Here is a 57671-nt window from a genome sequence, read left to right on the forward strand (position 1 = left end):
GTATTCCCACAAACAGCGTTATATCTTAACTCATGTCAAAGCCTACTCACTACTTGCAGTTCACCAAGGTGTTTTAGTGCTAGAGAGATTTCTGGTTGCCTTGCGTTTCAAGAAATTATCAGCTTAAGCAACAATTTGATGAAGAATCATAGTACATCAGAAAAACAGACAATCCATAAACAGTAGGAGATGCAACAACTCCAAGACTGGCTAGAGATGCCGCTCATACTACTGCTTAGCATTGCATGACATGAGATTTTTGCGAATCAAAGGATTTACCAGCGGTTAAGTCCTTTACTTTTAGAGGTTAGGTGCTTTATCTCAAACCGCAATTTCATAAAAACTATATAGTTGGAATTATGAAAACTAAAAATATAATTTTATTGTCGATGCTGGTTTTTGTGCCAATTTCAATTATTGCACAATCACTGCATTTGAATCCTTTAATCATCTTTGTTACTTCTGGTCTAGCAATTATTCCTTTAGCAGCGTTGATAGCTAACTCGACTGAAGAGATTGCAACTGTTATTGGTTCAGCTTTAGGAGGTCTACTCAATGCTACTTTTGGCAATGCTACTGAGATGATTATAGCAATTGTTGCTCTACGGGCTGGTTTAGTTGATGTAGTAAAAGCTAGCTTAACAGGATCAATAATTGCCAATTTGCTCTTAGCATTAGGGCTTGCTATTCTCGTTGGCGGGTTGCGCTTCAATGAACAAAGCTTTCAACCTGGGGTAGCTCGCCTCAATGGTTCTTCTTTAACTTTAGCGGTAATTGTTTTGTTAACACCCGCTGCCATCCAATTTACTTCTAATGGTTTACCGCCCTCCACTTTAAATTATTTTTCCTACGCTGCATCAATATTGTTACTTATTTTCTACTGTCTGATGCTATTATTTTCAATTACAACTCATAAGTCTACATCTTTAGTTGAAGATGTTGATACTGATACTAAAGAATCTAACCTAAAAGAAGTTAATTTAGGGTTACAAATTTCTGTGTTACTAGCTTGCACAGTAGGGCTTGTTTTTGTATCAGATATTCTGGTTGAAAGTTTGGACAAAGCTATTTCTACTCTAGGTTTGACTAGCCTATTTACAGGTGTAATTCTTATTCCTCTTTTTGGCGGCTTTGTAGAATATATAACTTGTATCACGTTCGCCACCAAAAATAAAATGGACTTGGCTGTTGCTGTAGCTATAGGATCTAGTTTACAAATTGCCCTATTTGTAGCTCCAGTTTTAGTTTTAGTTGGTTGGGCATTAGGTCAGCCGATGAATTTAAGCTTTAATCCTTTTGAACTTGTAGCAGTTGCTATGGCTGTGTTGATTACAAACTCGATTAGCAACGATGGTCGTTCCAATTGGTTAGAAGGCGTTTTGTTACTGATCACTTATACTGTTTTAGGAACAGCGTTTTACTTCCATCCATAACTTGAGTTTTGATTAGTTATGAATAATTAATATCTTAGAATTTCAAGAGTGTAGTCAAGTTTTAATTTATACTTAAACCACAGAAGTTTTGACAAGTAATGTAGTAAATATTACTTTTAACAAGAGTAATTAAGTAGTCTTCAAAGATTTTGTGATTAAAAACACATTTTTTTCTAAAAAATAACCATTCAATAATATACCGAATTCTTCTTTCTTAGGGCTGACAAAGGAATACTAAGCTCAAGTTACTGTAAGAAAGCATGGTCATCACTTAATTTATTTAAAAAAAATCAAATGTTTCCAGGCATTCCAAAATTAACTTCCTTGCTGTCTACAAGCAGACAAGCTCGATCAAATAAGAATTTCAAGCATTATGGTATTAGTACCCTAATTGGTTGATCTATGCGATCGCGCCTTGCGCGGCTCCCTTCAGGAGCATCGCGAAACGGGAGAAAAGCGCCATCGCTCAAAAGGCACTCCGTTTTGCGAAATCACAGCATTGTTAGTGATTGCCAATGTCATGTATATGCAGACATTGTGACAAGGGGATCATTTGTGCATCTGCTGTTTAAGAGTTCCCCGTTGTTGTCATCTGTGAGATTCGCGCTGATATTGTTAATTATCCAAATCACAAGACTATACACAAAGTACGCTTTTGTACTCAATCTCGAAGCGTTTGAAAATTTTGGAATGATTTGCAACTGTCATCATAAATGTTAATAATGTCCTATTTATTACCAAGTGAAGTAAGTAAGAATCGAGTGCGCTGAGTTCTAAGCTCATACCACAACAAAGCTCTTTATTTCCAAAGACGTATATCTAGACAATGGAGATTTCTACCTAGTTTCATCTCAGAACATCCTCCTAAAGGTAGACTCAAAATGAATTGTTTGTAGCAAATAATGAGCAGAAGCTGCGCTTCAAAGTTTTTTGTACAACTAAAGTTTTATTCGAGATTTATCTATGTTCGTAGCGCTCTGGCCCGGTAACGTTTATCCCTTAGGAGCAACCTGGGATGGTAAAGGTACAAACTTCGCTTTGTTTTCGGAAAACGCAACAGGTGTCGAGCTTTGTTTATTTGATAAAGAAGATAATGAAACACGCATCCCCCTGACTGAAGTTAGCAACTTTGTTTGGCACGGTTATCTACCAGGAGTAGGACCAGGACAACGGTATGGGTATAGAGTGCATGGTCCTTATTCACCAAGCGAGGGTCATCGCTTCAACCCCAATAAACTGCTGATTGACCCATACACGAAGGCAATTGATGGCGACATTGGCAATGGTCCAGAACTTTTTGGCTACTCTTGGGAATCTCCTGAAGAGGATTTATCTTTCTCAGAGCTAGATAGCGCTCATTTGATGCCAAAGTCTGTTGTGATCGATCAGTCCTTTGATTGGGAGGGTGACGATCTGCTGCGAACCCCTTGGCACGAAACTGTGATTTATGAAACTCACGTTAAGGGCTTTACCAAGCTGCATCCAGATATGCCGGAAGAACTACGCGGTACTTATGCTGGACTTGGGCATCCCGCAGCAATTGAGCATCTCCAAAGGCTTGGGATCACAGCAGTTGAACTTATGCCCGTGCATCACTTTTTGTCGCATCCGGGACATCTTGTTGGCAAGGGGTTAAAGAATTATTGGGGCTATGACTCGGTCAACTATTTTGCTCCCTACTCCGGCTACAGTTCCTCTGGAACAGTGGGAGAGCAGGTTACTGAGTTCAAGGAGATGGTCAAAGCACTGCATCGTGCTGGAATTGAGGTCATTCTGGATGTGGTCTACAACCACACAGGAGAAGGCAATCATTTAGGTCCTACACTCACGCTGCGAGGCATCGATAATGCCATTTACTACCGTCTGGTAGAGAATGACCAGCGTTACTACATGGACTATACAGGTTGCGGTAATTCTTTATATGTACGCCAACCGCAAGTCCTCAAGTTAATCATGGATAGCTTGCGGTATTGGGTGTTGGAGATGCACGTAGACGGCTTCCGCTTCGACTTAGCCTCGGCTTTAGCGCGAGAGCTCTATGAAGTGAATAGTCTGGCAGCTTTCTTTGACATTATTCACCAAGACCCTGTGCTGGCTGGTGTAAAACTGATTGCCGAACCTTGGGATCTGGGAACTGGTGGTTATCAAGTGGGTCAATTCCCAGTTCTGTGGTCTGAGTGGAATGGCAGGTATCGCGATACGGTGCGGGACTTCTGGCGTGGTATTGATGAGAGCTTGGGACAATTTGCTTACTGTTTCACGGGTAGCCCTGACCTGTATGCGTTGAACGGACGGCGACCTAATGCGAGTGTTAACTTCATCACAGCACACGATGGCTTTACCCTGAACGACCTTGTCAGCTACAACGAGAAACACAACGAAGCTAACGGGGAAGACAACCGGGATGGGGAAAGCCACAACCGCTCTTGGAATTGTGGAGCTGAAGGTGAAACGGATGATCCAGAAGTGTTGGAATTGCGGGAACGCCTCCGACGGAACTTCTTAGCAACTTTGATGCTGTCCCAAGGTATCCCGATGATAGTAGGGGGAGATGAAATTGGGCGGACTCAAAAGGGCAACAACAATGCTTATTGTCAAGACAATGAAATCTCCTGGTTCGATTGGGAGTTGCCACAGGGAAACCAGGATCTGGTAAATTTTGCCCGCGAGCTAGTCTACTTCCGAAAACAGCATCCAGTATTTCGGCGGCGCAAGTGGTTTCAAGGTAGACCTATCTACGGAAAGAGTATCAGTGATATCGCTTGGTTTAACCCTGATGGCTCTGAGATGACTCAGGAACAGTGGGACGTTGGTTATGCTAAGTCGGTTGCAGTGTTCTTGGATGGCAACCAACTTCCTAGTGTTGGTCCTAAGGGCGAGCGTATCAGTGATGATAGTTTTCTCCTATTCTTTAACGCTCACTATGACACGATAGAGTTTTCCTTACCAGAGGGAATGCAACATAGAGAATGGGGTGTTGTGATTGACACGAAAGAGCCTCGCTTCGTTACAGAGGAAAGACGTTATACGGGGACTCAAGCAGTGCCAGTTGTAGCTCGCTCAATGGTGGTACTACGTCGGTTTGGATAAACGCAAGAGACTAGGAAAATGAGGAAGCAACAGAACAACTATTATTCGTCGTTTTCCTGATCTCCCTCACTCAAAATTCTTCAATTCAGGACTCAGGACTTCGTATGAGAATTGGCGCTCATTATTTAGGTGACAGTCGTTGTGAATTTAGGGTTTGGGCACCGAATGCAGAAGCAGCTGCGGTAAAAATTGTCTCGCCTCAGGAACGCGTACTCCCTATGCAGCAGCAGGAGGAGGGCTACTGGCAAGTTACCGATGAGGAGATTCAACCAGGAACGCAGTACTTCTACCAATTAAATAAGGGTGAATCCAGACCCGATCCAGCCTCTAATTTCCAGCCTTTGGATGTACATGGTGCTTCACAGGTGATTGATCACAGCTTTACTTGGAATGACAGCAGTTGGTCTGGCATTCCTTTAGAAAGCATGATCATTTATGAATTGCACGTTGGTACCTTCACCCCGGAAGGAACTTTTGAGGCAATTATTTCCCGGCTCAAGGATTTACAAGAGCTAGGGGTGAACGCAATTGAAATCATGCCAGTGGCTCAATTTCCAGGCGATCGCAACTGGGGTTATGATGGCGTTTATCCGTTTGCAGTGCAAAACTCCTATGGTGGTCCGGAAGGGTTGAAGCGTCTGGTTGATGCGTGTCACCAACAGGGAATTGCGGTAATTCTGGATGTGGTTTATAACCACTTTGGTCCAGAAGGCAATTACATGAGCCACTTTGGTCCCTATTTTACGGAGACTTATCGCACTCCTTGGGGCAGTGCCATGAATTTTGATGATGCCCAAAGCGATAATGTGCGGAACTTTTTTATTCAAAATGCTCTGTACTGGCTGCGGGATTATCATATTGATGGGCTACGTCTAGATGCCGTTCACGCAATCTACGATTTAGGCGCTAAACATTTTTTAGAAGAACTGGCAGAAAATGTTGCAGATCTTGGGCAGCAACAGGGGCGAAAACTTTATCTGATTGCAGAAAGTGACTTAAATGATCCCCGAGTGGTTCGTCCTGTAGAGTCAGGCGGATACGGGATTGACGCGCAGTGGAGTGATGACTTCCATCATGCCTTGCACGCGTTGCTCACAGGGGAACAGACAGGGTATTACTCAGATTTTGGCAAGTGCGAACACCTGGCAAAGGCTTACCAGGACACGTTTGTGTATGACTGGAAGTATTCACCGCATCGCCAACGCTTTCACGGGAACTCAGCAGGCGATCGCCCTTTCAATCAGTTTGTCATCTGCATCCAGAATCATGACCAAGTCGGTAATAGAATGCTGGGTGAGCGGTTATCCCACCTCGTATCCTTTGAAGCCCAGAAACTAGCCGCTGGTGCTCTGTTACTCTCTCCATACATTCCTCTTTTATTTATGGGTGAAGAGTATGGGGAAGACGCACCTTTTATCTACTTTGTTAGTCACTCTGATCCCGATTTAATTAGAGCAGTTAGGCAAGGGCGGAAACAAGAATTTGCTGCATTTCATGCTCAAGGAGAACCGCCCGATCCCGAATCTACTGAAACCTTTCTCAAGAGCAAGTTGAATTGGGAAAAACGCAAAGAAGGAAAACACCAAGCTCTTTGGTCGTTGTATCAACACCTTATCTCTTTACGAAACACAATTCCAGCTTTAGTGAAACGAGAGCGCCAAAATATGGAAGTAGGCTTTCTTGAAGCTGAGAAAATTGTGTGGTGGCGCAGGTGGAGTGAAGATAACCAAATACTTTGCCTCATGAACTTTAACCAAAGCGATTCCACTTTTACCCCTAACTTTCCGGTTAACGACGCTCGGAAAATTTTAGATTCTGCGGATGAAAAGTGGCAAGGTTCTGGTTCTCTTTTACCAGAAAGACTGAACAATGCACAAGAATTAACCCTGCGCTCTCAGAGTTTCGCACTTTACGAAAGCAGTGGACAGTAATTTGTGAACAGTCATCAGCGAGCAATTATCCTTGTTCGCTGATACTTGAAACTTGACAAATAATAAATGATAAATAATAACTGGTAACTGATATGAGAATTCCAACAGCAACTTATCGAATTCAGTTCAATTCTGCTTTTGGCTTTGGTGCAGCAAAAGCAATTACAAACTATCTAGCGGAACTCGGAATTTCTGACCTTTATGCTTCTCCCATCTTTAAAGCAAGAGCAGGAAGTACTCACGGATATGATATTGTTGATCCCACTGTGTTAAATCCAGAATTAGGAACCCAGGAAGGTTTTGAAGCCTTAGTCCAGGAATTACAACAGCGGAGTATCGGTTGGTTGCAGGATATTGTACCCAACCATATGGCTTATGACAGCGAAAATAAGTATCTAATGGATGTCCTGGAAAATGGTCCTGATTCAAACTATGTTGACTACTTTGATCTCGCCTGGAATTCTCCTTTTGCTAGTAGTCATGAACCAATTTTGGCTCCGTTGCTAGGCAACTTTTACGGAGATTCTTTGGAGAATGGTGAAATTCAATTGAAGTATGATGAGAGTGGACTGAATGTTAATTATTATAATTTAAAGCTGCCTCTCAAACTAGAATCTTATGCCAAGTTTTTGACTCAAAATTTAGGCAAATTAGCCAAAAATTTAGGTAGGAAGCATCCAATCTTTGTGAGATTGCTTGGTATCCTCTACATGGTAAAAAATATTCCTTCAGAGGCTACAGCTCAGCAAAGACAAGACCAAGCAGCTTTTGTTAAAGGGCTTCTTTGGGAGCTTTATACGGATAATGATGATGTAAGAACATTTATTGATGAGAATTTACAACTTTTTAACGGGGAACAAGGAAAGCCAGAAAGTTTTAATCTTTTAGATAGTCTGCTTACTGAACAGTTCTTTCGCCTCTCTTATTGGAAAGTAGGGGCTGAAGAGATGAATTATAGAAGATTTTTTACAGTCAATGAGTTGATATCAGTCAAGATAGAAGAATTAAAGGTATTTAATAATACCCATGATTTGATTGGTAAGCTAGTGGATGAAGGTAAGTTTACTGGCTTGCGAATAGACCATATTGATGGTCTGTATGACCCAACACAATATTTAGAGAGGCTGAAAGAAAAAACAGGTGATACCTACATTACTGTTGAAAAGATTTTGCAGCCTGGAGAAGACTTACCAAGTAACTGGCCAGTTCAAGGTACTTCTGGCTATGATTACTTAAATTATCTCAATGGAGTTTTCTGTAAAACTGACAATGAAGATAAGTTTACTCAAATCTACTGGGATTTTACAGGAACTAGAACAACATTTGAGCAAATTGTCCCAGAGAAAAAACACCTGATCATAGAGAGAAATTTAGCAGGTGATATTGATAACCTCGCTTTTCTCTTAAAGAAGATATCGGGTAAGTATCGCTATGGCAATGACTTTACAATCAATGGTTTGAAGCGAGCGCTGGCAGAAGTTCTCACTCGCTTTCCCATTTACCGAACTTATATCACTCAAGAGGGTATATCCGAAAGCGATCGCCTCTATACCCAGGAAGTGATTGAAGCAGCGAAAGCCAATACACCACTGTTGCAAAATGAATTGAACTTTATCGAGAAATTGCTGTTGCTGGAATACGATGATTCTCTGACTCAAGCAGAGAAAGACCAGTGGCTGTACTTTGTCATGAGATTGCAACAGTACACCGGACCATTGATGGCGAAGGGGGTTGAAGACACCGCTTTATATGTCTATAACCGCTTCATTGCCTTAAACGAAGTTGGGAGCGAACCTGGGCGCTTTGGCATTAGCGCTTCAGAGTTCCATGAGTTCAATCAAAAACGCCAAGACAGTTGGCCTCTGGCAATGAGTGCTAGCTCAACTCATGATACCAAACGGGGTGAAGATATCAGGGCAAGGCTCAATGTCCTCTCGGAGATTCCTGAGGAATGGCAAAAACAAGTCCGCACCTGGAGTGAAATCAATCGTTCTTACAAAAAGACTGTCAAGCGTTTAACTATGCCAGACAGGAACGATGAATATCTTTTCTACCAGACGCTCGTTGGGGCTTATCCATTTTTTGAACATGAGTATGCAAGCTGTGTTGAGCGCGTAAAAGATTATTTGCTCAAAGCGATTAGAGAAGCGAAAGTTTACACTGCTTGGCTGCGGCAAAATAGCACTTATGAAAATGCCTTCATTGATTTTGTCTCAGCGGTTCTGGAACCTTCGCAAGACAATCCTTTCTTAAAAGAATTTGTGCCTTTTCAGAAACGGGTTGCTTACTATGGCATTTTCAACTCTTTGTCTCAAGCTTTGCTGAAAATTGCTTCTCCTGGAATCCCAGACTTTTATCAAGGAACTGAACTGTGGGATTTCAGTTTGGTTGATCCTGATAATCGCCGTCCGGTTGACTATGAAATTCGGCAGTCCTATCTCAAAGCAATTAAGGAGCAAGCTAAGACAGATATTCTCAAGTTGATAGATGAATTACTGGCGAATAAAGAAGATGCCAGAATCAAGCTGTTCCTAACTAACCAAGCTTTAAAAGCGAGAAGAGAGTCTCTAGAAGTTTTTGAGAAAGGCAGCTACTTACCTCTAGAGGTGAGCGGCAACTTTCAAGAACATATTGTTGCTTTTGCAAGAAGCGATGGTAATAAAACGATCGTTACTATTGCTCCGCGCTTCTTCACCAGTTTAATTCAGCCTGGAGAGTATCCCCTGGGACAACAAGTTTGGGATGACACAAGCCTGAAGTTACCAGCAGCAGGGGCTTCAGCGTGGAAAGATGCGATTACTGAGCAACCAGTTCAAGCTAATGGCACTCTACTGATTGGCGAAGCGCTGAAACATTTCCCTGTGGCTTTGCTGGTTAGCCAAGACTAAGGAAAATGAAACCACAGATGGACGAGGCAGTGCGTTGCGGGGGTTCCCCCCGTTGTAGCAACTGCCGTACAGATGCACACAGATAAATAACTACTCCTGTCACGCTCGAAGATTACCTATTAACGAACCGCCAAGACGCCAAGAACGCCAAGGAAAAGATAAGTAATCTTGTACCGGGAAGGGAGTAGTGTTCAGGGACTTCCAAATTAAAAATATCCAACTTTTTTGTGGGATGGGCTTCTAGCCCGTCCTATAAATTGGGCGGGCAAGATGCCCACCCCACAAGATTGGATAATTTATTTGTTGGAAATCCCTAAATCCCTAATCTGTGTGCATCTGTGGTTTTAAATTAAATATGATGTCAATTTTTTCAGCGATTCCTCGGCTTCTTTGTACAACTTAAACTTACGCTCATCCCGGCGAAACTCTGGCGTATGAACCATTCTTCTGCCATTCACCCATGTAGCGCCGTGGGATTTGTGCAGCAATTCGTGATACAAGACAAACTCAACCACAAACTCGGGAATTCTTGCATCGTCAAGAGTCAAAGCAATCATGACTCTATCTCTTGCTGGCTCATAATGACCCAACTTACGATAAGTGTTAATCTGGCTCCAAATGAGACGTGGTTTAACTAAAGAAGAAGCGAAATATTCACGATTGACTTTGTCAAATAACTCATCCAGGTTATAGCACTTTCCTCTTGCATTCTCTACAATCACTTCAGTTATTAAATCAAGCTCTATCAATACAGAGCTATATTCTTCGCTTGCTGCGTAATCTCTAATAAGCCGCGTCGTTTGTTGACACTTGCCAAACAAAGCTGCTTTCACGAGTGCTTCCAAAGTGTCATCATTAGCATTGATGAAACCTTCGCTAAGTGTGAAAGTCGCTTCTACCAAAGAGCGTTTGCATTTATATATCCCCGTTAAATGAGTTAACTCAACAACGATATTGAGCGGCTGAGCATATATATAGCCGCTGCCATGTTGGTTAGGACAAAGACCGCTAGGGATAGGTGTAACCAGCGGCTCTGTTAAATTTGCCAATGTCCTAAGCTGTCTGACCACGGCTATATTACAAACTTTTTCAGCAATTTGCTTGACTCGATAAATTGTTTGAAGATGAAGTTGGAGGTTGCCTTCATAAGTCAAAAACTTCATCCATGCATAAATTTGACGTGAGGAACGCGTGAGATTGGCTGGTGTTGCTTGCGATGCAGCGCAAATTTTTTCAATTGCTGCAACAGCTTGGATCAAAGTTTTAACGAGTTCTTCTATCTGAGCAGTGTTTGGTGTCGGAGTTGAGGCTAAATTGGCAATCTTGTGCAAAATTGCACCTTGTTGCGTTTTGATGTTCTTGAGGCGAATTGTCTGCACTTTATCTTGGGTAGGCTGAGTTTCAGCTAAAGGCAAGTTGTCCAAGTCAATGGCTTTGAGAAAATAGTAAGCCTGACGCGATCGCGTTGGTAACTGACTTGGTGTCATTCTCCCGTGAGCACACAACTGCTCAATAGTCTCGATAGAGTTTGTGATGAATTTTTTAAAATCTGCAACATCGCTAGGTGCTATCCCAGCCTGCAAGCGATTTCGTGCTACTTGAGCTGCTTTGACGATTCCGCGAATTTGTACCATACTGTTTTCTTTTTGCCTAAACCCTTTACCAATCCCACTGCAACTATAAAAAAGCTATTATAAGGGCTTGAGTTCAGGAACAGTTTTTCGTTCACCAGTGTTTCACGACTTATCAGCAAAATCAGTAGAAAAGCTTAATCTTGATAAACTTCTTTTTTGCAGGAACTATTCGGCTAAATAAAGCAGTTGTGTATAAATATATCCTATCGGTGATGTTTACAAAGGGCTATCGGCTAATCGTTCATTGTTTTTTTATCCTTCTTAACGATTAGTTATTATTAGCAGTGATGCTCATCTCATTAACTATTATGTTATGTATTTATAGCGGTTCTCATTTGAATCATATACACCACCACGAATAATGTAGAGACGTAGCTACGTTTCTACAGCCGTGTATTGCAGGCAACAGAGAACCACTATAACAGAGATTAAAATTTTTATGAGGATAGATAAATGAATTCAAAAAAATTGAACAATAAAAGTTTGCAAAATTTTGATGAAATTTTACGGGAAACTATCCAGGAAAATTTACAGAAAATTATAGATGAAAGCTTAAATAAGCATATAGAAAATTGTATACTAGAAACTTTTAATAAATATATAGAGGAGCAAAAAAAATTACAACGGACTTATTACACAAATACTAACGCCATCCTCGACAACAGTACTGCTGTTAAAGAATTATACGATAAACTTGAACAAACGTTGGGAGAACTTGACGATTTTAGAAATTCTGTGGAAAAAATGCTTATAGAGCAACGTCAGATAAATGGGGAACTGCAACGAAAAATTAATCATTGGGAACAGGCTGCTACCGAGTTTTTTTGTTTACTAGAGAGGGCTGCTGATTATGAAACAGATGAAAATACACGGTTAATAAATAGAATATTAGATGGATTTGCTCGTATTGTCATGAATTTAGGAATGGAGCGTATAATTCCACAAGCAGATGAATCACTCAACGAAAAATTTCATGAAGCTATTGATGAGGAAGAATCAAATATCACACCAGGAAATATTGTTAGATGTGTTAATTGGGGTTATAAAATTGGGGACAAAATGATTGAAAAAGCGAAGGTAATTGTGGCATCACCATTACAAAAACCTGAAAATGGATCTCATTCGTAAGGTAGTTAATGCCCAATATAGTGAAAATTTAACCCTGGGAAAGGAGTAATTTAAGCAATGACCAAAAATTATGCTATTGGAATTGATTTAGGAACTTCTACATCTGAAATTTGTGTTTACCGAAATAATGAATCATTTCCAATTCCTGACCCTGCTACAAAATTGGCTATTATTCCATCAATTGTTGCTATTAATAAAAAAGGGGAACTTTTAGTAGGAGAAAATGCCCGCAGTTGGGTTGATGTATCAGGTCGTGGAGTTCGCGAAGTCAAGCGGAAAATGGGAACTGGAGAAACAGTGAAACTCCTAGATACAGAGTACCGACCTGAAGAAATTTCGGCGCTGATTCTTCGCAAACTTAAGGAAAATGCTGAAGAAGCACTAGGAATTACGATTCGAGAAGTTGTACTTTCTGTTCCAGCTAACTTTCCAGATGCTGCTCGGCAAGCAACACTGAATGCAGGTGAATTGGCAGGATTAAAAATTATTCGCCTGATAAATGAACCAACAGCAGCAGCTTTAAGTTTTGGCATCAATAATATTGATATTGAAGAACAGCTTGTTGTCTTTGATTTTGGTGGTGGAACATTAGATATTACCGTGTTGGAGATGGTTGCTGGTGTTCTTGATGTCAAGTGTAGTTTTGGTAATCCCCAGTTGGGAGGTAAAGATTTCGATGAGGCAATGATGGCATTGCTGAAGGCTAAATTTCAAGCTGAAAATCCTGGAGCAGAAATTTCTGAAAAAGCTCATGGCGCACTCAAAGAAGCAGCAGAAAAAGCTAAAAAAGTGCTTTCTACACAGCGATCGCATGAGGTACGAATTCCCTATTTTGCAGCACAAGATGGTGAATTTATTGACTTAGAGGTGGAACTGACGCAGCAAGAATTTGAGGAGGCGATCGCACCTCTGTTAGAAAAGGCGCGGGAGTGCATACGTCAAGCACTAAATGCCAAAAAGTTGCGCCCTAGTGCTATCAACCGGGTGTTACTTGTAGGTGGTACAACTTACATTCCTGCTGTTCGCCAATTAGTCGCAGAAATGTTTGGCAAAGAAGGTAAAGCACCCGATATTGGTGCAGACTTGGCTGTAGGTGTTGGCGCATCTGTTCATGCTGCGCTTGCTCAAAATTTCATTCCTGAGGATTCTGGTCTTATTCTCACCGATGTTGCTCCCTTTGGGTTGGGGATTGAAGTGGTGAGTAACGTTGGCGGACAATATATGCTGACCTATGAACCTTTGATTCAGCCTAATACAACAATTCCTTATTCTACTCAAAAAACTTACACACTTTTGAGAGCAGATCAAAAGCGGCTAGAAGTTCGTCTTTATCAAGACAATATAGGAAGCGCAAAGCTACCCAATGAAGCGATTGACACAGGAATAGCCACAGAAATTATAGATATTCCTCCGGCTGCTGACGGTCATCCTTATCCTGTGGAAGTAGAATTTTCTTATGATATCAATGGCATAGCTAAACTTAAAGCCACGATTCCCAACATTAACAAAAGTGTAGAGTTATCCTACGGTTACTCAGCCAAGCGCATGGGTAGTAAAGATATAGCTGATGCTGCTTCTCGCCTGAAAGAACTATGGAAGCAAAATGCCAAAGCGAAGCAATACGAAGGGTTAATCAATAAGGCAGAACGGTATATGGCTGGAATTCCACCTCAGGAAAGGTCGCCGCTGTCTGATATTGTTATGGAACTGAAAAAAGCTTTGATGAATGACAGTATTGAAGAAATTCAAAACGTGGGCGATCGCCTTGTAGACTTCTTGTTTGACTTAGAAAACGACATGGAAGACTAACAAATGGTATATGAATTTTATCATATCCTGGAGGTTTCCTCTCAGGCATCTGCTGATGAAATCAAACAAGCTTACTTCCGGTTAGTTCGCAAATATTCTCCTGAAAAATATCCAGAACGGTTTCAGCAAATTCGCGTCGCTTATAACACGCTTTCTGACCCAAGAGCGCGAGAAAATTATGACGCCATGCAGAAGCACGGCGACGAAATTAAAGAGTTGATTGACCAAGCAGAAAAGAACATTCAACTAGAAAAATGGTCAAGCGCCATTCCCTTACTTAAGCAAGTTCTTGTCCTAGCACCAACTATGGATGCTGCTCGCAATCTACTAGGTCTTTGTTACATTCATACTAAAAATTGGGATTTTGCTGTTAAAGTCTACAAAACATTAACTAAAACTAATCCTGATGTAGCCGTTTATTGGAGTAATTTGGGTTGTGCTTACAAACTGCAAGCTGAATGTTTCAATGAGCAAGAATTTAGTAATCTTCAACTTTATCACAATGCTCGTGAATGCTATCAGCAAGCAGTTAACTTGGAACCATTTAATTCTGTACCTTATTTAGAGATAGCAGAAACTTACCTTAGTGAAACCAATTACTCAGAAGCATTGGCTTGGGCAGAATTGGCTCTTGGTGCTGATGGGAAAGCTGATTATAATGACTTTGAAGCTCTTTTCTTTATCTGCCGCGTTCACTTTTGTAATAATCAGTCACACAAAATTGAAGTCATTGCCAAGAGAATAATATCTTTACTTCCTGAAAACATATTAGAAATACGACAATATGCTGCTAGCCGATTTGCGAATATGGGAGTTGAAATCGCAAAGATTGCTGCAAAATCAGTTAACTTTAATATGTGGAGAGCGGCTTTTGAATTTCTCAAGGCAGCGAAAAATTTAGATTCCAGTAATTTAGGTATTAAAGAAATTTGTGTAAAAATTGAGGAAATAGTATCAGCTATTAACCAGTATGAAAGCCTTAGCCAAGATTACCTAATAATCCAAGGATTTCAAAGACTAGCGGCATTTTGTTTAGCTGATTATTTTGATTTTTACGATTCCCAGCCCGAGAGAAAAACTTTTCTAAATGACATACTGACTGAAATTTTAGCTTCTCCAACAAGCACAATTTTTTCATCCCTTGAGAGAATAAAATTTTACTATCCTGTGGTGTATGGATTGAACACAGAACTGTTTGATCGAATTGAGCAAGTCGCTTGTGTACCTTAAGAGGGTTCAGTGATCATTTGAAGAAAAACTCAGCTTGGACAGAATTTAGAGATCATAATGCACTTTCGTTGGAGATTCAGATGCACTACGTTTTATATAATTTCTATATTTTGTATAATTTCTATATTTTATATAATTTCTATAAGTGTATAATAATTCACTAGAGCCTGACGCTTTACCAAGTCCTCAGACTTGACTTTTATTCGTAGCTTTTTGCGGTCAACCGTATTTTTGGGTATCGCCAGGATAAAATTGTAAGTGCTTAGCTCGCTTACACTTGAGGTACCGCTAGTCGTGTCACTTTAAGTATCCTACTTTTTTTGCATATTTTTCCCCACAATCGCTCTGTAGTTGATATATTTGAATAATTTATAGAATTTCCTCTAACCTGAGCAACATCTTTTGTAGATTTATGTTATCTTGGGTTCTAGGATTTATATTCGGTTGTGCAGTTTGTGTTTTATCTATTTACAAGCGTCTCTCCGAATCTAACTCTCTGCATAGTGTGATTCTGGAGATGTTTCATGTCAATTTACGTCGGTAATTTATCTTACCAGGTCGAGCAAGATGACCTCAAACGCGTCTTTGCAGAATATGGAACTGTTAAGAGCGTTCAATTGCCTCTAGACCGGGAAACGGGTCGTGTGCGTGGCTTCGCTTTTGTAGAAATGGGATCAGATGCAGAAGAAGCCGCAGCGATTGAAGCCCTGGACAGTGCTGAGTGGATGGGTCGTAACCTGAAGGTTAATAAAGCTAAGCCCAAATCAGATTCAGGTTCTGGTGGTGGTGGTAGATGGGGGAACAGCGGTGGCGGTGGTGGAGGATACTCCCGTGGACGCTACTAATTAGCTTTAAGACAAAGCTTTGAGACAAAGAATTTAAGTCTAAGATTTCAAGGGCAGATTCCTTGTCTGCCCTTTTTTGCTATCCAGCTTACAGAATTGCTCATGTCCAACCACTAATTTAGCTAATTTAAAAGGAGATAGGATGACCCAAGTGATTCTTGGCGAAAATGAAGGAATTGAGTCAGCCCTCCGGAGATTTAAACGAGAAGTTTCCAAGGCAGGAATTTTTCCAGATTTGAAGAAGCATCGTCACTTTGAAACACCCCTTCAAAAACGCAAGCGTAAAGCAGTTGCTAAGCACAAGCAACGTAAGAGCCGTTTCCGCTATTGAGGACAACTGTCAGCAAATGAAGCCATGCTGATCCAACTCAGGTCATTATGACTAAGCCAGCCTCAGTCATGCTAGACTGCGTCTGGCAAACATTGCTGATGGAACACAGCACGACTAAGTAACGAACAGTAACTACGCTTTAAAGATCACAGGATATTTTAAGTGAGAGTGGACTATAAATTTAAAAAAGACCCATTTAACGAATGTTTTGTTAACAGGTACAGTAACCGTGACCCCAGAAACCAAACACATAGTTAGCGAACTTAGGCATGAGTTCTACTGTCTGTTCGCTGCTGCGATGAATGTGCCGGTGAGAATAACTGGTGCATCCTATAGTAGTAATTCCCCTATTGCGTCTTGGGTGGATGATAGGCAACGCCTGAACTACGTGAATGTCTACGCTTACACAGCACCTGATGAATTTATCCCATTCCGCCCCTTTATTCTTCGGTTAGCCATAAACAAAAGTGCTGGTAGAGTCACGATAGTAAAAAAGGGGCAAGAATGTCGAGGTCTTAATCGCGTGTGGGACTTCGAGTTAACCTTATTGCCAGGGGAAATCTTAGACTTTCTCCCTTGGACAGTGAGCTTAGTTCAGGCTTATGACAAAAATTCACCTTCATTGCTTGCGCCACCACCCCATCCATTTGAATTGAAAGTACCAACGGTTGGGTTATTCAATGAAGCATGGACTCAGAAAGCTTGGCTGCTTGCAGAAGAAGCAACAGCAACGTTCATTTAGGTTACTCTATCGCTTGCGTGGCGATTATATGTGCTGCTTTAAAAATAAAACTTAGCTGTAATTTTAAATGCTGCCCAGTAGTAAGGATGATTGTAAAGCTTTGTATCTGCTGGGATGTCATGACTTCTATTCAATTGTGTGGCTAAATTTTCCTTAATGATGACTCCCCTTTGATCTAGTTGGTTTCGTAATTGTTCATACCATTGTTTGAATTCGCCAGCAGTCAATTCCTTAAGCCATTGAGTTGCTTCTGCTAAAGCATTGGGTGCTGATTTGTTTTGCTGAAGCCGTCGATAAAACTCTATCATCACTAAAGCACTAGCTGCCGATTCTGTAGCCCACAATGTACTTAATACATGGCTGACTCCTTGAGTGAGAAAAACGCTGACTAAACCGACGTATTCGGTAGTGATATTTTGGTTGCTATCCATCGCTGTTTCGCAACTTGAGAGAGTGATCAAGTTGTAATTCGCAATTGGCTTATTGCAGATTTCTTCTAGGGTTAATTTGTCTTCACCAGCTAACACAAATTCTGATTTTTGCGGCTGACTAAAATTGTCAGTTACATAGCCTTGAAAATGAAATATATTGTAATGACCAGATAAAGCAATTTCTAACTGCCTTTTAGAAACTAGTGAGCCTTGGATACGTTGACAACCACTGAACATAAGTCTAATAGCTTCAGACTCGAGTTGAGCAAATTGTCGTGCAGGATCATTTGTACTTTCGGGATGTTCCACAAATAGTAATGGTATTTGCACTTGATGGGGAGGGTGAGATTCCAAAGATAAGCCAATTTGGGCGCTAGGCAGATATGTAAATGTGAAATTATGCGGTTGGAATAACTCTTCATCCCAAGGAGAGGAAAGATTGAAAAGGGCGTGGAGCGGAAATCTGTGTAAGTCACGGTGGGGAATTAAAATCAGATGAGTGATGTCTTCGAGTTCATTGACAATTGTAGAAACATTGAGGATATTTTTTAGATTTAATAGCCTCTGTTGCATATCTGCTTGCCAAGAATGACTACTTTTGTTCGATGCGTCATTTGCCTGGAGTTGCCGATATTGCGTGTATTGTTGATTCCAATCTTCTAGCCAATCTTCAAATTCAACTAAGCGTTGCACGGCTTCGGGTAGAGGCATTTCATCAATAACCGCGACATTGAGGACAGGTGTAAAAATGGGAATCGGTTCTGGAGAGTTGTATTTAATAATGAAGGTGCGTAACGTACAAGGGCTGATATGCCAGTAAATAATTGCGGTTGTGGGGTTGAGAAGCTGGTGAATTGATCGATAGTTAGGGGAATTAATCTCATCTGTCCAACCAGAAACAAGCCAGGTTAAACAAGCATTTTTCCCATGTTCCGCGATTTCTAAAGCTTGCGCTATTTCACCGAGCTGCATGGCTATATCAACTGCTAACTGTTCAAAACCTGCATACTTGAGCGCCAACTGTTTTTTACCTTCATTAGAGTCGGTAGTTTTGCTGAGTAAGTATTGCAAGAAATCTGTAGCGTATTGATGTAATTCTTGGGCTTGTGAAGTTTCTCCCAAACATACAAGCGTTTTGATCAGGTTTTGCAAAACCTCGAGATGTAATTGAGGAAAAGCTTCTGGTGTAAGAGTATTGAGGGCTTGATTGTACTCATCTACGGCTTTGTGCCAATAATACCAAGGTGTGGTGTGTCTCTTTCCTTCTTCATAATGTGCATTGCCAAGGGCGACATGCAACCTACCCCAACCTTCTGGCTGTGTATCTTGGCGAACATATTTCAGCCCTTGCTCGTAGCTTGCCAATTTTCCTTGATAACCGCGTTCACATAAATCTGGATTGGCTGCAGCTATGGTACTGAAAAAAGTCAGGGGCGAGTCGCTAGAAACTGCATTTGCGGCTGCGTAGCCTCGCCCAATCCAAGCTTCCCAGGTGTCAGGTTTGATTTGCAAAGCGTTGTCATATGAGGCGATCGCTTCTTCAAATCTCTGCAAAGAAAATAGCACTACAGCTCGGTTGTACCAAGCTAAGTCAAACTGGGGGTTAATTTCTATAGCTTTATCATAGGAAGCAATTGCCTCTTGATGGTGTCCTAAATTTTCCAATGCGATCGCGCAATTAAACCAGGCTAAGTAGTAGTCCGGTTTAATTTCTAAAGCTTTGTCCCACGATGAAATAGCATCATACCAGCGTCCCAAATTCGCCTCTACGACACCGCGATCAATCCAAACTTCGTGTGAGGCTGGATTGATTTGAGCTGCTTGTTCGTAAGATGCGATCGCATCTTCATGTCGTCCTATTTTACCCAATGCACTTGCCAAGGCGTACCAAGCTTCGTAGAAGTCGCGTTGAATTTCTATTGCTTGCTCTAAGCTTGCGATCGCATCTTCAAATCGTCCTAAATCAGAAAGTTCTACACCTCGGCTGTACCAAGCTAAATCGAAGTCAGGTTGGATTTCTAACGCTTTCTCAAACGATGCGATCGCATCATTTGTTCGCCCAGCCTTTACTAACGCCACACCTCGCTGATACCAATTTTCTTGATCTTGGGGTTCCAGCATCAGTGCTTGATCATAACTGGCAACTGCTTCCAATGGATGTCCTAACTTTTGCAACGCCATACCCCGACTAGACCAAGCATCGGGATAATTGAACTTAATCTCTATAGCTGTATCAAAGCAGAAGATGGCATCTTCAAAGCGTCCTATTTCACCAAGTGCCGCGCCTCGATTGTACCAACATTTATAGAAGTCTGGTTTGAGCGCAATTGCAGAGTCGTAAGATGCGATCGCCTCTGAAAAATGCCCTAAATAAAATAATGTTAACCCCCGGTTAAACCAATATTCGTGCGAGTTGGGGTTAATTTCTATCGCTTTGTCATAAGATGCAATTGCTCCAGATAAATCACCTGTTTTTGCTTGCTTAAGACCAGTATAAAACCATGCTTGTGCTTGTTCAAAAGGAGTCTGCTGTCGTTGATTGCTCAGCGAATCCGTCTTAACTGGTGCTTCGCTTTGAATTCCTAGCCCAGAAGCCAGCTGCTGAACTAAACTGGTACTCTGGTCTAACCTGACTAACAATTCATCCAACGTTACAGCTACCGGTGGCGATAAATCCGAAGACTCAGGCAATATACGAGCTTCAGATGTGACTGGTTGCATTTCTTTTGCTACCCCAGATTCTTCTTCCCCTTGCTCAACCGGAGTTTCCACAGGTGATGCTGTCGTTTGGGCATCTGGTCCATCGTATTCCCATATCAATTCCTCTCCATGATTGATATACTCTTGCTGTGGAGAGTTTGAAACGGGTGCAGGCATTGTCGTTTCTGTTTCATGCCTGCGTTTATTGTCTAAATCCTGTTTGTCGGCTTTTGGTGTCAACCCTTCTTGTATTGCAATCAGCGGGGTTGCAGGAGTGATAGTTTCTGTGTCTTGTGCGTCGTCATTTTCCCAATACGCTTCGCCCAAGTTTCGCGTCAACAACCGTAATCCAATGTCGTAGGATAAATCTCCAATTGTCCCGATACCCAGTTCGCCTAGCTGTACCATGCGTTCTGCTAAATGAATATTTGGTGCAGGAGATATTAACAATCTCTCGCCAAAATCCAGCAACCAATCTATCCAGCGCTCAACAGATATCCGGTGTTCCATTCTTTGGATGTATTTGAGCGCCCACTGTTGCCCTCTTGCCTGATGCACACCTTCTAGCAGCTGAGTAAACAAATATTCCAAATCCGCATTCGTCAGTTCAGGTGGAGATTCCACCTTCTGTTCCCCTGTAGGATACATAGAACGAGTCTGCTTTTTCCTAAAGAGGAATCTGAAAAACTTGTTAAGCCACTTTACTAGCCGCTTGAGCATTTCGGACACTATTGGAGGTTGTTCATCATAAGATTTTAGCGATCACAGTGTTAAAAAAGTTATGACTTACCCAAAAACCTCACACAAGCAGATGGGCGATTGATCGTATGTTTGGAAAACCAACAGCATACTAACAGCCTTATGAAACAAGGTTGTTTGTCATTCACAACAGTTTTACATGAGAAAAGCAACCAAGACCTATCTTTTAATGTATATTAATATACACTATGGCAGGAAAATAAGGTATTGAATTATGGTTCTGGTTGATTTGTACTCGATTCATTAGCAGCATGGAATTGATTCAGCAAAGCCTGGATAATGACTTGTGGATCTTCAGTCTCAATTCCCATTTGCTCAGAAATCTGGTTGCGTAAGTTCTCATCTTCCTGCAGTAGCACAAGCAACTGATCTAACGTGATCGTTTGGTATTCTCCTTCTGGAAGGTTTTCTCCTTCTGGAAGGTTTTCTACTTGCATCACTTCGGCTTCCTCATTGAGAGTTTGTGTGGTTGCAGGGATTTGCTTTCCTGCATCTGGTCCCTCATATTCCCATATTGACTCGCCGCCTGTGCGCCTTAACAATTGCATCCCAATATCATAGGCAACGTCTCCAACTTCTCCAACCTCCAACTCACCTAGTTGTACCATTCGGGAGGCTAATTCATTATTGGGTGTAGGTGCTGCTAGCAATCTTTCGCCAAAACGCTGCAACCACTCCACCCAACGTTGAGTTGAAACACGATGTTCAATATTATCCAGCCATTTCTGCGCCCATACTTGCCCTCGTGCCTGATGCACGCCTTCTAATAGTTCTGTAAACAGAAATTCCAGATCCGTATCGGTAAGGGGTGGAGGCGGTTCTTTTTGAACATTTGCCCCTGATTTGGCTAGAGTTTGGTTTTTGCCAAACAAGCGTTGAAAAAACTTTTTGAGCCATTGAATTAACCGCTTGAGCATCTCCCGCACCCGTAAGTGTTGGTGTTTACCATAAGATTGTAGCGGTGTCTTACGCGTCTGGGCACTGCACCATTGCGCTACTGAATTAAATAAGATGTACTAAATAAGATGTACACATGGGAACTTTTCTGTCAATAGTAGGACATAAATCTTTGCATAAAGAGAAAGATATCTTTAAACCATACACTATTTCTTTATGGTAAATTTGTACTATAAAAAGACAATAATCAATGTCTAAAGTGACTGTGTGTGTTTAAAATGGTTTCATCCCAAATTCGGTTGGGTGCTAGTTATTAACCCTCAGAGGGATTGACATTTCAAATCCATGTCTTACGAACCCCTGCACCACAAGTATCGCCCAAAGAATTTTGCTGAACTAGTGGGGCAAGAGGCGATCGCTACCACCCTGACCAATGCTATCCGTGCTGCCAAAATAGCCCCTGCATACCTGTTCACTGGTCCTAGAGGTACGGGCAAAACCTCCAGCGCCCGTATTTTGGCAAAATCGCTTAATTGTGTTAATCATGAGAAACCTACGCCTCAACCCTGCGGCATATGTGATGTATGTCAGGGAATTACCAAAGGCTATTCTTTAGATGTTATTGAAATTGACGCCGCAAGTAACACTGGTGTCGATAATATTCGCGAGATTATAGAAAGAGCGCAATATGCCCCGATTCAGTGTCGGTATAAGGTTTATGTTATTGATGAATGCCATATGCTCAGTACCGCAGCATTCAACGCGCTACTGAAGACACTCGAAGAACCACCGAAACACGTTGTCTTTGTACTGGCGACGACTGACCCGCAACGAGTCTTACCTACTATTATTTCCCGCTGTCAACGCTTCGACTTTCGCCGAATAGATTTAGAAGCGATGGCGAAGCATTTAAGTTATATCGCTTACAAAGAAAATATTAGTATTACTCCAGAATCGATCACGCTGATAGCGCAAATTGCTCAAGGCGGATTACGCGATGCAGAAAGTCTCCTTGACCAGTTAAGTTTATTGTCAGGTGAAGTCACACCAGATAAAGTTTGGGATTTGGTCGGTTCGGTAAGCGAACGCGATTTGCTTTTTTTGTTAAATGCGATCGCCTCTGACAACCCCGAAGCTGTTCTAGACTGCACTCGGAAAATTCTGGATTCCGGTCGCGAACCTCTGATTATTCTCCAGAATTTCGCTGGATTTTACCGAGATTTACTCATCGCTAAAACTGCGTCTCGTCGCAACGATTTGGTTGCTTGTACTCCTCAAACTTGGCAAGCGCTGATAGATTTTGCCCAAGAGTTTGACATAAGTACAATTTTGGCAGGACAGCAACACCTGCGAACCGCTGAAGTGCAACTGAAAAACACCACACAACCTCGTTTGTGGTTAGAGGTTACATTGCTGGGATTGTTACCCTCAGCAAATATCCCTGTTCAGCAAAACGGTAGAGGCGCAGTTTTCACACCCAGAGTTTCACCGCCTCCAATTGCACCAGCTGTAGTCCAAGGTGAACAAACACCAGTTGTAAGCCGCGAGACACCTTCCGTATCAGCACCAGAAAACAACCTGAGAACAACTGAATTCGTTTCAAAAACTGTAGAAGTAGAAGAAGTAAAAAACCACCAAACACATAACTCATCACAAACTCCCTCATCTCCCTCATCTCCCCCTAAAGTAGAAGCCGTATCGTCTGTATCGCAAACACACGAAGTTAGTGAGGTAACACAATTTGACTTAACCCAAGTTTGGCAGCAAGTGCTTGCCAATCTCCAGCCGATTTCCAGGCGAGAATTACTGCGCCAAATGTGCCATCTTATAGAATTTGATGGTGCTGTAGCCCGTGTTGCCATTAAACAAGCATGGTATAAAAAAGTCCAATCAGACCAACCTAAAATTGCCGCAGCGTTTAAGGAAACTTTCAAATGTGACGTCAAAATAAACCTGGAATTCGCAACCGCATCAACTTCTATCCCTGCGAAGACTTCTCCTGCTCAAAACAAGCCTGTCACTCCTGCAAGTTACGAACCTCCTCGTCCGCCTTCTCCTGAAGTTCCTAAATCAAGGGAAACACCTCCGACAACAACTTCAAATCCGACGAATAATGGTACGGTACCTACTTCAGACGCCAGCAATCGCAGTGCTACACCTTCCCCACCTCAACCTCAAACTTCCACAGAACATTGGGAAGTTGATGAAGTCGCAGCCGCAGCTCAACGTTTGGCACAATTCTTCGATGGAGAAATCATCCGATTTACAGATGACACAGAACGACCAAACTTAACAAACATCTCTGAGTGGGAAGATGATTCAGGGGCTGAAGATGAATTTTGAACAAAATAAAAGAGAGAAGATAAAAAAATCTGCTCTCTTCATTCTTCTCTCTTCATTTTTTATTCTTTACCTTGATGGACAGTTTTGACCCATTTCAGGCGCTTTGGTCGCAGTGACATTCGGGCTGTGGTGCTACTGATGACCACAATCCAGTGGAACATATATAAAGCGCCACGCAAAGTCTGAAGCAGCAGCACAAGATAAGTGGACAGTTTGAATTCCTTTTGTTGACCTATGCGCCGCAGACCTGCAAACATCCCCGCCATTGATACCGTCACCGTCAAGCCAGTTAATGGGCTTAAAATTGGTGGACGATGTCGCGCGATCGCCATCAATAAATCTGGCACTGCCGCTGTGGGTAAAATGTACTGGAGCAGGATAAAAAATACGAATAAATTCCAGGTTTTGCGCGTCCCCATGCGGTTTTTGAGAATCAGATCCCAGTAATCTAAATACCGCTGATATCCGCCTTCTGCCCAACGGCTGCGCTGATGCCAGAGGGCGATCGCATTTGTCACGCCTTCTTCCTCTACCACTGGGTTGAACACGCACTCAATATCCCACTTATCTAGATGCAAGCGCAATGTCAGGTCTAAATCATCGGTAATTGTTTCCTCATTCCAGCCGCCGCAACGCAACAGCGCTTCTCGCCTGACAAATTGACCGTTACCCCGCAGTTCGCCAATACCGCCTGCTGCTGTCCTTTGATGCTGCAGAAAAGTATCGACTGCCATTTCTGCGGCTTGACCTTTTGTCCAGAAATTTTCGTTGGCGTTGGCGATCGCCTTTCGCACTTGTACTGCGCCCACATTTTCCCGTTGAAACAACGGTATGACACGCATTAGCAAGTCCGATGACACCTGGGCATCGGCATCAAATACCGCCAAAATCTCCCCTTTTGTCAGCCCTAGCACCTGATTCAACGCTCCTGATTTTCCTCCGCCTGCTTCTGGCTTTCGCCGCAGTATTTTCAGTTTGTCGTATTCCTGCGCTAGTTCTGCCAACAATTGGGGCGTCCTGTCGGTGCTGTTATCATCAATCACCCATACTTCATATTGTCCTTCTGGGTATTCCAGATTACAAAGGTTCTTGACTAATCTACCAATGACTGCCTCTTCATTTTTAGCTGCCACCAACACTGATACAGATGGCAAATCTCCTTGGATTTGCTCGCTCATACCTTTTGGTCGGGCAAATACGACCACTAGGACGTGAATTCCTATGATGGTCGTTAGCCCTAGTATGAACAGAGCTCCCCAAGAAACTAAATGCAGTGCGATTGTGCCACTCCAGACTATTGTCAAAACTAGAGCGGCTTTGCGTCTACGACCTTGAAAGCGGGATGGAAGAGACACACTTGTGAATGTCTCCTCCTCTAACTCCTCTTCTGAGTCCTCTTCTGACACAGAGAGTTCAGAAAATAACGAGTTGAGCGGATCAAGCTCGTTGTAAGAATCGTTGTCGGGCCAGGAATTCGCTGGCATAGGTTACCTGATTCAACCACCAGTATTTGTCTACACCCATAAAGAAGCTGGGTATTAAGTAACACCAAACAGTGCAACCTTCACATACCTTGAGTTTACCTTGAGATTGGCGGTATTTGTCTACCTCCTCAGACTCACGATAAAGCTCGTACAGTCGCCCATTAATGGGAATTCCCGTTTGGGCGAAGTGGTAGCAAGGTAGCAGCAGCTCGTCGTTGGGAGAAATAGCAATAACGGCATCTACCGCCTTACAACGGGGATTCTTAGTATTATTTCCCCCAGCTTCAATAAAAGCGAGTGCAGCCCTATTGTACCCGAGATTGTTATATTTCTTTGCAGCTGTTTCAATTGCTGCTACCATTTCCGCCGTGGGATTCTTATTCGAGTTGTAGTGTTCGTGTGCTGTAAAGGCTGGGTTGAGCCAAACCCGAACACCGAGTTTTTTGCCTAATTCTCCCACTTCGTCAATGCGCTCGTAATTCTGGGCGGTGACAGTGTGATTAAGAACTGGGTATTGTCCCAGAGACTTGGCGATCGCCACCGACTCTACCAATGTGTCAAAAATTTTTACTCCTCGCGACTGATCATGAATTTCTGCATCTCCACCATCCAAAGAGAAATTCAAATAGTCTACTAATCCCTGAATTTCTTTGGCTTTCTTGGGATACAGAATTGTGTTCGTCGTCATGCTGGTGATAAAACCCTGACGTTTCGCCTCCGTATAAATTTCCCCTACATCATGCCGCAGCAGCGGTTCACCACCTGTAAAGTCCACATACTTGACTCCCAAGCGGCGTAGATCCTCTAAATTATGCTTAATTGTCTGATAATCAGCTTCTTTTCCCGGCTCTAATGACCAAATGTTACAAAAATGGCATCTGGCATTACAGCGGTAAGTCAAGTAGTAGTTTGCGACCAGTGGAGCCATAGCGTAAAACCACCTAAGTTTCCTTAAGACATCTTGAAACGGAGTTCACAAAGAGTCAACCAATTACTGCCTCACCATTGCGTCTACGTTAAATTAAGTATTCTACCCTGCGGGAAAGCAAGAGCGGCGAACGTGCGGGAAAGGAGTAGTCATGAGTTGTTCTGCTATATAAAACCTAGACAAATCTAGACATTTACTTCTTACGTCACGGGGAGCATGGGAGCGGTTATCCCTCAGTAAGCATTCACGCCAAAGCCCTGCGCGATAAATTGATTGCGGCGTTTAAATCCCTATCCATTACGTGTCCACAATGTTCACATGAGTAGACACGTTCACTTAACAACAGAGATTTTTTCTTACAACCACAATTACTACAGGTTTTAGAAGACGGATACCATCTATCTGCTAAAACTAGCTTGCTTCCAAACTTTTTGCACTTATATTCAAGCTGCCGCTTAAATTCATAGAATCCGCAATCAGCTATGGATTGAGCAAGCTTATGGTTCTGCATCATGCCCGAAACATTCAAGTCCTCAATTACTATCACAGCGTGGTTTTTGCATAAGTAATTGGTGACTTTATGGAGCGAATCCTTACGAATATTTGAAACGCGGTTATGATGCAATGCTTGCTTAATTTTTGACTTGTGGCGATTGCTGCTACCTTTGACTTTTCGTGCTAAAGATTTAGACAATCGCTTTAATTTTTGGATACTTTTCTTGTATGCCTTGGGATTGGAAAATACAACACCAGTACTAAGCGTAGCCAGTTCTTTTATCCCTAAATCAACGCCTACAACTTCAACAGATTTTGGTGTAGTTTCGGTTACAACACGGTGTGCAAACGCGATATACCAATCATTCGCTATCCGAGATATTGTTAACTTGGTGGTCGTTGTATGTGGCAATCCTTCATAAGTTTTGACCCAGCCAATAGTGGGTAGTTTAATCCGTAAGCCACCCACAGGTATGGGTTTTCCGCTAGCGTCTATAGTAAAAGAATCGTTTCGACCTTTCTTTTTAAGCTTCGGATATTCGCCTAGTCCTTTAAAGAATCGGTCAAAAGCTGCACTCAACTGGTCGAAAGCGTATTGAGTTATTTTCTGACAAATACCTTTTTCTCTAATCCATCCCAACTGAGTCTTGACTGAGTTGTTGAAGAACTTCTTGAGCAGGTATTTATTAGGCTTGTATCCATCTTGATATAAGTTTTTCCAGGTTGCTAATCCCCAGTTATAAGTAAAGCGTGCTATACCTGCGTGCTTGTTCATTACGGTTTTCTGTTCAACCGTTAGTTTTAACTTAGTCTTGATGGATAAAAGCACATCGACCTCAATACTTGTGTTATACCTATCAGTATACCAATAAACAGGATACCGTCAATGACTTTTCAAAAGAAACATAAGTTAGGTGCACTTCCTTTTAATGAGGAGCCTTTCGACAAATCGCCCCTATGCCTGAAAGTACGCGAAGGTGTTAAAGAGAAACTAAAAGCCGTCCCTAACTGGCAGGAACGACTAAGAAATCTTATTGATGAATTGATTGAAAATACGGGGGATGGTTGTCGGTAAATGACTAGTTTTGTCTATGATTATGATGTCTTGAGACAAACTCCCTATCGCTGTGTCCCCTTGTCTCCCTATCTACCGCAACAGATGTGTAAACAGAAATTTTTTTGGGAATACTATTGACATCCTCTAAGGTACCTAGTTGTTAACTTACCTAAGGAATGTTTAAAGATGACTTTAGAGCAGCTCCAACCCGCTAGTCAACAACAAGCAAGCGTCTACTTGCCTTATATTCAGGCTAGCAAACGTAATTTCTTGCCTTATGCAATTAGTCTCAATCAAAAGGGCGCTTTGGAGGGACACCGCAAGATAGAAGGCAGTGATAATATTCCTTTTGTCGCGACTTGGAATGTTGCAACTCTACCCTCAGACTTAACTCGTTGCCGAATGCAGTTTGATGGCAACGCGGAGTTAAGCTATGAAGTGATGATGGCAAGCTTTGAGTTTATTAATTTTTTAATCGAACTGATAGAAAATTATAAACGTTACCGCGTAAGCGATTTTTCCCAAGCGTTTTACCGCAAGCTACTGCGTATCGAGGATTGAATTGTACGTTTTCGCAACATAACTACATAAATTCTTGGTTATGGCTGTGCTATACCACTAGAAAATAACTTTTTTTGAACCATCAACACTCCTTGCAAGTTGAGCAATCATTCTTATCGTCCTTATCGTCAAGTTGGTTTACAACTTCAATTACATAGTTCGACCTAAAATGAGTAGAACCTAGCTGAATTGTAAAAAGCTATCAGCTTGCTTTGGTTGCTGGTGCCTTACCGGCGTCTACAGCTAAAATCAACAAAAGTGCTGAAAGCTACTTGACTTTTGAAATTAGGAGTGCATGTGTGCCAAAATCTGCTAAATACTTATTAATTGGATCTACGCAGGCTTACTGCGGGAAATCTGCAACAGTCCTAGGTTTGTCTTATCAACTACAGCGCAAAGGGCTGGATATTAGTTATGGCAAACCGCTAGGCACATGTTTGAGCCAATCAGAGGGAACCGTGGTTGAGGAGGATGTTCAGTTCATTACTGATAGCCTCAAGCTGTCAAAAAACCGTATTGCACCGACAATGCTGGCTTTGAATGAAGTCACTGTGGAAAAACGTTTGCGCGGGGAGAATAAGATAGATTATCAAAAGTCCCTAGCGCAGCAATATTCGCAAATGGTTTTCGGCGACTTAGTGTTGCTTGAGGGTCCTGGTAATTTGGAAGAAGGCAGCTTGTTTAATTTGTCTGTGCTAGAAGTAGCCCAAGTGCTGGATGCTGCTATGCTTTTGGTAGCCCGGTACAATTCGCTGCTTTCAGTTGAAGCTTTATTGTCTGCGAAACAGCGTATCGGCGATCGCTTGGTTGGTGTTGTGATCAACGACATTCCTGCACAACAGTTACAAGCTGTCAACACCACTATCCGTCCGTTTCTGGAACAGCATGGTGTTCCCGTACTGGGAATGTTACCAAAAAGTCTTTTGCTGTGTAGTGTCAGCGTTGGGGAACTGGCAAAACAGCTCAATGCAGAAGTTCTTTGCTGCAATGAGCGCTTGGATTTGATGGTGGAAAGCTTGGCAATTGGCGCGATGAATGTCAACGCCGCAGTGAAGTATTTTGGGATGCGCCGAAATATGGCAGTGGTGACAGGGGGCGATCGCGTAGAAATTCAACAAGCTGCTTTGGAAACTTCTACCCAATGTCTAATTCTCACCGGACAATTGCCTCCCCCGCCTTTCATTCTCAATCGTGCTGAAGAACTAGAAATCCCAATTTTATCAGTTGACTTGGATACCCTAACAACTGTGGAAATTATTGACCGCACTTTTGGGACAGTTCGTGTCAACGAACCCATTAAAGTCGAGTGCATCCGCCATCTCATGGCTGAACATTTTGATGTTGACCGCTTGCTTGCTTTACTGGATTTACGTCCAGCAGCCGCACTCTCTTAAAAACCCTTAATACCCAGTTTGACCCACTGATGAAGATGGAGAGTAGGGGCACAGCGCTACCGTGTAGTGCCCTTACAAATCATCTGTCACACATTTCATTTGCGTAAGATACAGCTTAACCATTTTGAATTTTGAATTGGTTATGATCTGCAGAATTTTTTTTCCTCGGATGTAGTGGTATTCCGTTAGGTAATAGTGGTTCTGGAATTTGCCGATTTTGGTGAGCAGGTGAAGGATGAAGCACTTTGGTGAAGTGACCCTCACTCTCCATGCGGCGCTGAACTTCTATGGCATCAGGTAAGGTTGTGTGTTCTTGCTTCCAGTGAACGACTGTGGCTTCATCACACCAACGTGGAAGGTACTGCATGGCTTGGCGGTGTGCGCCAGAACTGCGGTACTGTCGCATTGCTGACTCATCCTCCCAAAGACTAACAGTCCAAGCGCCTCCCTGCTGATCTGATGTGAGTTTACCACTCAAAAACCCAACAGTATTCATGATTTGCCATGACGAGAGAGCTGTGTGCCACAAAAAGGCTGGAAAATAACGAGGCGACTTGAGATGCAAGCGTGTCACTGAAACTAATACCATTTGATCGTTCTCCTTGTTGTTTAGAGTTTTAAGTCTCAAGTGCTGAGTCGTGAATAATTTCTACTAAGCATTTAGCTCGCCTGTCAGCACCCCTGTGCCAACTTGGGAGAGGGGACGGGGAGTCTTTGATATGCAACTTATTGCTATGCAAATAATTGCTTATAAACTTAGTTTATTCAAAAAGTTGCATAAGACAACAAGGATTTTTATGGCTTTAGCTCACGCGATATTGGTATCTCTTGTTGAGCGTCCCTATAGTGGATATGATTTAGCCAAGCAATTTGACGGTTCAGTCGGCTTTTTCTGGTCAGCCAGTCACCAGCAGATTTACCGCGAGTTATCTAAACTCGAAGCACAAGGCTGGATTGCTTCCGAGACAATTCCTCAAGAAGGACGCCCAGATAAGAAGCTTTACCAGGTTACAGAACAAGGAAACCAGCAGCTTTTAGAGTGGATCGCACAACCCTCTGAACCCATGCCGATAAAAGACGATTTACTGGTTAAAATTTTTGGCGGTTACGTTGCTCAAAACCAGATAATCCTGGAAGAGCTAGAGCGTCATCGTCAGGCGCACCAAGAAAAATTGTCTACATACAAAGCTTTAGAGCGACGATACTTCCAAAATCCTCAACAACTAGCAGAACAAGCCAAGTTTCAGTACCTGACTCTGCTGAATGGTATAAGTTATGAAACACATTGGATTGCTTGGTGTGAGCAAGCAATCCAGCTATTGAGTTGAACTGGGGACTGGGGATTTGGGACGGCGATTCAAACCCCGCCCAAATCCTGTAAGAACATCTTCCCAGTCGCCAGTACCGAGTACCCAGTCCCATGCATCTCTACTCAAGGATAAATAGCTTACAGGGAACTCCCCCTTTGTCTGTTACAATAGCTAGGTTGTTTAATCTGATTTTGTCCGTCTTTGAGCCAGTCAACAGACCTTATCAACGTCGATTCATTAGCGCAAGAACTGGCGACAATCCAGCAAACGGGTTCCAAGCGAATCGCGTTGCTGGGTTCACGTCATGTCCCGATTACCCATCAGAATCTCATCGAGATGATGACCTATGCCCTGGTTTTATCAGGCAATCGGCTTATCACCTCTGGTGCTGCGGGTACAAATTCAGCTGCCATTAAGGGAGCAATGCGGGCTGATCCCAATTTGTTGACGGTGATTCTACCTCAAAGCTTAGAACGCCAGCCTCATGAATCGCGCCAGCAACTAGAACAGGTAATGCATCTGGTGGAAAATCCTAATAATGACCATCTGTCCCTTGCTGAAGCTAGTTACTTGTGCAATAAAGAGATTGTCTCGCGCTGTCAGCAACTGATATGCTTTGCGTTTCACGAAAGTGGCATTCTGCTGCGAACTTGTAAAGATGCAGAAGAACAAAGAAAGGTGGTGACATTATTCTACTTTGATTAATCATTTGTCATTTGTCCTTTGTTTTTTGTGTATTGTGTTTGACTAGTGACTAATGATTATTTTTTTGTACTCTATTGCTGCTGCTGTCGTACTGATTTACCTGCCGTTTCTGGTAGTAGGTTATGCTCGTGCCCGTGTTGGGTACGATATGTCTGCTCCCCGTGCCATGTTTGATAAACTACCAGCATACGCTCAACGAGCGACTTGGGCACACCAAAACTCGTTTGAAGCGTTTATGATTTTTGCCGCAGCAGCATTGATGGCATATGTGACGGGTGTTAATTCTCCCCTAGCTATTGGGGCGGTCATCGCTTTTCTCGTGGCTAGGTTGCTATACTCGATTTTTTATATATTGAATATACCCGTTTTACGCTCGCTCATGTTTGCCGTAGGCTCCCTTGGCTATGCCGTGCTTATAGTCCTCAGTATTATTCAAGCAACTAGCTAATTGGAAAGTGAGGACTAGTTAGTAGTTAGTAGTTAGTAGTTAGTGGTTAGTAGTTTATTGGTTAATAAAAAATTCCATAACCACTAACTACTAGTCATTACTAATTACCAATCCAAAATCCAAAATTTAAAATCCGAAATGGTTTATGGCTTCTACCTATTCCTTTGACATTGTAAGCGACTTTGATAGACAAGAATTGGTCAACGCCGTTGACCAAACTGTGCGAGATATTAAAAGTCGCTACGACCTCAAAGATACTCAAACAACTGTTGAGTTAGGTGAACAAAGTATTACCGTGAACACTGACAGCGAGTTCACTTTAGAATCCGTACACAATATACTGCGCGAGAAAGCTGCAAAGCGGAATCTCTCGCAAAAAATCTTTGATTTTGGCAAAGTAGAATCTTCTAGTGGTAACCGGGTTCGTCAAGAAATCAAACTTCAAAAAGGCATAAGTCAAGAAATTGCCAAGCAAATTTCCAAGTTGATTCGCGACGAATTCAAGAAGGCGCAAGCTTCGATCCAAGGGGATGCAGTGCGTGTGAGCGCTAAAAATAAAGATGACTTGCAAGCTGTTATTCAACGGCTGAAGCAAGAAGATTTGCCTGTTGCTTTGCAATTTACAAATTATCGTTAGTCATTAGTCATCCTCTAGGATAAATGACTAATGGCTATTCGTTTGAAATGAGTGAAATTAATTTGTAGGGCTGGCATCTTGCTAGCCCTACTTCATAACAAAACAAATACAGCATTAGCCAAATAATGGGTTATGCTTTCTAATCAATTAACCGCGTGCTCCGATAGTCTTTTGGAAAGCTGGACGCTCAGACACCTGCTTAATGTAGTTCAATACAGCTGGGTAGGGGCTGAGGTCTAACTTGAGCATGATAGGAATGTAAGATAGAACGGAACCTACAGCCACGTCAGCAACTGTGAATTCTTCGCCTAATAAGAAAGGTTGACGCCCAAAAATTTCATTTAAAGCAGTCATCAAGAGGGGCAATTCTCGCTCCCGGCTTGCTTCTGCAAAAATTCCTGGTCCGAGGGTTGCATTGGCAAACAACACCCATTGACCTAATTCAGCCCGTTTCTCTGGGGAGGACGTAACTTTGCCATACTTCTCGGCAAGATACAGCAAAATTGCCCCCGATTCCCAAAGCTGGAAATCACCATCAACGATCGCCGGAACTTTTCCTATTGGGTTAATTGCCAAGTACTCAGGCTGACGGTGTTCACCCGCCTGCATATCCAGTTTGACAAATTCGTAAGCAATTCCCAGTTCCTCTAGATACCACTGGACTATTGATGCGCGACTACGTACACCGCCGTAAAGTTTCAACATACTGAGTCAATTGGTGATAAAAAACAGTTAACAGTTACCAGTAATTATATGGTATTTTTTTTAGACATATAAATCAGAACTGATAACTGATGATAGATTAAAGAACTTTATGAGTATGGGAATGCTGTTTAACGTTGTCTTCCTTTGTGACAACTCGTGAAATATTTAGCACTCGCTTCCGTTCCGTAGAATATTTAAACTCAGTATAAGTTGCGCCCAGAGGAATCAGAGATTTAGCAGCTTCACGACGTTTGTAAGTGCGAGCAGCGGCGATCGCCCGTTCCACAAAATCATCACAAAACTGAGCCGTTTGCGGAAAACCAGCCGGAATTTGAAGTTTCTCTTCCTCCAGTACAGAACCCAAAGTTGTGGCACAAGCGAACTGAAAGGAGGTAGGAATACCTTTAACCAGCGTTTCCAAAGACGCAGAGGGAATAGGTTCTATAACTTCGACTTGATGAACTTCTCCGTCGTCTTTGACAAAGCAAGTCGCTAAGCCGATGACGATGTAGTCGTCGGCTGCTAAATCAGGAGCATTGGGATAAGAAGTGACACTTGCCATAAGAAAAATTTCTCAAAACTTCAAAAAAATAGAATTCAGAATTCCGAAAGTCTTCACAATATCTTTATTTTTCTCTGTTCTGACACCTGAATTCTGACTTCTTTGACAACAAGGGCTTTTTGGCATTCTATCAACTTGTAGCTCACACTACTTGAATACTCTATGAGATTGATATTTGCTATTTCTGGAATTCGACTTGGGGAAGACGTATCAATTATTAGATTGAAGCATCTATTGGGTATAGTGTGCCTTCATCTGGTGGAACTGAAAGTGCTATATGACTTTTGTAGACATAAATCACAAATTACCTTTGGTTGCATTTAGCTGCAATGCTTATGCCTAACTACTCATAGCCACCTTAACAAGTGACACAGTTAGAAAACCACAAGAACGGGGAACCCTATAAGTTGATCTCACAGAGCAAGCAGCTCAGGTAGGAATATATGAACAGTCACTCATTTTTACCCTTTGGTGACAAGCAGAATCACCGCAACCCATTTGCCTTGAAAAATACAAGTGTACTACAACAGCAAGAGGCTAACGGTAGCAGCAAACCTGCTTTGGGAGACAGCTACTTGCGCTCTCGTGCTCTAACAAAGGCTCAGCAAGGAAACTACATTGAGGCGATCGCATTATTGAGCCAATTAATTCATCGTCATCCCCACAATGCTATTGATTACAACAATCGAGGGCTAATTTATTTTCAAAGTGGCGAAACGCAAAAAGCATTTTGCGACTATAACACAGCGTTGGAACTAAATCCGAAATTAGCCAGTGCCTATAACAATCGAGCGAACTACTATGCAGCGTGTGGAGAATTGGTAGCAGCGATCGCTGATTATGATCGGGCGTTAGATTTCAATCCTAGCCACGTTAGGGCATGGATTAACCGAGGCATTACCTTACGCGACTTGGGGCAATACGAGGAGGCAATTGAGAATTTCGAGGTGGCTCTGCTTTTTGGTCAATTAGAGGGGCATATCATAGCAGAACGAGGTAGAACTTATCATATTTGGGGGGATTGGAATTGCGCGATCGCTGATTATCGTCGCGCCTTAACTCAACTGCCTTCTGTTGCCTTTAACAGCGAGGATCCAGGCTTGCGCTTGCGTTTACAAGTTGAGAATTGGTTAGATGAATTGCTGCGTCCCCAGCATCTTAATTGGTAGATTTTGCACTCATTGCCATATGCATGGCCTATCCATGAAATGCAAAGTCAGAAACATCCTGATAACCATCAATGGCTAATAGATGATAACTACATAGCTCCTAAAAACTGAGCTACTAGCTATTCACTATTAGCTATTATCTTTGTTGCCATCTCCCCAATTTATTTATGGGGTAATAACTAGGCAATAAGGAATTAGTTTTATTGTGCTTGTTCAACTTCTGTGGCATCCTTTGGGAACACGATCTGACGCTGGTTAGGGTCAAATCGATAGCCCTGTTCTTGCATAATCATCTTAGCTTGGCGCGGATCAAAGCTACGGCTAAATTCTGCGTGCAACTTATACACACGTTCTTCCATTTGCTTGACATCAATGCTGATCGCTCGTAACTTATCTTGCTGTGACCAATGCTCAGGCAAAAGTTGTATCAGAGCGGATATTGCTGCTGTTGAAATAACAAGATTAACCGCTATTTTTGCCGTAGTTTCCACTGCCATTACTTGATAAGAGCGTTGGCGAAGACGCCGCTTTGGTCGAGGGGTGACTCGGCGCTGTTGTATAGGTTGTAGCGGGGGTCTAGAGGGTTGAAAGGCGTTCATAGTGATAAAAAGAACCTCGCACTTATGAGCGGACGCACCACAAAAAGCGTAGCTGCACTAATTGTGGTTTTATTTAGCTGTCATATTACTTCATTTTTTCCCACTTGGCACACTGAGATTCTTTGTTAAAAAAATAAACCTGGCATGAGTACGTGTGCGGTTTCCAACAAATTACGACAGCAAGCCGCAAGCGTCTTTTGAACTGCACCCCGTACTACCAGGTTTATTAGCTCTTCGAGGTGTTACGAATTGTAAAGTTCTGTTGCCAAACGCCAAGCAAGAATGCCTGGAATCAGCGCCACAACAAGAGCGATGTACACTTGAGTATCTGAGATCGAAGTTGTCACCTGAGCGAGGTACAGAGTATCTAGCATTGGCATGATTTGAAACCTCCCAATATCAACAGATTTTGAATAGCTCGTTTACTACTTTTCCTTGTTTTGCCAAGATTGGGGAATAGGTTGTTACAAGATGCAACAATTGCTGATCATAAGTTATGAGTTATTAGAAAAATTTATAAAAATATGGATTGTTATTTGGGCATAGACTTTGGCACATCAGGTGCAAGGGGTGTGGTGATTGACGAGCAAGCTTGTATTCAAGCCCAAGCGCGTTATTCCTTTGAAATGTCAGAAGTTTCGGACTTAGCAAGTTGTTGGAAAACAGCATTGTTTAGCTTGCTTGAGCAAATTCCTCAACAATTGCGGGGCAAAATGAGGGCGATCGCAATCAACGGCACGTCTTCCACTGTCTTACTATGCGATGATGCTGGTAAACCTGTGGATGTACCACTGCTGTACAACGATGCACGAGGAGCGGCAGTGATAGAGCAGTTGAGAAGCATAGCGCCTCCAAATCATACAGTATTAAGCGCAACCTCTAGTCTCGCTAAACTTCTGTGGATGTCGCAATTACCATCTTTTGCTGAAGCCCGATATTTTCTGCATCAAGCTGACTGGCTGGCATTTCTCCTACATGGACAATTAGGTATTAGTGATTACCACAATGCTTTAAAACTGGGTTATGACGTAGAAAAATTCACATACCCAGAGTGGTTAGAAAAGATGCAAGTAAGAATTCATCTACCTAAAGTAGTAACTCCTGGAATTCCTATTGCTGGATTACGCCCTGAGATTGCGTCTCAGTTCGGTTTGCATCGAGATTGCTATGTATGTGCTGGAACAACTGATAGTATTGCAGCTTTTCTCGCCAGTGGTGCCCAATTCCCTGGTGAAGCAGTAACTTCCCTTGGTTCAACGCTGGTGCTGAAACTGTTGAGTCGCACCCGTGTAGAAGATGCGAAATACGGGATTTACAGCCACCGCCTTCCCCCCCTTAACAAGGGGGGGACAGAGGGGGGTTATGGCTGACTGGGGGTGCTTCCAATACTGGAGGTGCTGTGCTAGGGCAATTTTTCACTCATGCTGAGTTAGAAAGCTTGAGTCGTGACATTGATGGGTCAAAAGTTAGCAAGTTGGATTATTATCCGTTGTTAAAGCCTGGGGAACGCTTTCCGATTAATGACGCAAATCTACCGCCGCGATTGGAACCGCGTCCAGCTAGTAACGCGGAATTTTTGCATGGGTTGCTCGAAAGCATTGCTCGGATAGAAGCACGAGGATATGAATTGTTACAGGAATTCGGAGCCGATCGATTAACCCGCGTCTATACTGCTGGTGGTGGTGCGGCGAATCCTACTTGGACGGCGATAAGAGAACGTCTTTTGCAGGTTCCTGTGGTGCAGCCTCTGAATACAGAGGCGGCGTATGGGACGGCGTTGTTGGCGATGAGAGGGGTAGGAGAATTGAACCGCCAAGACGAGCCAGCGCGAATGACGGCTTTCCCTCCGCAGGCGACTGGCGTCGCCAAGGACGCAGAGGAGTAGGATTAGAGAGGAGAGAAAGAAGAATGACTCTACTTTTCCCCTTGTCTGTTTGTCCCTAATCTCCCAATACGGTTCAGTTAGTGGTGTTTAGTTTTGTTAAGATCCCCCAACCCCCTTAAAAAGGGGGCTTAGTTCCCTCCTTTTTAAGGAGGGCTAGGGAGGATCAATCCTTAACTGAACTGTATTACCTAATCTCCCTGATGAATCTTTTGATAAACCAAATCCCGCAGGATATTGGCTTTTTGATTTGTAATGGATGAGTGTAGACTTTGCAGAGTCATCCGCACCAGCAGATTCTTTTGATGGGGTTGGATACCCAAGCGTTGAATCGCCTGTTGTGGAAGTTGATGATATTGGCTTTCGCTTAGGATATCTACTGACTCTAGTAGTTCAGCGTCATCTCCTAACACTTCTACTATTTGTTCACAGATATCCTCTAACTCGGTATTTATTCCAGTGACAATCGACATATCCCGGTTAATGCTGGGTTGATTTGAGACTGGAATGTACGGTTCTAGATGAGTCATCTGCGCCGCAATTTTGGGATTGGTGCTTCGCAGCAAGCGAATATCATCAATTCTCTTAACTAGCATCACCAAACGGTCTAATCCCCAACCAGATGCCAAACCCGTGTAACCTGGTTTTAATAAACCAGGATGAGCTTCGCCACATTCTCCCACTTCAATCCATTTGCCATCCACTAAAACCTCAATTTCTAAACCGTTGCAGGTATAAGGGTGTGAGGTTTCATTCAGGCGATAGGATACACCAGGAAGAATTGCATGGATGATGGTTTTGATGAATTTAACCAAAGCTTCTCTACGGAGATGCTGATGTTCGCTCATCAGCCATATGTCCATTTGGTGGGGTTCACCTACATGGCGTTTATCCACCACATCCCGGCGATAGCAAATACCGGGGTGGACGATCAGTTGTTCTCCCTGCAACTTAGGGAGTAAATCTGGCATGATAGCGGTGGTGTGAGTTCTGAGTAGTTTACCGTCGCTGAGGTAGCGGGTGTATTTTGGCGATCGCGACAAACTATCTGAAGGGAAATACAGTTTGTCGAAGTTGTTTGCGACTGTGGTGATAGGGGAAGAACGCCAAATTGTTGGTTCTGGATATCCGGAAGCTTGAAGATCCTCGGCTATTTTGTAGACGATAAGATTTATGGCGTGAATGCCATTAGCCGGGTTCGTCAAGTCCGGTTTTAGAAGTCCCGATGGTTCATTTTTTGCCTCTCTTTGTTTGTGGTAATTTTATATTACTATTGTAGTACATGGAGATGATAGCGCAATCTCGTTAGGGTTAACTACAGTTCCCTGACTACAATTTCGGATAATTTCGCGCTCTACGCTCTAGGCGCAAAGATAAACTTGGTGTCTTTGCCTAAAAAATATCACCGCGAGTATGGAGGGTACGATTTGTTATTGAGTATGCACTTCACCTTGTTGATTCACCTGATTGGGTGATTATGGGTGTTTAATAAACCGCACGCCTTCGCAGAGAACACAGAGGAAAGAGAAGTTTAACAGAGGGGGAGGAGGTTTTTTAAGAAAGTCTCACCTGCGCTATCAAGGTTATCATCTAGGGAAAAGATGAGGCTGCGGATTCGGATGTCGTCACTTTTAACATCCAAAGGCTGTGTAAGGTATTTTGGGTATATCAAAATGGCTTGGTTACATTTTGTAGTTGTGGCGTAGCTTACCATTTGATGAATGTCAGCATCTGCCGCTTTATCAGGAGCTTTATACTTGGTATCCAACACTGCTAATGTTTTGCTAGTAGCAGCATCGCACAGTAGTAGGTCGATAGAAAACCGTCGATTCTGACCTATTTCTACCTGATGTTGCTGCTTGAAAAAATAGCCTTTTGGCGCGTTTTGCTTCAGCCATTCTGCAACGAAACTTTCATACAGCTTTGCCATATCGAGGAGAAAGGGTAGCATTGTGCGATCGCCCCTTTCATAACTTGGTGCAGTGTTGTCTAAGAAAAATCGGCAGAGATTATGTAATAATCGATAATCTTCATTCAAGCGGTTGTACTGTCGCCCGATACAATCTTGTGATCTACACGGTTGCAGGGTTACTAATCCTTGTAAAGCGTGATAAGCTTTTCGTACCGTTGGAGATACTCGTTCTGAACACAAACCACTGCGACCAATAATAAAAAGTGTCCAGGCTAAAATTTGATTTTCTTTAATATCAGCCGTATGTTCTTCGTAATGGCATTTAAGTTTAATATTCCACGGGTTTTGAATAGCCTGTCGCACATCTAACCTTCCCCGTACATAGCTTAGTTGCTCTGTTTTAGGTAAGTATGTACGATATAAACCTTTTCGACAACGTTCTAGAATTCGCTGGGCTAAGACATAAGCCAGATGGCTGTAAAATTCCTCTAGAGATTCGCAATCCATCAGCCCTTCCAGAAAGCGGAAACTCTTTAGAGTGTATGCATATTCCAGCATTCCAAAGAGGTTTTTGATAGGCACTTTGGGGTTGAGTTTTAAACCAATTCCAGTGCTTAAAGGAATGTAACCTACCCATCCATTAGATTTGAGTTGCCATTTATTACCTGTTTTATAGGTAGGGAAATCTATATTTACTTGGTTTTTATATTTTTTAAATAACTCTATTCCTACTCCTTCTGGTATCTCATCAGAATGAAATGACTGTGTTGCATATTCAGTCAGTTCAAAAATTCTTGGTTGTCCTGACTTCATAGTGATAACTGTTGCTTGACTTTCTCCCAGCGAAACTCATTAACTTTTTCTAGCTGGTTAAAGAAGAATTCTTCTAAATAAGGCTCAATTTCCATACACCAAATATCTTCAATATCTTTACTTAAATTATCTGTTAAGAAAAATGAAATACCGATTTCATAGTTTTTGTCATTGATTGTCTGATTCAAGCGCTGTAAAGTTTGAATCAATCCGTCTACCACCAAACCAGTTTTCTGGTGATAGCGTCGCAGCAAATCATAGTTTGGGCGGAGTTCAATAAATGCGAAGCGGCGGCGTAGTGCATAATCTACTAAAGCAATTGACCTATCTGCTGTGTTCATCGTGCCAATGATACGAACGTTGGCGGGAATGCGAAATTTGTTACCGCCCGCTAGAGGAATTTCTTTGTCGCGGTACTCGAACAGATACATTAGTTCACCAAAAACTTGAGCTAAATTTGCACGGTTGATTTCGTCAATTATTAAAACGCAAATACCTTGACGATTTTCTGCCTCTTTACAGAATTGTACAAAGCGACCTGGAACCAGTGAGTATGACAAATTTCCATCTTCATTTTGGGGACGTATGCCTTGAATGAAGTCTTCATAAGAGTATGCTGGGTGAAATTGCACTAGTTCAGAAAAGCCATTACCGCCGCCGATTAAGTGTTGGGCAAGTTTTTCTGCAATGAATGTTTTTCCAGTACCAGGGGAGCCGTATAATATTGCTTGTCCTTTGCGATTAATTGAGTGTATCCAGCTTTCTAGTTCTGTTACGTTAAAGCTAGTTTCATCAGCACATTTGTATAGGGTGTATATAGGTTGAATATTCAAGTATTTATAAATAATCGCCATTGGCTCATTGGAGGTAGCTAACAAAACTAATGGAAATAATTGTTTAAATGTTTCCGCAATTTTATAACTCAATTCTTCTGTCGAATTTTGCAAAACTTCATGTTTTGATATATGTACAGCTGCATACATATGACCCATGTCTGGGTGTGTTAGCCATTTTTGCAATGTATATTCTGAGTTAAACTCTTCAGAAAACGATTCATGGTCTTGAAACCAGCAGCCGTAAACTATGTTTTTTTCAGATATTATTTTACCAAGTAAATATTCCAGTTCATTTTGATAATCTTGACAATTTCTAAAAAATAAAATGCGGTTATCAATACTGTTATCATCAATATAAAAACCAAACCTTAGCTGCTCTTGATGTAGTTGTATAAATAATTGAGGGCTAGGTAAACTCCCTGAGCCTTTAAAATAAAAAAAGTGATCAAAATAAACCAAACATTCATCATCATCGTCGTCGTCAACATTTAAATAATTAATTCCATTTAATACACCTTTTTCTAAAAATGCGATTATTTGCTCTGGTAGTTGAGTATATACCTGCTGAGAAAGCTGCTGAAATGGCATTTCCAGATATTCTTGTAGCTCTGTATCTTCAGGGTAAAAATAATTCACAGAAGAATTAGCCAATTGCTCAATGATTGCAAAGGATATTGTTCTGAAAGGACATTTAGGATTAACAAAAATTTTCATTTTTTATAAAAACAATCAAATTTATAACTACCTTTATAGAGAACAATAAAAGATAAAATCATTGTGAAAAGTTTGCTAAAATGTGCAACGCAAACAACCCAGCACCATAAGCAGGTTCATGTCGAGGAAAAATCACTTTTGCTGAAGGAAACAATGTGAAAATAGATGTGGAAAATTTCTCACGAATTCTCGATTTTCCTTGCCACACACTTCCAGTGGTGACGACTTGAAAACGTTCGCTATTGCTAAAAATTGCCTCAATAACTGTAGCAGTGGCTTTGATCAACTCTTTTACAGCATCATCAATAATTATATGAGCTACTTTATCTCCACAAGCTGCGGCGTTATCAACAATAGGAGCCAAAGCAGCTATCTCTTTAACACCCCATCCTCGCCGATATATGATTTCTATTAAACCTTCTATAGTTGCAAGACCAAGATGCTGTTTGAATTCCTCAACAAGACTCGTTGACATCTCGCGTCCATCATAAGCTTTTAATGCTGCTTGCATACCAGCTACAGCAATTTTATAGGCGCTTCCTTCATCTCCTAAAATATAGCCCCAACCGCCAACTCGCTTGGTATCTCCATTCTGATTTCGCCCAAAAACTATAGAACCAGTACCTGCTGCAACCACAATTCCAACAGGATAACCAACTCCCCCTACCAAAGCAATCAAAGCATCATTACAAATGACGATATTAGATGCTGGTAATTGCCAAGTTATAGGAAGCAAACTGCTATTTTGTAAATTTTGCACTATACCTTTTACAACTTCGATATCCTCTGGACGACCTACACCTGCTAACCCTAAGCAAATGGCTTCAATCTTAATATTATTTGTAAACTTTAGCGCCTCAACTGCAGCAGCATAAATTGCAGATTCAATTGACTTTAGCGCTGCTTGTGTGCCTATACTCTGATAATTAGATGCCCCTGCTTCAGCACGACCTAGCACTTTACCTGTATCATTCATCAAGATACAAACTGTCTTGCTTCCACCGCCATCAATTCCTAAAACGTAGCTCATACTATTTTGGATTTTGGATTTTGAACCGCAGATGGACGCCGAAGTAGATGGACGCAGATAATTTTCTTTTCTATCAGTGTACATTTGTGTTTATCTGCGGTTGCAATTTATAGCTTAACTTGTTTGACGCTTATTCTCTTCTTTGAAAGGAATAAAAAATAAAGTTATCATACCAGGGATAGTTAGTAAACATACTAAGATGAAGAATACTGGATATCCTAGTTTTTCTTGAATATAACCGCTAATTAATCCAGGCAGCATCATGCCTAATGCCATAATGCCAGTGGAAATAGCAAAATGAGAAGTTTTGTATTCTCCTTGGGAAACGTACATTAAATAAACACTAAAAGCGGTGAACCCAAAACCATATCCAAATTGCTCTAAGGAAACCAGAGGATAAACTAATGTAAGAGAAGGTTTAGCAGAAGCCATGTAGACATAAAAAATATCAGGTAAATTTAATGCCAAAGCCATAGGAAAAAGGCACTTTTTCAACCCATATTTGGAAATCACAAAGCCTCCTAAAATTCCTCCTACAATTAGGGAAATGACTCCAAATGTACCGTAGACTAAACCAACCTCTGATGTTGATAGCCCCAACCCTCCTGTTTCTGGTTTATCTAATAAGAATAACGAGGTTAATTTCACAAGCATTGCTTCGCCAAATCTGTACAGCAATATAAATGCTAAAACTGCTCCTATCTTTTCTTGTTGAAAATATGAGCTAATGACATTCCAATAAGGAATCTTCTCTGTTGCTCCTTGTGGTTGACGTTGAATGTCTGATTCAGGAAGAGGTAAAATAAAAGCGTGGAAAATAAAAAGTATCGCTAAAATTAAAGCAGAAAAGCCAATAGCGAAAGTCCAGCTTAAAGCAATGTTGTTAAAATATACTTCAAGGAAGCCCGCTACAACTACTAAAATTCCTGAACCAAAGATAACAGCAAGTCTATAAAAAAGCGAACGAATACCAACAAAGAAAGCTTGCTGCGCTGGATTTAAAGCCAACAGATAAAAGCCGTCAGTAGCAATATCATAAGTAGCGGAAATAAATGCCCCGATGGTTAATGCAGCTAGGGAAATGAAAAAGAAATTTGGGACTTGTAAAGAAAAGGCTACTAAACCGAAACAACAGAATATAGCAAATTGAGTAGCAACTATCCATCTTCTTTTAGTTGAATAAATATCGACAATTGGTCCCCAAAACATCTTGATTATCCAGGGAAGATAGAGAAGACTTGTCCACAAGGCGATTTGAGTATTATTTATCCCTAGCTTTTTGTAAAAAACTGTAGATACATTATTGATGATGACGTAAGGAACGCCAGAAGCAAAATACAGGGTGGGGATGAAAGTCCAAGGGGAACGAGACACTGTTTGATTTTTCATGAATTTGGTTTGTTTCCTTTTCTAACACCCAATTGGACACCAATATGAAATGTTATCTGTAATTTGCCCCTCAGAAACACGCGTTCCTACACCTCCAGAGACAAACTGGTCATTTCCATTGTTATAAAGCCATGCTCCCCAAACCGCAGTCATAGACTTTCCCGCAATTTCTACTTGGGGAAACTCTAATAACTCTTGATACACATAATCTTGTTCTGTATACCACGGGTCATTACTATGACTACGAAGAATTATTTCTCCTGACTTGACAGCAAATCCTCCTTCACCTTCTCTTCCTAAAATAGGTTTAGCAAAGTATGAATTTCCTAAGTCAGATGCAGTCAATGACGTTTTTGGGAAATAATTAAAAATAATATCAGCGTCTTTAGGACTAAAAAAGTCCAGCCCTAAATCTGTGATGAGGGCAAATACGCTCTTTGGTTGCAGTGCAAAAGCAGAACCAAAGTTAACAATGACAACTTTCTTCTCTAAAATAAGTTGCTCTAGTGCAGACCATAACTTTTTACCATTTTCATCAGTATCATGGATTGCCCATTCAACTGGATACCACATAAATAATATATCTATTGGCTGTCCCGTTCTATAATCAAATAAATATTTACCATCTTTGACACGAAGAAACTCCAAAGGGAAAACAGCACTTTTATGATGAAAATGGCTGCTTAACCATCGCATAGTGCCTAAATCTTCAGCATTATTCAAAGCAGTAAAAGCAACTCTACAATTGTTAATTGGTTTCTTTAGGCACTCTGCTGCTCGTTGTATATGCTGATTAAGTGTTAAACTTAAGATAGTTTGAGCGTTATAATCTGGTTGTTTGAAACCGAAGTGTTGAGCAACTTTGCCATTTCCTTCAGTACACTCAAACCAAAAACTAGGAGTTTGTGGATTTGTTTCTATAACCTTTTTGACTCCAGTTTCTTCGTTCCAGCACCAATCAAGACGCATACAAAATGGTGGGAGAGGGTCATACTTTACTATTTTGATGGAATCTTTAGGAAAGCCGTAGTAAAGTAGTGTTTCCTCATCAAGAGTGCGGATAACTGACCAAGCTTGCATTAAGACACTACCGACTAATTCAGATGCTTGCTTGATTTCCTTTATCATCTGTGGCGAAACTTTACGGCAGTGATAAAGTGCATATGGAACTTCTTGGTCAGTCAGAGGGATGCCTGTTCCTTCCTCAATGGGACAAACATTGTCCCACCCCATTCTCATGGATCGAAATAGGCGATCGCGTTGAGTACTATTGAAAATATCCATATTCATTGCTTGACTTTCCTAACCACCCGCATGACCACCGCGACCGAAACTGCCAAAACCACCGCGACCTACCCTAGATGGGGAACGGCTTGAGCTACCATCATTGTGGCTGGAACTACCGAATCTATATCCAGAACCTCCATGGTGAACTCGACTACTACCATGACTACCAGAGTTATCACAGTTATAGGGTTGTTGTGCCGTTTGTGGATGATCACAATTTGACTGACTTGTTTCTGGAAATCTAGTACAAGAAGCAAGTAGGGATACCGTCATTATGATGACGCTAAGTTGAAGTAAACTAGGTTTTAATTTCATAAGTATTCGTACTTGTTTTGTGGGTGCTACCTCTGGAATTGATAAATAGTAACTACACGAGTAAAAAAATAAATTTCGAGATTTTTTTAATTAATGAACCGCCAAGACGCCAAGAGCGCCAAGAGAAGATTAAGAGAGGATGATACGTTTAATACCTTCTTTAAGTACGGGAACGTTAAAGTTGATGAGGAGGGCGAGGGGGTGGTTGGTCATTTTCAGGTAGGAGATGACTTGAGCTTCGTGGATAGGAGCTAACTTTTCCACAGCTTTCAATTCAACGATTAAAACATTACCAACGAGAAAATCTAATTCGCCCTCGCCGACCTGATAACCTTTGTAAGTTACTGCTACTGCATGCTTAGACGTGTGAGGTATTCCCCGCATCTGAAATTCCAGCTTTAAAGCCTGGTGATAAACCGACTCCAAAAACCCTGGTCCCAACACCCGATGCACCTCAATCGCCGCACCAATCACAGCATACGCTAATCTATCCACCTCCTCACTTGGCTCTCTTTTCTTGGCGTTCTTGGCGTCTTGGCGGTTCATTTCCATAAAACACTCCTCAACCCTGTGGCAAAATTTATAAAAGTCCTTCCACACTTAGTTTTCCCAGCATGACCGCAATAAACACCAACCTCCCCAGTCTTTACGAACCATTTTCCACTGAAGCCAAGTGGCAAACATTTTGGGAAGAAAACCAAATTTACAAAGCTGATGCCAACAAAGGCGGCGAATCTTACTGCATTGTTATTCCGCCGCCCAACGTTACCGGCAGTCTGCACATGGGACATGCCTTCGACAATACGCTGATTGACACTCTCGTGCGCTACCACCGGATGAAGGGATATAACGCCCTCTATTTACCCGGAACTGACCACGCCAGCATTGCCGTACAAACGGTTCTGGAAAAGCAACTCAAGGCAGAGGGGAAAACTCGCTATGATTTGGGACGCGAGAAATTCTTAGAACGCGCTTGGGAATGGAAGGCAAAATCTAAGGGAACGATTGTTGGTCAATTGCGGCGCTTAGGTGTATCGGTAGACTGGACACGGGAACGCTTTACCTTAGATGAGGGTTTAACCAAAGCTGTTTTGGAAGCTTTCTTCCGCCTCTACGAAGAAGGGCTGATTTATCGCGGTAAGTATCTGGTGAACTGGTGTCCAGAGTCACAATCAGCGGTTTCCGATTTGGAAGTGGACTCGAAAGAGGTAGATGGTCATCTTTGGCACTTCCGCTATCCCCTCACGGATGGTTCTGGTTTTGTGGAGGTGGCGACAACCCGACCGGAAACAATGCTGGGCGATACTGCGGTGGCGGTGAACCCTAGTGATGAGCGCTACAAGCATCTCATTGGAAAAACACTGACTCTGCCAATTATGAATCGGGAAATTCCCATCATTGCTGATGAGTTGGTTGACCCCACTTTTGGAACGGGTTGCGTGAAGGTGACTCCGGCGCATGACCTGAATGATTTTGAAATGGGTCAGCGGCACAATCTGCCGTTTATCAATATTATGAATAAGGACGGCACCTTGAACGAAAATGCTGGTTCCTTCCAAGGACAAGACCGTTTTGACGCTAGAAAAAATGTGGTTTCTCGTCTAGAGACTGATGGGTTTCTGGTGAAGGTGGAGGATTATAAGCATACTGTTCCATACAGTGAACGCGGTAAAGTCCCCGTTGAACCTCTCCTCTCGACTCAGTGGTTTGTCAAAATTCGTCCGTTAGCAGATAGGGCGCTAGAGTTTCTCGACCAGAAAAATTCTCCACAGTTTGTCCCCCAACGCTGGACAAAGGTCTATCGTGACTGGTTGGTAAAGCTGAAAGATTGGTGTATCTCTCGTCAACTCTGGTGGGGACACCAAATCCCTGCTTGGTACGCTGTGAGTGAAACAGGGGGAGAAATCGCCGACAATACGCCGTTTGTGGTGGCGAAGTCGGAAGCAGAAGCACGGGAGAAATTAAAGGCACAATTTGGAGACAATGTCAAGATAGAACAAGACGCAGATGTGCTGGATACCTGGTTTTCTTCCGGGCTGTGGCCCTTTTCTACTTTGGGTTGGCCTGAGCAAACTCAAGATTTGACAACCTACTATCCTACCAGCACTCTGGTAACAGGCTTTGATATCATCTTTTTCTGGGTAGCCAGAATGGCAATGATGGCGGGGCATTTTACAGGACAGATACCTTTCAAAGATGTTTACATTCACGGCTTGGTGCTGGATGAGAATGGTAAGAAGATGTCCAAGTCTGCTGGGAATGGCGTTGACCCGTTGTTACTGATTGACAAATACGGTACTGATGCGCTGCGCTACACGCTAATAAAGGAAGTGGCTGGCGCAGGTCAAGACATCCGGTTGGATTACGATCGCAAGAAGGATGAATCACCATCGGTGGAAGCATCTCGCAACTTTGCTAATAAGTTGTGGAATGCGGCGCGGTTTGTGATGATGAATTTGGATGGTCAAACGCCGCAACAACTGGGAGAACCATCCGCTACAGAGTTAAGCGATCGCTGGATTCTCTCCCGTTACCATCAAGTAATTAAACAAACCAACAATTACGTCGGCAATTACGGTTTAGGGGAAGCGGCGAAGGGACTCTATGATTTTATCTGGGGTGATTTCTGCGACTGGTACATTGAACTTGTCAAATCTCGGCTGCAAAAAGATTCTGAACCCGCATCCCGTCGCGTAGCCCAACAAACCCTCGCTTATGTGCTGGAAGGAATATTGAAATTACTTCATCCTTTCATGCCCCATATTACCGAGGAAATTTGGCAAACTCTCACGCAACAAGGGGAGAATTCTAAGCAAAGTTTATCTTTACAACCTTACCCTGAAACTCAGCAAAACTTAATTGACTCTACTTTGGAGGAACAATTTGAACTGCTGTTTGGAACAATTCGCACAATTCGCAATTTGCGAGCAGAAGCGGATGTTAAACCTGGGGTAAAAGTGACGGTGAATTTGCAAACTGGAAGCGATAAAGAACAGCAAATTCTCACTGCAGGACAGCCTTATATTAAAGATTTGGCAAAGGTTGAGAATTTAACTATCGCTGCTGAGCAAAAGAAAGAAACTTTTGTTGGTCAAAAATCCGGATTCACTTGGACAAAGATAGTATTAATCATTGGCACCATTTATTTGTTTAAAGTGGGTCTAGCGGTAGCCGATTCTGTTGATGATATTCCCTTAATCGGGACTTTCTTTAAAATAGTTGGTTTTGGTTATTCAAGTTGGTTCATTGTCCAAAAATTAGTGTTTGCTGAGGCGAGACAAAAGTTCTGGGAGCAGTTGTTCCCACCAACGGCTGATTCTCATCAACTCCAAGCAGAAACACAACAACCACAAGAACCAGAAAAAGCGATCGCTGACGTTGTTGGTACGGTGCAAGTGGTACTTCCCCTTGCTGGGGTGGTGGACATTGATGCGCTGCGTGCCAAAATCGAAAAACGCCTGAGCAAGGTAGAAGGCGAAATCAAAGCTCTAAGCGCTAGGTTAAGTAATCCTAATTTTGTGCAGCAAGCACGACCAGATGTGGTAGAGGGAGCGCGGAATGCCTTAGCTGAGGCTGAGAAACAAGCAGAGATTTTGCGCGATCGCCTGCTTAGGTTAGCATAGCTTTAAGGGATGTTCGTTGTTGGTTGTACAGACGCGCTATGCAGCGTCTGTACATTTAGTTATAAAAAAATAATCACTGATAACTCACGACTAACGACTCATTGATTCCCACTGTTTTTAGAAATTTAATTGTATATTTATAATCCTTAAAATTTCCATGTTGTATCTAGCTCAAATCCATAAAAACGATTTTTTAGATCAGCTACAGTTGCGATTATTAGCACGTGAGGAAGCTGAAAATATGTGGGTAATAATCCCAGAAGAAGCTTTTATTCTTCTGGGAAAAAGCAACACTTTGACTGAGAAGCTCGTTTTAGTAGAACTTTCTCCAACAGGCGATATAGAAAGACTAGAAGACGCCACCAATTGGGTGTTGAATTTGGTTAAAGCTTACCTAACCACTGGTATTACTCCGGAATTCTTACAAGAAGAAGCAGATCGAGCAGAACAGTGGCGACAAAACCTAACATTGCAAAACCAAGACTTAGCACGTCGTTCATTAGAATTGGAAGCACGTAGAGAACAAATTCAAGCTCTTGAAGAAAGTTTGAAACGAGATAAAAACGGCGTTCAAAAAGATGGAAGCGCTGGATCTTAGATTGTGAATTTTCGCTTTAGCATTTAACAGATGATATGTATCAAGGAAAATGGGGAATCGACTGTACAAAAATGCAAAATTCTAGCCACTTGTTAATTGAGTCCAGTAACGTTCGTAAACTTCTTCAATTTGCCCTAAAGGAGCGAGACGTTCACACTTGCTGAGAATTGACTCTGGAGGAAACAAGCTGAAATTATTTTGTACTTTCTTTGGCAGTTGCTCAAACGCAGCACGGTTGGCTGTAGAAAGACTGAGGCGTTCACTTGTTTGTGCTGCTACTTCTGGTCGTAAAAGCAAGTTAATCCAAGCATAAGCTCCATCGACATTTGCGGCTGTTTTCGGAATAACTATTGTATCAGTCCATAATGAGGAACCGCTCTTGGGAATCACATATTTTAATTTAGGGTTTTCTTTAGAGATTTTCACAGCATCTGATGAGTAACACATTGCTAACAATAAATCTCCTGCCAAAATTTGATTCCGCCAAGCATCTGTCGTAAAAGCTGCTAATGCAGGTTTCAAAACCTTCAATTTTTCATAAGCTTGTTTGATTTCGTTTTCGTCTTTTGAATTGTAAGAGTAACCTAGCATCCGCAACACAGCACCGATGACCTCTCGGACATCATTCATCAACGTCATCTGTTTTGACAACTGTTCTTGATTCTGCCAAAGATAGTCCCAGTCTTCTGGTGGAGTTTTTAGCTTTTCGGAATTATAAATAAAACCAGTTGTTCCCCAATTAAAAGGTAAACTGTAGCTATTATTAGGGTCATAGGTAGGATTTTGAAAACGTGGGAAAAAATTATCTAAACCAATTAAACGCTCATGATTTAATTGAGTTAACAATCCCAAGTTCACCATCTTCCGCACAATATAGTCGCTTGGGTAAATAATACTATAAGCACCTCCACCCCCAGCTTGCACCTTACTTAACATGGTTTCATTAGAGTCATACACGTCTGCAAGTACTTTGATTCCTGTTTGGGCGTTATAAGTTTTGAATAATTCTTGATCTGTATATTGTTCCCAAGTATAAATATAAAGTTGGTCACGAGGACCTTTGGTAGCAGAATAAGCTCGCACATTGCCAAGTCTCCAGCCACAACTTGCTAAAGACAAGCTAGAAACTGCAGCTACACTTTTTAAAAATTGCCGTCTCTGAATCATTAAATTTTAACTAAAGCTAGACAATCAGTTTCCGCCCACCATGCATATATGGGCGTTTCACGGCTTGGTAAATTACCAAAAGTATTCGGCTGTAAAACAGTGATGCGTAAGCCGTTTGTCAATTGCACAATATAATTGACGTGAGTCCCTAGATACATGATGTTGATTAGCCGTCCTTCAAAGCAGTTAGTTTGCAAACTAGGTTTATACAGCGAAAGCTGAATTTTTTCTGGACGCACACTAACGACTACTGGTTGCGATATTTCCGTTGGTGTGTCTTGCTGGCGCGTTACAACAATTGACAGTCGTGTTTTTGTCGAAATTATGACGTTTGAACCATCGATACCTGCTATTTCACCTTCAAATAAATTGGTATCACCAATAAAATCGGCTACAAAAGGTGTCCGGGGTTGTTCATAAATTTCGCTTGGGCTGCCTATTTGCTCAATTTTGCCTTGATTCATTACAGCAATGCGATCTGACAAGGACAATGCTTCTTCTTGGTCGTGAGTCACCATGATAAAGGTTAAGCTCAATTCTTTATGTAAATTTGAGAGTTCAACCTGCATTTCTTTACGCAGTTTTAAATCTAGCGCTCCAAGCGGTTCATCAAGTAGTAAGACTGCGGGGCGGTTGACTAATGCCCGTGCCAATGCTACCCTTTGTTGTTGACCGCCAGAAAGTTGACTAGGAACGCGCGATCGCAACCCTTCCATTTTCACAAGTTCGAGCGCTTCTTTAACTCTGGTTTGAATTTCGGCTTTACGTAATTTTTTTAGTTGCAGTCCAAACGCAACGTTATCCCAAACATTCAAGTGATTAAACAAAGCATAGCTTTGAAATACTGTATTGACAGGTCGGCGATAAGGAGGAACATTCGTCATAGACTGACCTTGAATCAGCACCTTACCAGCATCAGCTGTTTCAAACCCTGCAATTAAACGTAGCATGGTTGTCTTGCCACAGCCCGAGGGACCTAGGATACTAAAAAATTCCCCCTGTTTGACGTTTAAGTCTACTCCATGTACAGCAGGATATTGGTTAAAAAACTTGAAAACATTATGCAGTTCAACATCGAGCGACTCAAAAGCCACCCTCTCCCCCTGATTCTGCGTCAAAATTTGAGGCATAATCCTTTATTACATCCTGTTATTTTCAGTGTTTGTGTTATTTAATGTAGTCGATTACGCGAACGACGAGTTACACTTTTGTTTATTCTATCCAGAAAAACAATTCAACAATTTACAGCAGAAAATATACGATGGTGTTACAAGTCCTAGAAGAGTATTTTCACAAGCAGTATCCGGGCAAGTATAAAAAACCTGAACGTGAGGAATTACAAGCTAAAACAAAGAACTCAGAATCTGGGACTGGGGATTGATACAAAAAGTCGTGCAACCACAGGAACAAAGTCCACCTGCATAGACTCTGTAAATACCAAGTTCGGTTCAAATTTGTCATTGTCGGAGCACGGAGTGTAGAACTTTCATGGATCCTACGTTTTTCTACTCTCCCTTAAAGCCCTATGCCTACGGCACAGCACAGGAACGGTATGTCGTAAACCTTGCGGATACCCTAAGCGGAGGTGCAGCCGCACGCTTTGCCTTGTCTCACCGCCCTGGGGGAGATACTTTCATACGGGGTTTTCTCCGAGTTGCTGCAAGTGCCGTCCCGCATTTAGAAAGTGTCGGTAGCATCTATGCTTTCCTGCGTTTTCCTCAGTATAAAAAGTTATATTCGTAACTTTATATCGAGATGAGACTGCGTAGGCAGCCTTTGTGTCCCCTTAAAGTTCTTATTAAAAAAGGTAATAAATTTATCTAGGACTGCTCAGGAAAAACTCAGAAAAAAATAGGTGGAACTAGCAACTCATATTAGTGGTACTGATTCTAAAAATAGTATTATTTTACTCATAAGTACCCATACCCTTAGATACGATTTGATAAATTGACATATTCTCAATAAAATTAGTAATTTCCTTTGAATAATGCTAAATATTAATGGGATTTTTGAAGCTAACTAAGGAAAACAATTTAGTTTATGCTATATAGTAAAAACCATCAAAAAAGGCTAGGCTACCCGAATTGTTTTCCTTGAAATCCGGGTCAAAACTTAGCGTAATTGTATACATATAATGCTATTTTCTGAATCGCTATTTGTGATATGACCTTACTGCAACCACCTCAACTATCTAACAAAAAAAATACACGCATTGTAGGGCGGGGTTTCCAGCCTTTATTCTTAATCATATTTACCTTATTGATGACAACTGGTATTGGCGCTCGTCTGGTGTATTTGCAAATTGTTGAAGGACCTAAACTCAGGGAACGAGCACAGGCAAACCGGATTCGGACAATTCCCAAACAACCAGAAAGAGGTAACATTTTTGACCGCAATGGCAAATTGTTAGCCACAACTCGCTATCCGCGTTCTGTATATTTGTGGCCAATGGCACACACGAAGCCATCATGGGAGCAAGTTGTCGGTCCGCGCCTGTCGCAAATTCTCAACATCCCTGTAGAGGAGATGGAAAAGAAATTAGAGGAGGCGGGTTACAACTCTTCTCTGGTGCGGATTGCTCGTGACCTCAATGAAGCGGAAATTACAGGATTGAAAGAGTACGCTAACGAACTTAAAGACGTAGAAATTCATACAGAAGCTGTACGCTACTACCCGCACGGCAAGGAGTTAGCTCATGTACTCGGTTATACTCGAGAACTGACCCCAAAACAGTTGAAACAAAAGAAACAAGAAGGTTATCGACTCGGAGATGTGATAGGTCAGATGGGGGTCGAAAAAGGGTATGAAAAGCTGTTGCGCGGGGAATGGGGCGGTCAGCAGGTAGAAGTGGATGGCAAAGGTCGTCCGATACGAGTGTTAGGAGAAAAACAGGCAACAGCAGGTAATGATATTCGCCTGACAATAGATTTGAATGTGCAAAAGGCAGCTGAAAAAGCTTTGAATGGACGCAACGGGGTTATCGTTGCACTCGACCCAAATAATGGTGGTGTCTTAGGAATGGTGTCTCACCCCACCTTTGACCCGAATATCTTCTCCAAGCGAAGATTGTCCACAAAAGATTGGCAAAGCGTACAAGGCGAAAACCATCCTTTACTCAATCGTGCTGTCAGCAGCGCCTATCCACCCGCCAGTACTTTCAAAATTGTGACTACGGCGGCGGGGCTAGAGTCGGGTAAATTTTCTCCCAACACAGTATTGCAAACCTACGGTTCCCTCACCGTCGGCGGGGTGACTTTCGGTGAATGGAATCACGCTGGATTTGGTCCACTGGGATTTGCAGGAGCGATGGCTTGGAGTAGTGATACCTTCTTTTATCAAATTGGAAGGGGCGTCGGTGGTCCTACCTTAATTGAATGGACTCGCAAATACGGATTTGGCAAAAAAACTGGTATTGAGTTTGCTAATGAAGAAACTAAGGGTAATGTTCCAGATGAAGCATGGAAGCGCAGAGTGTGGAAAATGCCTTGGACTGTGGGCGACTCTATCAATATGTCCATTGGTCAAGGCGCTTTGCAAACGACACCACTGCAAGTTGCTGTTATGTTCTCTGTACCTGCAAACGGCGGCTATAAAGTGAAGCCACATTTGCTTAAAGACAATGAAGAAGCAAAAAGCTGGCGGGAATCCCTAAACATGAAGCCAAGCACGGTCAAAGTTCTTCGTGACGGACTGCGGAAGGTGGTGTCTGAAGGTACAGGTAAGGTTCTCAATGTACCAACACTTCCTCCAGTATCTGGTAAAAGTGGCACGGCTGAAGCATGGAAGGGTCGTGTTAAAGCAAACCACGCATGGTTTGGAGCTTATGCTCCAAGCGATAAGCCGGAAATTGTGGTTTTAGCGTTTGCTGAACATTCTGGCGGCGGTGGCGGTAGTGTTGCTGCCCCGATGGTGTTACAAGTGATGGAGGAATATTTTCAAAAGAAATATCCCAACAAGTATAAGAAAGCAAGTACTGAGGCTTCAAAGCCAACGACGCCAACTCCAAGAATTAGGCGACGGAACTAATTCAGCAGGAGCGAGAGGTACGTAGTAGGAGTGGGGGAAGTGGGGAGAAGACGCGGATAGTTTTTCATAAGTTCAGTAGACCGAAAACTTTTGAAATTTGACGAAAGAAAAAGGGTTTGGACCGATGTTTTTGGGGCTGGTGATCAGGATCAGAAGCGATCGCAGCAGTCTGTGCCCGCCGTAGGCGATGGTTTTTTAGGAGCCGTCCAAAGGGCGATCGCAGCAGAGCCAATGTACAACTCTATGACTCGAAAAACAGATTTTACCGGAATTCTGGCTGATTGTATACACTCGCTCAAATAAATGGCGCTTAAGTCTTTTGGAAAATTTTTCGGTCTACTGAATGTAACCCAACACAATCGCGCTTAACGCGAGTGCCATTCAATTAAATCTAATAGTGGGAGTTAAAGAAGCGCTCATCCGATCTGTTAATCAGTAGGCATCAGGTCTGTTTTAACACGCTCCCAAATCAGATGGGCAGTCCCCTGCTTGTCGCCTGAAACCATGGGAGGCGTACTTAATACTAGGCGATCGCCCTTAAATTCAAAGAAGCGTTCTTGGACCGTACCCACCCAGTTAGGAAATAGGCTCGCTTCAATATAATGAATAACTTTGTTGACTTGAATTTCATACTTACCGCAGTATGCTAGATAACTTTCGGATGCCATTGCGTGCTCCTCTTTGCTTCCTGTAAGAATACCTCCATTAGCAAAATTGGAGCGATTCGCCTTCATAATCTGTACGGACATATATCCGTCAGCGGCGTACATAATATAGCCAACTGCATCTTGACCGTATGGGTAGCTTACGTAACCATCTGAAACCCGGATTTCCGAAGATACCAATCGCCAACTTCCTATAAATTCATTATCTGCCATTCTCTTTCCTTTTTTGTTCCCAAAAATTGTAGAGACGTTGCTTACGGTTCTGTTGGAAAAAATGTTTGAAGTCATAATCAGCCTTTAAGGTAATGAAACAGATCTGCTCTGCCTCGGAGGTTCAAGCCTCCACTAATTACCCCTACACCCCCTTTTTGTTGACCGACAATATCTCCTTTTTCTATTGCTTGAGCTTGACAATATCGTTCCTATTTACAGAGATTAGCACATCAACACCTCTGCAATACCTCCATTTTTTGATTATTTTATTCTTTAAAAATCCCTTAACTGTCTTAACTGTCTTAACTGTCTTAACTGTCCTTTAAAACTCCCTTAAGTCCCTTAACTGTCTTAACTGTCCTTTAAAAGTCCCTTAAGTCCCTTAAGTGTCTTAACTGTCTTAACTGTCTTAACTGTCCCAAACAATTGATAGTTATTTCTTTTTTGATATATAGAATTTTTCTTGAAGTATCTTGACAAGAGCCTTATATTTTTATTAAGCTTTGACTGGATAATAAATAGCAATATTTTCGTGACGACAAAGTACAAACTGTAAGCTGAGTTGCATTTTTTTGCTTGGCATAAGTATTCTCTATTTTCAATAAGTTGGAATCCAAGATATAGATACAACATCATAACTCTATATCTTCATTTTCAAACCAAATTCATCATGTCTTGAATCTGCTTTATGGTGTTCAAGACTACTCAACTTTGAAGTACTTACCAAGGTATACAATAATGTCTCAAAACAACAAAGAAAATCTCCAGACAGAAACAGTTGAACCGATTGCAATTATTGGAATTGGCTGCCGTTTTCCAGGCGAAGCTAATAGTCCAGAGACTTTTTGGAAACTTTTGCAAGACGGGGTAGATGCCATTACCGAAGTGCCAGCCGACCGTTGGAATTTAAACAAGTTTTATGACCCAAATCGTGAAAAGCCAGGTAAAGTCTATAC

At 42.1% G+C, this 57671-nt stretch carries 48 protein-coding genes and 1 pseudogene (1 of these 49 running past the window's edge); 27 read left to right on the forward strand and 22 right to left on the reverse strand.

What is annotated here, in order from left to right; translation table 11 throughout:
* Positions 1-359 precede the first annotated feature (359 nt).
* The 5 genes from cax (at position 360) to treY (ending at position 9342) form a co-directional block, all read left to right on the forward strand.
* The gene (cax, locus tag V5G28_RS32310; RefSeq protein ID WP_332991410.1) at positions 360-1433 is read left to right on the forward strand and encodes a calcium/proton exchanger; all 1074 of its coding nucleotides are present in this window, start codon (positions 360-362) and stop codon (positions 1431-1433) included.
* Between the two features lie 391 nt (positions 1434-1824).
* Positions 1825-1974 carry a hypothetical protein gene (locus tag V5G28_RS32315; RefSeq protein WP_332991411.1) on the forward strand — a complete coding sequence of 50 codons (150 nt, stop codon included), beginning with the start codon at positions 1825-1827 and terminating at the stop codon, positions 1972-1974.
* Between the two features lie 422 nt (positions 1975-2396).
* Entirely contained in the window at positions 2397-4523 is a 2127-nt protein-coding gene (gene glgX, locus V5G28_RS32320; RefSeq protein WP_096564998.1) for a glycogen debranching protein GlgX, read from the forward strand.
* Between the two features lie 104 nt (positions 4524-4627).
* On the forward strand, positions 4628-6454 hold the full coding sequence (gene treZ / locus V5G28_RS32325) for a malto-oligosyltrehalose trehalohydrolase (RefSeq protein WP_332991415.1): 1827 nt from the start codon (positions 4628-4630) through the stop codon (positions 6452-6454).
* Positions 6455-6546: 92 nt separating this feature from the next.
* Entirely contained in the window at positions 6547-9342 is a 2796-nt protein-coding gene (gene treY, locus V5G28_RS32330; RefSeq protein ID WP_332991416.1) for a malto-oligosyltrehalose synthase, read from the forward strand.
* Positions 9343-9686: 344 nt separating this feature from the next.
* Here treY and V5G28_RS32335 read toward each other — a convergent pair whose 3' ends face one another.
* Complete coding sequence (locus V5G28_RS32335) at positions 9687-10976, reverse strand: M48 family peptidase (RefSeq protein WP_332991419.1); 1290 nt, start codon at positions 10974-10976, stop codon at positions 9687-9689.
* A 453-nt stretch (positions 10977-11429) separates the two neighbouring features.
* Here V5G28_RS32335 and grpE point away from each other — a divergent pair, with 453 nt between their 5' ends.
* From grpE to V5G28_RS32365, 6 genes are all read left to right on the forward strand, one after another.
* Entirely contained in the window at positions 11430-12104 is a 675-nt protein-coding gene (grpE, locus tag V5G28_RS32340) for a nucleotide exchange factor GrpE (protein WP_332991421.1), read from the forward strand.
* Between the two features lie 57 nt (positions 12105-12161).
* Positions 12162-13913, forward strand: a complete 1752-nt coding sequence (locus V5G28_RS32345; protein ID WP_332991423.1) for an Hsp70 family protein — start codon at positions 12162-12164, stop codon at positions 13911-13913.
* Positions 13914-13916: 3 nt separating this feature from the next.
* Complete coding sequence (locus V5G28_RS32350; RefSeq protein WP_332991425.1) at positions 13917-15143, forward strand: J domain-containing protein; 1227 nt, start codon at positions 13917-13919, stop codon at positions 15141-15143.
* 524 nt (positions 15144-15667) lie between these two features.
* Complete coding sequence (locus V5G28_RS32355) at positions 15668-15988, forward strand: RNA recognition motif domain-containing protein (protein ID WP_332991427.1); 321 nt, start codon at positions 15668-15670, stop codon at positions 15986-15988.
* A gap of 142 nt (positions 15989-16130) precedes the next feature.
* Positions 16131-16319 (forward strand): 30S ribosomal protein S21, encoded by a 189-nt coding sequence (rpsU, locus tag V5G28_RS32360; RefSeq protein WP_073635594.1) that lies wholly within the window; start codon positions 16131-16133, stop codon positions 16317-16319.
* A 229-nt stretch (positions 16320-16548) separates the two neighbouring features.
* Positions 16549-17061: a hypothetical protein gene (locus V5G28_RS32365; RefSeq protein ID WP_332991431.1), complete on the forward strand. Its 513-nt coding sequence runs from the start codon at positions 16549-16551 to the stop codon at positions 17059-17061.
* Positions 17062-17099: 38 nt separating this feature from the next.
* Here the strand turns inward: V5G28_RS32365 and V5G28_RS32370 are convergent, their stop codons facing one another.
* Both V5G28_RS32370 and V5G28_RS32375 read right to left on the reverse strand, forming a co-directional pair.
* Positions 17100-20840 (reverse strand): tetratricopeptide repeat protein, encoded by a 3741-nt coding sequence (locus tag V5G28_RS32370; protein ID WP_442994312.1) that lies wholly within the window; start codon positions 20838-20840, stop codon positions 17100-17102.
* A gap of 323 nt (positions 20841-21163) precedes the next feature.
* Positions 21164-21868, reverse strand: a complete 705-nt coding sequence (locus V5G28_RS32375) for a hypothetical protein (protein ID WP_332991435.1) — start codon at positions 21866-21868, stop codon at positions 21164-21166.
* Between the two features lie 325 nt (positions 21869-22193).
* Between V5G28_RS32375 and V5G28_RS32380 the strand changes: the two genes are divergently transcribed.
* The gene (locus tag V5G28_RS32380) at positions 22194-24191 is read left to right on the forward strand and encodes a DNA polymerase III subunit gamma/tau (protein ID WP_332991437.1); all 1998 of its coding nucleotides are present in this window, start codon (positions 22194-22196) and stop codon (positions 24189-24191) included.
* Positions 24192-24250: 59 nt separating this feature from the next.
* Here the strand turns inward: V5G28_RS32380 and V5G28_RS32385 are convergent, their stop codons facing one another.
* The 3 genes from V5G28_RS32385 to V5G28_RS32395 all read right to left on the reverse strand — a co-directional run bounded on the left by V5G28_RS32385 (position 24251) and on the right by V5G28_RS32395 (position 27927).
* Complete coding sequence (locus V5G28_RS32385; RefSeq protein WP_332991439.1) at positions 24251-25675, reverse strand: glycosyltransferase; 1425 nt, start codon at positions 25673-25675, stop codon at positions 24251-24253.
* Positions 25629-26603 (reverse strand): radical SAM protein, encoded by a 975-nt coding sequence (locus tag V5G28_RS32390; RefSeq protein ID WP_332991441.1) that lies wholly within the window; start codon positions 26601-26603, stop codon positions 25629-25631. The genes V5G28_RS32385 and V5G28_RS32390 overlap by 47 nt, the downstream gene beginning before the upstream one ends.
* A gap of 244 nt (positions 26604-26847) precedes the next feature.
* Positions 26848-27927 carry an RNA-guided endonuclease InsQ/TnpB family protein gene (locus V5G28_RS32395; protein WP_332991444.1) on the reverse strand — a complete coding sequence of 360 codons (1080 nt, stop codon included), beginning with the start codon at positions 27925-27927 and terminating at the stop codon, positions 26848-26850.
* 57 nt (positions 27928-27984) lie between these two features.
* Between V5G28_RS32395 and V5G28_RS32400 the strand changes: the two genes are divergently transcribed.
* The 3 genes from V5G28_RS32400 (at position 27985) to V5G28_RS32410 (ending at position 30110) form a co-directional block, all read left to right on the forward strand.
* The gene (locus tag V5G28_RS32400) at positions 27985-28173 is read left to right on the forward strand and encodes a hypothetical protein (protein WP_332991446.1); all 189 of its coding nucleotides are present in this window, start codon (positions 27985-27987) and stop codon (positions 28171-28173) included.
* A 168-nt stretch (positions 28174-28341) separates the two neighbouring features.
* Complete coding sequence (gene ebsA, locus V5G28_RS32405; protein WP_332991448.1) at positions 28342-28716, forward strand: type IV pilus biogenesis protein EbsA; 375 nt, start codon at positions 28342-28344, stop codon at positions 28714-28716.
* A gap of 299 nt (positions 28717-29015) precedes the next feature.
* Positions 29016-30110 (forward strand): phosphotransacetylase family protein, encoded by a 1095-nt coding sequence (locus tag V5G28_RS32410; RefSeq protein ID WP_332991450.1) that lies wholly within the window; start codon positions 29016-29018, stop codon positions 30108-30110.
* 115 nt (positions 30111-30225) lie between these two features.
* Here the strand turns inward: V5G28_RS32410 and V5G28_RS32415 are convergent, their stop codons facing one another.
* Entirely contained in the window at positions 30226-30699 is a 474-nt protein-coding gene (locus V5G28_RS32415) for a hypothetical protein (protein WP_096565024.1), read from the reverse strand.
* Positions 30700-30907: 208 nt separating this feature from the next.
* On the opposite strand from V5G28_RS32415, the gene V5G28_RS32420 reads away from it, so the two are divergent.
* The 4 genes from V5G28_RS32420 to V5G28_RS32435 all read left to right on the forward strand — a co-directional run bounded on the left by V5G28_RS32420 (position 30908) and on the right by V5G28_RS32435 (position 33210).
* Complete coding sequence (locus V5G28_RS32420) at positions 30908-31438, forward strand: PadR family transcriptional regulator (RefSeq protein WP_332991453.1); 531 nt, start codon at positions 30908-30910, stop codon at positions 31436-31438.
* 183 nt (positions 31439-31621) lie between these two features.
* Positions 31622-32125: a hypothetical protein gene (locus V5G28_RS32425; protein ID WP_041034015.1), complete on the forward strand. Its 504-nt coding sequence runs from the start codon at positions 31622-31624 to the stop codon at positions 32123-32125.
* A 52-nt stretch (positions 32126-32177) separates the two neighbouring features.
* Positions 32178-32573 carry an MAPEG family protein gene (locus tag V5G28_RS32430; protein ID WP_096565028.1) on the forward strand — a complete coding sequence of 132 codons (396 nt, stop codon included), beginning with the start codon at positions 32178-32180 and terminating at the stop codon, positions 32571-32573.
* Positions 32574-32718: 145 nt separating this feature from the next.
* Positions 32719-33210 carry a YajQ family cyclic di-GMP-binding protein gene (locus V5G28_RS32435; RefSeq protein WP_096565030.1) on the forward strand — a complete coding sequence of 164 codons (492 nt, stop codon included), beginning with the start codon at positions 32719-32721 and terminating at the stop codon, positions 33208-33210.
* A gap of 147 nt (positions 33211-33357) precedes the next feature.
* Here V5G28_RS32435 and V5G28_RS32440 read toward each other — a convergent pair whose 3' ends face one another.
* Both V5G28_RS32440 and V5G28_RS32445 read right to left on the reverse strand, forming a co-directional pair.
* Entirely contained in the window at positions 33358-33915 is a 558-nt protein-coding gene (locus tag V5G28_RS32440) for a glutathione S-transferase family protein (RefSeq protein ID WP_332991458.1), read from the reverse strand.
* Positions 33916-34012: 97 nt separating this feature from the next.
* On the reverse strand, positions 34013-34477 hold the full coding sequence (locus tag V5G28_RS32445; RefSeq protein WP_332991460.1) for a hypothetical protein: 465 nt from the start codon (positions 34475-34477) through the stop codon (positions 34013-34015).
* A gap of 443 nt (positions 34478-34920) precedes the next feature.
* Here V5G28_RS32445 and V5G28_RS32450 point away from each other — a divergent pair, with 443 nt between their 5' ends.
* Positions 34921-35646, forward strand: a complete 726-nt coding sequence (locus tag V5G28_RS32450; RefSeq protein WP_332991462.1) for a tetratricopeptide repeat protein — start codon at positions 34921-34923, stop codon at positions 35644-35646.
* 200 nt (positions 35647-35846) lie between these two features.
* Here the strand turns inward: V5G28_RS32450 and V5G28_RS32455 are convergent, their stop codons facing one another.
* Together V5G28_RS32455 and psaM are read right to left on the reverse strand one after the other, a co-directional pair.
* Positions 35847-36245 (reverse strand): hypothetical protein, encoded by a 399-nt coding sequence (locus tag V5G28_RS32455; RefSeq protein ID WP_332991465.1) that lies wholly within the window; start codon positions 36243-36245, stop codon positions 35847-35849.
* A gap of 242 nt (positions 36246-36487) precedes the next feature.
* Positions 36488-36580, reverse strand: a complete 93-nt coding sequence (psaM, locus tag V5G28_RS32460; RefSeq protein ID WP_332991711.1) for a photosystem I reaction center subunit XII — start codon at positions 36578-36580, stop codon at positions 36488-36490.
* 189 nt (positions 36581-36769) lie between these two features.
* On the opposite strand from psaM, the pseudogene V5G28_RS32465 reads away from it, so the two are divergent.
* Positions 36770-38130 (forward strand): annotated as a pseudogene (locus V5G28_RS32465) (FGGY-family carbohydrate kinase).
* Positions 38131-38318: 188 nt separating this feature from the next.
* On the opposite strand, the gene srmL reads toward V5G28_RS32465, so the two are convergent.
* The 8 genes from srmL to V5G28_RS32505 all read right to left on the reverse strand — a co-directional run bounded on the left by srmL (position 38319) and on the right by V5G28_RS32505 (position 46975).
* On the reverse strand, positions 38319-39332 hold the full coding sequence (srmL, locus tag V5G28_RS32470) for a PheS-related mystery ligase SrmL (protein WP_332991469.1): 1014 nt from the start codon (positions 39330-39332) through the stop codon (positions 38319-38321).
* Between the two features lie 326 nt (positions 39333-39658).
* A complete protein-coding gene (locus tag V5G28_RS32475; RefSeq protein WP_332991471.1) occupies positions 39659-40852 on the reverse strand; it encodes an McrC family protein in 1194 nt (397 codons plus the stop codon).
* The gene (locus V5G28_RS32480; RefSeq protein WP_332991473.1) at positions 40849-42402 is read right to left on the reverse strand and encodes an McrB family protein; all 1554 of its coding nucleotides are present in this window, start codon (positions 42400-42402) and stop codon (positions 40849-40851) included. Before V5G28_RS32480 ends, V5G28_RS32475 begins: the two co-directional genes overlap by 4 nt.
* Positions 42403-42460: 58 nt before the next feature.
* Positions 42461-43432 carry an N-acetylglucosamine kinase gene (locus V5G28_RS32485; RefSeq protein ID WP_332991713.1) on the reverse strand — a complete coding sequence of 324 codons (972 nt, stop codon included), beginning with the start codon at positions 43430-43432 and terminating at the stop codon, positions 42461-42463.
* 114 nt (positions 43433-43546) lie between these two features.
* Positions 43547-44821, reverse strand: coding sequence for an MFS transporter (locus V5G28_RS32490; protein ID WP_332991475.1), 1275 nt, complete (start codon positions 44819-44821; stop codon positions 43547-43549).
* 21 nt (positions 44822-44842) lie between these two features.
* Positions 44843-46111 (reverse strand): glutathionylspermidine synthase family protein, encoded by a 1269-nt coding sequence (locus tag V5G28_RS32495; RefSeq protein ID WP_332991477.1) that lies wholly within the window; start codon positions 46109-46111, stop codon positions 44843-44845.
* A gap of 12 nt (positions 46112-46123) precedes the next feature.
* Positions 46124-46423, reverse strand: a complete 300-nt coding sequence (locus V5G28_RS32500) for a hypothetical protein (RefSeq protein ID WP_332991479.1) — start codon at positions 46421-46423, stop codon at positions 46124-46126.
* Between the two features lie 129 nt (positions 46424-46552).
* A complete protein-coding gene (locus V5G28_RS32505; RefSeq protein ID WP_096565052.1) occupies positions 46553-46975 on the reverse strand; it encodes a GxxExxY protein in 423 nt (140 codons plus the stop codon).
* A 62-nt stretch (positions 46976-47037) separates the two neighbouring features.
* Here V5G28_RS32505 and V5G28_RS32510 point away from each other — a divergent pair, with 62 nt between their 5' ends.
* Positions 47038-50046: a valine--tRNA ligase gene (locus V5G28_RS32510; protein WP_332991483.1), complete on the forward strand. Its 3009-nt coding sequence runs from the start codon at positions 47038-47040 to the stop codon at positions 50044-50046.
* A gap of 157 nt (positions 50047-50203) precedes the next feature.
* Entirely contained in the window at positions 50204-50644 is a 441-nt protein-coding gene (locus V5G28_RS32515) for a hypothetical protein (RefSeq protein ID WP_332991486.1), read from the forward strand.
* Positions 50645-50725: 81 nt separating this feature from the next.
* Here the strand turns inward: V5G28_RS32515 and V5G28_RS32520 are convergent, their stop codons facing one another.
* Together V5G28_RS32520 and V5G28_RS32525 are read right to left on the reverse strand one after the other, a co-directional pair.
* On the reverse strand, positions 50726-51811 hold the full coding sequence (locus tag V5G28_RS32520; RefSeq protein ID WP_332991488.1) for an ABC transporter substrate-binding protein: 1086 nt from the start codon (positions 51809-51811) through the stop codon (positions 50726-50728).
* Positions 51811-52941 (reverse strand): ABC transporter ATP-binding protein, encoded by a 1131-nt coding sequence (locus tag V5G28_RS32525; RefSeq protein WP_332991490.1) that lies wholly within the window; start codon positions 52939-52941, stop codon positions 51811-51813. Before V5G28_RS32525 ends, V5G28_RS32520 begins: the two co-directional genes overlap by 1 nt.
* A gap of 358 nt (positions 52942-53299) precedes the next feature.
* On the opposite strand from V5G28_RS32525, the gene V5G28_RS32530 reads away from it, so the two are divergent.
* From V5G28_RS32530 to V5G28_RS32540, 3 genes are all read left to right on the forward strand, one after another.
* Positions 53300-53554: a hypothetical protein gene (locus V5G28_RS32530; protein ID WP_332991492.1), complete on the forward strand. Its 255-nt coding sequence runs from the start codon at positions 53300-53302 to the stop codon at positions 53552-53554.
* Positions 53555-53974: 420 nt separating this feature from the next.
* Positions 53975-55837 (forward strand): penicillin-binding protein 2, encoded by a 1863-nt coding sequence (mrdA, locus tag V5G28_RS32535; protein WP_332991494.1) that lies wholly within the window; start codon positions 53975-53977, stop codon positions 55835-55837.
* A gap of 90 nt (positions 55838-55927) precedes the next feature.
* Positions 55928-56140: a hypothetical protein gene (locus V5G28_RS32540; RefSeq protein WP_332991496.1), complete on the forward strand. Its 213-nt coding sequence runs from the start codon at positions 55928-55930 to the stop codon at positions 56138-56140.
* Between the two features lie 125 nt (positions 56141-56265).
* On the opposite strand, the gene V5G28_RS32545 is transcribed toward V5G28_RS32540, so the two are convergent.
* Positions 56266-56715 carry a lipocalin-like domain-containing protein gene (locus V5G28_RS32545; RefSeq protein WP_332991498.1) on the reverse strand — a complete coding sequence of 150 codons (450 nt, stop codon included), beginning with the start codon at positions 56713-56715 and terminating at the stop codon, positions 56266-56268.
* Between the two features lie 738 nt (positions 56716-57453).
* On the opposite strand from V5G28_RS32545, the gene V5G28_RS32550 reads away from it, so the two are divergent.
* A protein-coding gene (locus V5G28_RS32550; RefSeq protein WP_332991500.1) for an SDR family NAD(P)-dependent oxidoreductase crosses the window boundary here: on the forward strand, positions 57454-57671 show its beginning. It continues 8224 nt past the right edge of the window; only the first 218 of its 8442 coding nucleotides appear in the window; its start codon is at positions 57454-57456; its stop codon lies beyond the right edge, outside the window.

This window comes from Scytonema sp. PRP1 (assembly GCF_036697665.2).
GTDB lineage: Bacteria > Cyanobacteriota > Cyanobacteriia > Cyanobacteriales > Nostocaceae > Kalymmatonema > Kalymmatonema gypsitolerans.

What these genes read in the sequence shown, in the direction of transcription:
- cax (WP_332991410.1), top strand. Translation starts at nt 360, where the DNA reads ATGAAAACTAAAAATATAATTTTATTGTCGATGCTGGTTTTTGTGCCA.
- glgX (WP_096564998.1), top strand. Translation starts at nt 2,397, where the DNA reads ATGTTCGTAGCGCTCTGGCCCGGTAACGTTTATCCCTTAGGAGCAACC.
- treZ (WP_332991415.1), top strand. Translation starts at nt 4,628, where the DNA reads ATGAGAATTGGCGCTCATTATTTAGGTGACAGTCGTTGTGAATTTAGG.
- treY (WP_332991416.1), top strand. Translation starts at nt 6,547, where the DNA reads ATGAGAATTCCAACAGCAACTTATCGAATTCAGTTCAATTCTGCTTTT.
- V5G28_RS32335 (WP_332991419.1), bottom strand. Translation starts at nt 10,976, where the DNA reads ATGGTACAAATTCGCGGAATCGTCAAAGCAGCTCAAGTAGCACGAAAT.
- grpE (WP_332991421.1), top strand. Translation starts at nt 11,430, where the DNA reads ATGAATTCAAAAAAATTGAACAATAAAAGTTTGCAAAATTTTGATGAA.
- V5G28_RS32345 (WP_332991423.1), top strand. Translation starts at nt 12,162, where the DNA reads ATGACCAAAAATTATGCTATTGGAATTGATTTAGGAACTTCTACATCT.
- V5G28_RS32350 (WP_332991425.1), top strand. Translation starts at nt 13,917, where the DNA reads ATGGTATATGAATTTTATCATATCCTGGAGGTTTCCTCTCAGGCATCT.
- V5G28_RS32355 (WP_332991427.1), top strand. Translation starts at nt 15,668, where the DNA reads ATGTCAATTTACGTCGGTAATTTATCTTACCAGGTCGAGCAAGATGAC.
- rpsU (WP_073635594.1), top strand. Translation starts at nt 16,131, where the DNA reads ATGACCCAAGTGATTCTTGGCGAAAATGAAGGAATTGAGTCAGCCCTC.
- V5G28_RS32370 (WP_442994312.1), bottom strand. Translation starts at nt 20,840, where the DNA reads ATGTATCCTACAGGGGAACAGAAGGTGGAATCTCCACCTGAACTGACG.
- V5G28_RS32375 (WP_332991435.1), bottom strand. Translation starts at nt 21,868, where the DNA reads ATGCTCAAGCGGTTAATTCAATGGCTCAAAAAGTTTTTTCAACGCTTG.
- V5G28_RS32380 (WP_332991437.1), top strand. Translation starts at nt 22,194, where the DNA reads ATGTCTTACGAACCCCTGCACCACAAGTATCGCCCAAAGAATTTTGCT.
- V5G28_RS32385 (WP_332991439.1), bottom strand. Translation starts at nt 25,675, where the DNA reads ATGCCAGCGAATTCCTGGCCCGACAACGATTCTTACAACGAGCTTGAT.
- V5G28_RS32390 (WP_332991441.1), bottom strand. Translation starts at nt 26,603, where the DNA reads ATGGCTCCACTGGTCGCAAACTACTACTTGACTTACCGCTGTAATGCC.
- V5G28_RS32400 (WP_332991446.1), top strand. Translation starts at nt 27,985, where the DNA reads ATGACTTTTCAAAAGAAACATAAGTTAGGTGCACTTCCTTTTAATGAG.
- ebsA (WP_332991448.1), top strand. Translation starts at nt 28,342, where the DNA reads ATGACTTTAGAGCAGCTCCAACCCGCTAGTCAACAACAAGCAAGCGTC.
- V5G28_RS32415 (WP_096565024.1), bottom strand. Translation starts at nt 30,699, where the DNA reads ATGGTATTAGTTTCAGTGACACGCTTGCATCTCAAGTCGCCTCGTTAT.
- V5G28_RS32420 (WP_332991453.1), top strand. Translation starts at nt 30,908, where the DNA reads ATGGCTTTAGCTCACGCGATATTGGTATCTCTTGTTGAGCGTCCCTAT.
- V5G28_RS32430 (WP_096565028.1), top strand. Translation starts at nt 32,178, where the DNA reads ATGATTATTTTTTTGTACTCTATTGCTGCTGCTGTCGTACTGATTTAC.
- V5G28_RS32435 (WP_096565030.1), top strand. Translation starts at nt 32,719, where the DNA reads ATGGCTTCTACCTATTCCTTTGACATTGTAAGCGACTTTGATAGACAA.
- V5G28_RS32440 (WP_332991458.1), bottom strand. Translation starts at nt 33,915, where the DNA reads ATGTTGAAACTTTACGGCGGTGTACGTAGTCGCGCATCAATAGTCCAG.
- V5G28_RS32445 (WP_332991460.1), bottom strand. Translation starts at nt 34,477, where the DNA reads ATGGCAAGTGTCACTTCTTATCCCAATGCTCCTGATTTAGCAGCCGAC.
- V5G28_RS32450 (WP_332991462.1), top strand. Translation starts at nt 34,921, where the DNA reads ATGAACAGTCACTCATTTTTACCCTTTGGTGACAAGCAGAATCACCGC.
- V5G28_RS32455 (WP_332991465.1), bottom strand. Translation starts at nt 36,245, where the DNA reads ATGAACGCCTTTCAACCCTCTAGACCCCCGCTACAACCTATACAACAG.
- V5G28_RS32475 (WP_332991471.1), bottom strand. Translation starts at nt 40,852, where the DNA reads ATGAAGTCAGGACAACCAAGAATTTTTGAACTGACTGAATATGCAACA.
- V5G28_RS32480 (WP_332991473.1), bottom strand. Translation starts at nt 42,402, where the DNA reads ATGAAAATTTTTGTTAATCCTAAATGTCCTTTCAGAACAATATCCTTT.
- V5G28_RS32485 (WP_332991713.1), bottom strand. Translation starts at nt 43,432, where the DNA reads ATGAGCTACGTTTTAGGAATTGATGGCGGTGGAAGCAAGACAGTTTGT.
- V5G28_RS32490 (WP_332991475.1), bottom strand. Translation starts at nt 44,821, where the DNA reads ATGAAAAATCAAACAGTGTCTCGTTCCCCTTGGACTTTCATCCCCACC.
- V5G28_RS32495 (WP_332991477.1), bottom strand. Translation starts at nt 46,111, where the DNA reads ATGAATATGGATATTTTCAATAGTACTCAACGCGATCGCCTATTTCGA.
- V5G28_RS32500 (WP_332991479.1), bottom strand. Translation starts at nt 46,423, where the DNA reads ATGAAATTAAAACCTAGTTTACTTCAACTTAGCGTCATCATAATGACG.
- V5G28_RS32505 (WP_096565052.1), bottom strand. Translation starts at nt 46,975, where the DNA reads ATGGAAATGAACCGCCAAGACGCCAAGAACGCCAAGAAAAGAGAGCCA.
- V5G28_RS32510 (WP_332991483.1), top strand. Translation starts at nt 47,038, where the DNA reads ATGACCGCAATAAACACCAACCTCCCCAGTCTTTACGAACCATTTTCC.
- V5G28_RS32515 (WP_332991486.1), top strand. Translation starts at nt 50,204, where the DNA reads ATGTTGTATCTAGCTCAAATCCATAAAAACGATTTTTTAGATCAGCTA.
- V5G28_RS32520 (WP_332991488.1), bottom strand. Translation starts at nt 51,811, where the DNA reads ATGATTCAGAGACGGCAATTTTTAAAAAGTGTAGCTGCAGTTTCTAGC.
- V5G28_RS32525 (WP_332991490.1), bottom strand. Translation starts at nt 52,941, where the DNA reads ATGCCTCAAATTTTGACGCAGAATCAGGGGGAGAGGGTGGCTTTTGAG.
- V5G28_RS32530 (WP_332991492.1), top strand. Translation starts at nt 53,300, where the DNA reads ATGGATCCTACGTTTTTCTACTCTCCCTTAAAGCCCTATGCCTACGGC.
- mrdA (WP_332991494.1), top strand. Translation starts at nt 53,975, where the DNA reads ATGACCTTACTGCAACCACCTCAACTATCTAACAAAAAAAATACACGC.
- V5G28_RS32545 (WP_332991498.1), bottom strand. Translation starts at nt 56,715, where the DNA reads ATGGCAGATAATGAATTTATAGGAAGTTGGCGATTGGTATCTTCGGAA.